Annotated in this window: 55 protein-coding genes (1 of these 55 only partly in view); 18 read left to right on the top strand and 37 right to left on the bottom strand. The window is 71.2% G+C overall.

The window, feature by feature from the left end; genetic code table 11:
* From ACZ7HT_RS31080 to ACZ7HT_RS31070, 3 genes are all read right to left on the bottom strand, one after another.
* Positions 1-1,913: the 5' portion of a bifunctional serine/threonine-protein kinase/ABC transporter substrate-binding protein gene (locus tag ACZ7HT_RS31080; RefSeq protein WP_471172019.1), read on the bottom strand. It extends 358 nt beyond the left edge of the window; the window shows 1,913 of its 2,271 coding nt (coding positions 1-1,913); it begins with the start codon at positions 1,911-1,913; its stop codon lies beyond the left edge, outside the window.
* A gap of 5 nt (positions 1,914-1,918) precedes the next feature.
* Positions 1,919-2,734 carry a hypothetical protein gene (locus tag ACZ7HT_RS31075; protein WP_471171930.1) on the bottom strand — a complete coding sequence of 272 codons (816 nt, stop codon included), beginning with the start codon at positions 2,732-2,734 and terminating at the stop codon, positions 1,919-1,921.
* A gap of 85 nt (positions 2,735-2,819) precedes the next feature.
* Complete coding sequence (locus tag ACZ7HT_RS31070; protein WP_116159412.1) at positions 2,820-3,200, bottom strand: winged helix-turn-helix transcriptional regulator; 381 nt, start codon at positions 3,198-3,200, stop codon at positions 2,820-2,822.
* Positions 3,201-3,296: 96 nt separating this feature from the next.
* Between ACZ7HT_RS31070 and ACZ7HT_RS31065 the strand changes: the two genes are divergently transcribed.
* From ACZ7HT_RS31065 to ACZ7HT_RS31055, 3 genes are all read left to right on the top strand, one after another.
* Entirely contained in the window at positions 3,297-4,163 is an 867-nt protein-coding gene (locus tag ACZ7HT_RS31065; RefSeq protein WP_471171927.1) for an SDR family oxidoreductase, read from the top strand.
* 93 nt (positions 4,164-4,256) lie between these two features.
* The gene (gene rarD, locus ACZ7HT_RS31060) at positions 4,257-5,306 is read left to right on the top strand and encodes an EamA family transporter RarD (protein WP_471171924.1); all 1,050 of its coding nucleotides are present in this window, start codon (positions 4,257-4,259) and stop codon (positions 5,304-5,306) included.
* 87 nt (positions 5,307-5,393) lie between these two features.
* Positions 5,394-6,194 carry a mechanosensitive ion channel family protein gene (locus ACZ7HT_RS31055; protein WP_471171922.1) on the top strand — a complete coding sequence of 267 codons (801 nt, stop codon included), beginning with the start codon at positions 5,394-5,396 and terminating at the stop codon, positions 6,192-6,194.
* Positions 6,195-6,197: 3 nt separating this feature from the next.
* Here ACZ7HT_RS31055 and ACZ7HT_RS31050 read toward each other — a convergent pair whose 3' ends face one another.
* The gene (locus ACZ7HT_RS31050; protein WP_471171920.1) at positions 6,198-6,515 is read right to left on the bottom strand and encodes a DUF6401 family natural product biosynthesis protein; all 318 of its coding nucleotides are present in this window, start codon (positions 6,513-6,515) and stop codon (positions 6,198-6,200) included.
* A gap of 101 nt (positions 6,516-6,616) precedes the next feature.
* On the opposite strand from ACZ7HT_RS31050, the gene ACZ7HT_RS31045 reads away from it, so the two are divergent.
* A complete protein-coding gene (locus ACZ7HT_RS31045) occupies positions 6,617-7,234 on the top strand; it encodes a DUF4291 domain-containing protein (RefSeq protein ID WP_471171918.1) in 618 nt (205 codons plus the stop codon).
* On the opposite strand, the gene ACZ7HT_RS31040 is transcribed toward ACZ7HT_RS31045, so the two are convergent.
* Positions 7,231-7,878 (bottom strand): NADPH-dependent F420 reductase, encoded by a 648-nt coding sequence (locus ACZ7HT_RS31040; protein ID WP_471171917.1) that lies wholly within the window; start codon positions 7,876-7,878, stop codon positions 7,231-7,233. The genes ACZ7HT_RS31045 and ACZ7HT_RS31040 overlap by 4 nt on opposite strands.
* A 46-nt stretch (positions 7,879-7,924) precedes the next feature.
* Positions 7,925-8,518 carry a CGNR zinc finger domain-containing protein gene (locus ACZ7HT_RS31035; RefSeq protein ID WP_471171916.1) on the bottom strand — a complete coding sequence of 198 codons (594 nt, stop codon included), beginning with the start codon at positions 8,516-8,518 and terminating at the stop codon, positions 7,925-7,927.
* 21 nt (positions 8,519-8,539) lie between these two features.
* Between ACZ7HT_RS31035 and ACZ7HT_RS31030 the strand changes: the two genes are divergently transcribed.
* A complete protein-coding gene (locus ACZ7HT_RS31030) occupies positions 8,540-9,016 on the top strand; it encodes a VOC family protein (protein WP_471171914.1) in 477 nt (158 codons plus the stop codon).
* A gap of 1,175 nt (positions 9,017-10,191) precedes the next feature.
* On the opposite strand, the gene ACZ7HT_RS31025 is transcribed toward ACZ7HT_RS31030, so the two are convergent.
* Genes ACZ7HT_RS31025 through ACZ7HT_RS31015 form a run of 3 tightly spaced genes read right to left on the bottom strand, consistent with a single transcriptional unit; the run spans position 10,192 to position 11,452 of the window.
* Positions 10,192-10,383, bottom strand: coding sequence for a DUF397 domain-containing protein (locus ACZ7HT_RS31025; protein ID WP_471171913.1), 192 nt, complete (start codon positions 10,381-10,383; stop codon positions 10,192-10,194).
* A 14-nt stretch (positions 10,384-10,397) separates the two neighbouring features.
* Complete coding sequence (locus ACZ7HT_RS31020) at positions 10,398-10,589, bottom strand: DUF397 domain-containing protein (RefSeq protein ID WP_471171911.1); 192 nt, start codon at positions 10,587-10,589, stop codon at positions 10,398-10,400.
* Positions 10,586-11,452: a helix-turn-helix domain-containing protein gene (locus ACZ7HT_RS31015; protein WP_471171909.1), complete on the bottom strand. Its 867-nt coding sequence runs from the start codon at positions 11,450-11,452 to the stop codon at positions 10,586-10,588. The genes ACZ7HT_RS31020 and ACZ7HT_RS31015 overlap by 4 nt, the downstream gene beginning before the upstream one ends.
* A 142-nt stretch (positions 11,453-11,594) precedes the next feature.
* Between ACZ7HT_RS31015 and ACZ7HT_RS31010 the strand changes: the two genes are divergently transcribed.
* The gene (locus ACZ7HT_RS31010) at positions 11,595-12,011 is read left to right on the top strand and encodes an ATP-binding protein (protein ID WP_471171908.1); all 417 of its coding nucleotides are present in this window, start codon (positions 11,595-11,597) and stop codon (positions 12,009-12,011) included.
* Positions 12,012-12,325: 314 nt separating this feature from the next.
* Here ACZ7HT_RS31010 and ACZ7HT_RS31005 read toward each other — a convergent pair whose 3' ends face one another.
* Complete coding sequence (locus tag ACZ7HT_RS31005; RefSeq protein WP_471171907.1) at positions 12,326-12,829, bottom strand: N-acetyltransferase; 504 nt, start codon at positions 12,827-12,829, stop codon at positions 12,326-12,328.
* A 64-nt stretch (positions 12,830-12,893) separates the two neighbouring features.
* Complete coding sequence (locus tag ACZ7HT_RS31000) at positions 12,894-13,358, bottom strand: pyridoxamine 5'-phosphate oxidase family protein (RefSeq protein ID WP_471171905.1); 465 nt, start codon at positions 13,356-13,358, stop codon at positions 12,894-12,896.
* A gap of 259 nt (positions 13,359-13,617) precedes the next feature.
* On the opposite strand from ACZ7HT_RS31000, the gene ACZ7HT_RS30995 reads away from it, so the two are divergent.
* Positions 13,618-14,934: a M28 family metallopeptidase gene (locus ACZ7HT_RS30995; protein ID WP_471171904.1), complete on the top strand. Its 1,317-nt coding sequence runs from the start codon at positions 13,618-13,620 to the stop codon at positions 14,932-14,934.
* Between the two features lie 79 nt (positions 14,935-15,013).
* On the opposite strand, the gene ACZ7HT_RS30990 is transcribed toward ACZ7HT_RS30995, so the two are convergent.
* Both ACZ7HT_RS30990 and ACZ7HT_RS30985 read right to left on the bottom strand, forming a co-directional pair.
* The gene (locus tag ACZ7HT_RS30990) at positions 15,014-16,195 is read right to left on the bottom strand and encodes a LolA family protein (RefSeq protein ID WP_471171903.1); all 1,182 of its coding nucleotides are present in this window, start codon (positions 16,193-16,195) and stop codon (positions 15,014-15,016) included.
* Between the two features lie 132 nt (positions 16,196-16,327).
* Positions 16,328-17,338: a polyprenyl synthetase family protein gene (locus ACZ7HT_RS30985; protein WP_471171902.1), complete on the bottom strand. Its 1,011-nt coding sequence runs from the start codon at positions 17,336-17,338 to the stop codon at positions 16,328-16,330.
* A gap of 240 nt (positions 17,339-17,578) precedes the next feature.
* Between ACZ7HT_RS30985 and ACZ7HT_RS30980 the strand changes: the two genes are divergently transcribed.
* The gene (locus ACZ7HT_RS30980; protein ID WP_471171901.1) at positions 17,579-19,582 is read left to right on the top strand and encodes a CocE/NonD family hydrolase; all 2,004 of its coding nucleotides are present in this window, start codon (positions 17,579-17,581) and stop codon (positions 19,580-19,582) included.
* 30 nt (positions 19,583-19,612) lie between these two features.
* On the opposite strand, the gene ACZ7HT_RS30975 is transcribed toward ACZ7HT_RS30980, so the two are convergent.
* Positions 19,613-20,947 carry a peptidase gene (locus tag ACZ7HT_RS30975; protein ID WP_471171900.1) on the bottom strand — a complete coding sequence of 445 codons (1,335 nt, stop codon included), beginning with the start codon at positions 20,945-20,947 and terminating at the stop codon, positions 19,613-19,615.
* A gap of 295 nt (positions 20,948-21,242) precedes the next feature.
* On the opposite strand from ACZ7HT_RS30975, the gene fahA reads away from it, so the two are divergent.
* A complete protein-coding gene (gene fahA / locus ACZ7HT_RS30970; protein WP_471171898.1) occupies positions 21,243-22,469 on the top strand; it encodes a fumarylacetoacetase in 1,227 nt (408 codons plus the stop codon).
* 77 nt (positions 22,470-22,546) lie between these two features.
* Here fahA and nuoN read toward each other — a convergent pair whose 3' ends face one another.
* From nuoN to ACZ7HT_RS30900, 14 genes are all read right to left on the bottom strand, one after another.
* Positions 22,547-24,196 (bottom strand): NADH-quinone oxidoreductase subunit NuoN, encoded by a 1,650-nt coding sequence (gene nuoN, locus ACZ7HT_RS30965; protein ID WP_471171897.1) that lies wholly within the window; start codon positions 24,194-24,196, stop codon positions 22,547-22,549.
* Positions 24,193-25,803, bottom strand: coding sequence for an NADH-quinone oxidoreductase subunit M (locus ACZ7HT_RS30960; RefSeq protein ID WP_471171896.1), 1,611 nt, complete (start codon positions 25,801-25,803; stop codon positions 24,193-24,195). The genes nuoN and ACZ7HT_RS30960 overlap by 4 nt, the downstream gene beginning before the upstream one ends.
* A 5-nt stretch (positions 25,804-25,808) precedes the next feature.
* Positions 25,809-27,701 (bottom strand): NADH-quinone oxidoreductase subunit L, encoded by a 1,893-nt coding sequence (nuoL, locus tag ACZ7HT_RS30955; RefSeq protein WP_471171894.1) that lies wholly within the window; start codon positions 27,699-27,701, stop codon positions 25,809-25,811.
* A 10-nt stretch (positions 27,702-27,711) separates the two neighbouring features.
* Positions 27,712-28,011, bottom strand: a complete 300-nt coding sequence (nuoK, locus tag ACZ7HT_RS30950; protein WP_055599014.1) for an NADH-quinone oxidoreductase subunit NuoK — start codon at positions 28,009-28,011, stop codon at positions 27,712-27,714.
* On the bottom strand, positions 28,008-28,820 hold the full coding sequence (locus ACZ7HT_RS30945) for an NADH-quinone oxidoreductase subunit J (protein WP_471171892.1): 813 nt from the start codon (positions 28,818-28,820) through the stop codon (positions 28,008-28,010). Before ACZ7HT_RS30945 ends, nuoK begins: the two co-directional genes overlap by 4 nt.
* Positions 28,817-29,395, bottom strand: coding sequence for an NADH-quinone oxidoreductase subunit NuoI (gene nuoI / locus ACZ7HT_RS30940; RefSeq protein ID WP_471171890.1), 579 nt, complete (start codon positions 29,393-29,395; stop codon positions 28,817-28,819). The genes ACZ7HT_RS30945 and nuoI overlap by 4 nt, the downstream gene beginning before the upstream one ends.
* On the bottom strand, positions 29,388-30,779 hold the full coding sequence (gene nuoH / locus ACZ7HT_RS30935) for an NADH-quinone oxidoreductase subunit NuoH (protein ID WP_471171889.1): 1,392 nt from the start codon (positions 30,777-30,779) through the stop codon (positions 29,388-29,390). Before nuoH ends, nuoI begins: the two co-directional genes overlap by 8 nt.
* Before the next feature lie 127 nt (positions 30,780-30,906).
* Positions 30,907-33,405: an NADH-quinone oxidoreductase subunit G gene (locus ACZ7HT_RS30930; RefSeq protein ID WP_471171887.1), complete on the bottom strand. Its 2,499-nt coding sequence runs from the start codon at positions 33,403-33,405 to the stop codon at positions 30,907-30,909.
* Positions 33,402-34,754, bottom strand: a complete 1,353-nt coding sequence (gene nuoF / locus ACZ7HT_RS30925) for an NADH-quinone oxidoreductase subunit NuoF (RefSeq protein ID WP_471171885.1) — start codon at positions 34,752-34,754, stop codon at positions 33,402-33,404. The genes ACZ7HT_RS30930 and nuoF overlap by 4 nt, the downstream gene beginning before the upstream one ends.
* On the bottom strand, positions 34,751-35,491 hold the full coding sequence (gene nuoE / locus ACZ7HT_RS30920) for an NADH-quinone oxidoreductase subunit NuoE (protein ID WP_471171884.1): 741 nt from the start codon (positions 35,489-35,491) through the stop codon (positions 34,751-34,753). Before nuoE ends, nuoF begins: the two co-directional genes overlap by 4 nt.
* The gene (locus tag ACZ7HT_RS30915) at positions 35,488-36,810 is read right to left on the bottom strand and encodes an NADH-quinone oxidoreductase subunit D (protein ID WP_471171882.1); all 1,323 of its coding nucleotides are present in this window, start codon (positions 36,808-36,810) and stop codon (positions 35,488-35,490) included. Before ACZ7HT_RS30915 ends, nuoE begins: the two co-directional genes overlap by 4 nt.
* Positions 36,810-37,541: an NADH-quinone oxidoreductase subunit C gene (locus ACZ7HT_RS30910; protein ID WP_471171880.1), complete on the bottom strand. Its 732-nt coding sequence runs from the start codon at positions 37,539-37,541 to the stop codon at positions 36,810-36,812. Before ACZ7HT_RS30910 ends, ACZ7HT_RS30915 begins: the two co-directional genes overlap by 1 nt.
* Positions 37,538-38,092: a NuoB/complex I 20 kDa subunit family protein gene (locus ACZ7HT_RS30905; protein WP_471171879.1), complete on the bottom strand. Its 555-nt coding sequence runs from the start codon at positions 38,090-38,092 to the stop codon at positions 37,538-37,540. The genes ACZ7HT_RS30910 and ACZ7HT_RS30905 overlap by 4 nt, the downstream gene beginning before the upstream one ends.
* A gap of 17 nt (positions 38,093-38,109) precedes the next feature.
* Entirely contained in the window at positions 38,110-38,469 is a 360-nt protein-coding gene (locus ACZ7HT_RS30900; protein ID WP_019888619.1) for an NADH-quinone oxidoreductase subunit A, read from the bottom strand.
* Positions 38,470-39,140: 671 nt separating this feature from the next.
* Here ACZ7HT_RS30900 and ACZ7HT_RS30895 point away from each other — a divergent pair.
* Complete coding sequence (locus tag ACZ7HT_RS30895; protein WP_471171877.1) at positions 39,141-40,016, top strand: C40 family peptidase; 876 nt, start codon at positions 39,141-39,143, stop codon at positions 40,014-40,016.
* A gap of 78 nt (positions 40,017-40,094) precedes the next feature.
* On the opposite strand, the gene ACZ7HT_RS30890 is transcribed toward ACZ7HT_RS30895, so the two are convergent.
* The 4 genes from ACZ7HT_RS30890 to ACZ7HT_RS30875 all read right to left on the bottom strand — a co-directional run bounded on the left by ACZ7HT_RS30890 (position 40,095) and on the right by ACZ7HT_RS30875 (position 44,212).
* Positions 40,095-41,309: an ABC transporter permease gene (locus ACZ7HT_RS30890; protein ID WP_471171876.1), complete on the bottom strand. Its 1,215-nt coding sequence runs from the start codon at positions 41,307-41,309 to the stop codon at positions 40,095-40,097.
* A gap of 131 nt (positions 41,310-41,440) precedes the next feature.
* Positions 41,441-42,160: an ABC transporter ATP-binding protein gene (locus tag ACZ7HT_RS30885; RefSeq protein ID WP_471171875.1), complete on the bottom strand. Its 720-nt coding sequence runs from the start codon at positions 42,158-42,160 to the stop codon at positions 41,441-41,443.
* Positions 42,157-43,689, bottom strand: a complete 1,533-nt coding sequence (locus tag ACZ7HT_RS30880; protein WP_471171873.1) for a peptidoglycan-binding protein — start codon at positions 43,687-43,689, stop codon at positions 42,157-42,159. Before ACZ7HT_RS30880 ends, ACZ7HT_RS30885 begins: the two co-directional genes overlap by 4 nt.
* Positions 43,682-44,212, bottom strand: a complete 531-nt coding sequence (locus tag ACZ7HT_RS30875; RefSeq protein ID WP_471171872.1) for a hypothetical protein — start codon at positions 44,210-44,212, stop codon at positions 43,682-43,684. Before ACZ7HT_RS30875 ends, ACZ7HT_RS30880 begins: the two co-directional genes overlap by 8 nt.
* Positions 44,213-44,509: 297 nt before the next feature.
* Between ACZ7HT_RS30875 and ACZ7HT_RS30870 the strand changes: the two genes are divergently transcribed.
* The 3 genes from ACZ7HT_RS30870 to ACZ7HT_RS30860 all read left to right on the top strand — a co-directional run bounded on the left by ACZ7HT_RS30870 (position 44,510) and on the right by ACZ7HT_RS30860 (position 46,651).
* Complete coding sequence (locus ACZ7HT_RS30870) at positions 44,510-44,926, top strand: hypothetical protein (protein WP_471171871.1); 417 nt, start codon at positions 44,510-44,512, stop codon at positions 44,924-44,926.
* A 154-nt stretch (positions 44,927-45,080) separates the two neighbouring features.
* Positions 45,081-46,022 (top strand): hypothetical protein, encoded by a 942-nt coding sequence (locus ACZ7HT_RS30865; RefSeq protein ID WP_471171869.1) that lies wholly within the window; start codon positions 45,081-45,083, stop codon positions 46,020-46,022.
* A gap of 188 nt (positions 46,023-46,210) precedes the next feature.
* Positions 46,211-46,651 (top strand): helix-turn-helix domain-containing protein, encoded by a 441-nt coding sequence (locus ACZ7HT_RS30860; protein WP_471171868.1) that lies wholly within the window; start codon positions 46,211-46,213, stop codon positions 46,649-46,651.
* 15 nt (positions 46,652-46,666) lie between these two features.
* Here ACZ7HT_RS30860 and ACZ7HT_RS30855 read toward each other — a convergent pair whose 3' ends face one another.
* Together ACZ7HT_RS30855 and ACZ7HT_RS30850 are read right to left on the bottom strand one after the other, a co-directional pair.
* Entirely contained in the window at positions 46,667-47,953 is a 1,287-nt protein-coding gene (locus ACZ7HT_RS30855; protein WP_471171866.1) for a geranylgeranyl reductase family protein, read from the bottom strand.
* Positions 47,954-48,032: 79 nt separating this feature from the next.
* Positions 48,033-48,725 (bottom strand): demethylmenaquinone methyltransferase, encoded by a 693-nt coding sequence (locus ACZ7HT_RS30850; RefSeq protein WP_471171865.1) that lies wholly within the window; start codon positions 48,723-48,725, stop codon positions 48,033-48,035.
* A gap of 135 nt (positions 48,726-48,860) precedes the next feature.
* Between ACZ7HT_RS30850 and ACZ7HT_RS30845 the strand changes: the two genes are divergently transcribed.
* Together ACZ7HT_RS30845 and ACZ7HT_RS30840 are read left to right on the top strand one after the other, a co-directional pair.
* Positions 48,861-49,403, top strand: a complete 543-nt coding sequence (locus ACZ7HT_RS30845; protein WP_116159455.1) for a SigE family RNA polymerase sigma factor — start codon at positions 48,861-48,863, stop codon at positions 49,401-49,403.
* A gap of 38 nt (positions 49,404-49,441) precedes the next feature.
* The gene (locus tag ACZ7HT_RS30840; protein WP_471171864.1) at positions 49,442-50,200 is read left to right on the top strand and encodes a hypothetical protein; all 759 of its coding nucleotides are present in this window, start codon (positions 49,442-49,444) and stop codon (positions 50,198-50,200) included.
* Positions 50,201-50,210: 10 nt separating this feature from the next.
* Here ACZ7HT_RS30840 and ACZ7HT_RS30835 read toward each other — a convergent pair whose 3' ends face one another.
* The 3 genes from ACZ7HT_RS30835 to ACZ7HT_RS30825 form a co-directional block, all read right to left on the bottom strand.
* Positions 50,211-50,810 (bottom strand): imidazolonepropionase-like domain-containing protein, encoded by a 600-nt coding sequence (locus ACZ7HT_RS30835; RefSeq protein WP_471171863.1) that lies wholly within the window; start codon positions 50,808-50,810, stop codon positions 50,211-50,213.
* Positions 50,811-50,817: 7 nt separating this feature from the next.
* The gene (gene mqnC, locus ACZ7HT_RS30830; RefSeq protein WP_376588440.1) at positions 50,818-52,017 is read right to left on the bottom strand and encodes a cyclic dehypoxanthinyl futalosine synthase; all 1,200 of its coding nucleotides are present in this window, start codon (positions 52,015-52,017) and stop codon (positions 50,818-50,820) included.
* A 289-nt stretch (positions 52,018-52,306) separates the two neighbouring features.
* A complete protein-coding gene (locus ACZ7HT_RS30825) occupies positions 52,307-53,179 on the bottom strand; it encodes a menaquinone biosynthetic enzyme MqnA/MqnD family protein (RefSeq protein WP_471171860.1) in 873 nt (290 codons plus the stop codon).
* 261 nt (positions 53,180-53,440) lie between these two features.
* Between ACZ7HT_RS30825 and ACZ7HT_RS30820 the strand changes: the two genes are divergently transcribed.
* The 3 genes from ACZ7HT_RS30820 to ACZ7HT_RS30810 all read left to right on the top strand — a co-directional run bounded on the left by ACZ7HT_RS30820 (position 53,441) and on the right by ACZ7HT_RS30810 (position 54,780).
* Positions 53,441-53,644: a cold-shock protein gene (locus tag ACZ7HT_RS30820; protein ID WP_125658861.1), complete on the top strand. Its 204-nt coding sequence runs from the start codon at positions 53,441-53,443 to the stop codon at positions 53,642-53,644.
* A gap of 180 nt (positions 53,645-53,824) precedes the next feature.
* Complete coding sequence (locus ACZ7HT_RS30815; RefSeq protein WP_471171857.1) at positions 53,825-54,223, top strand: DnaJ family domain-containing protein; 399 nt, start codon at positions 53,825-53,827, stop codon at positions 54,221-54,223.
* A gap of 47 nt (positions 54,224-54,270) precedes the next feature.
* A complete protein-coding gene (locus ACZ7HT_RS30810; protein WP_471171856.1) occupies positions 54,271-54,780 on the top strand; it encodes a mycothiol transferase in 510 nt (169 codons plus the stop codon).
* Positions 54,781-54,870 lie beyond the last annotated feature (90 nt).

Raw genomic sequence — 54,870 nt, 5'->3', positions numbered from 1 at the left:
TCGATGACGGGCGCGCAGACGAACCAGCCCTCGGCGTCGCTCCCCGCCTCCTTCAGGAACTCCGACCCGAAGACGTGCTGGCCGGCGAACCGGGGCCCGGTGAAGCCGAGTTGCTTCAGGGCACGGGCGGCGAGCACGGCCGTGGAGCGCACGCCGTTGTGGACGTACGCGTCGATGCCGGCGTCGATCATCTCCCCGATGATCGAGCGGTAGTCGGTGGCCCGGCCCGGGACGACCCGGAAGTACGGCGTGATGCCTGCCTGCTTGAAGCCGAAGCGGGCGCCGCCGGTGTACTGCCAGCTGTACTGGTCGTCGCTGCGCTCCTCTAGGACTCCGGGGCGGCGGATCTGCGGGAGGAGCGTGGCGGACCAGGCGAGGTAGGTGCCCGCCATGAAGTGGTTGGGGATGGCGCGCAGCACGGTCGTGTTCGGCGCGCCGCCGCCGTCACCGCGCATGGTGAAGAGGTTGTAGCCGGCCGAGGTGGTGAGGAGCGGCACGCCGGCCTCCTCGAAGGCGGGGAGTGCGGCGATGCCGGTGTCGTCGGAGGTGGGGCCGAGGACGGCGAGCACGGAGGGGTCGGTGGTGAGCCGGCGGGCGGCGGCGAGGACGCCGGCGCTCTGCCCCCGGTCGTCGGAGACCTTGAGTTCGAGGGTGAAGGGCTTGCCCTTGTGCAGGGCGTTGAACCGCTCGACGGCGAGCCGGGCGCCGCGCTCCTGTGCCCGGCCGATCTCCCGGGCGGGCCCGGAGAGGTCGGCGAGGACGCCGATGGCCCAGGTGTTCCGGGGCTTCGGCGACGTGGGGTGCTTCCCGTCGGCGCTGCTCTCGTCGCGCCGGAGCAGGGCGAACGCCCCGCCCCCCGCCGCGAGGACGGCGGCACCGGCACCGAGCAGCAGGAAGCCGCGCCTGCTGGGCTTCGCGGGGGCGTCCGGGTCCGTGCCGGGCGCGGTCGGGTCGATGTCGGGGAGCGCCAGCATGGCCGCCGAGCGTTCGGCGATCGTGGTGACGACGGGCGCGGGCAGCCAGTCGGCGGCGGTGCCGGGGGTGTCCTCGGTGAGCCGGTCGGCGATCTCCCCGGCGGTGGGCCGGTCGGCGGGGTTCTTGGCGAGGCAGGCCGCGAGGAGCGGGAGCAGGTCTTCCGGTACGTCGGCGAGGTCGGGCTCGTCGTGGACGGTCCGGTACATGAGGGCGTCCACGGCCCCGGCGCCGAAGGGTGGACGGCCGGTCGTCGCGTACGCCAGGAGGCAGCCGAGGGCGAAGACGTCGGCGGGCGGGCCGATGGCGTCGGTGCGGGCCTCGGCCTGCTCGGGGGCGAGGAAGCCGGGGGTGCCGACGACCATGTCGGTCGCGGTGAGCGCGGTCTCGCCGGTGGTGCGGGCAATGCCGAAGTCGATGAGGCGCGGCCCGTCGACGGCGAGGAGGACGTTCCCGGGCTTGACGTCCCGGTGGACGAGTCCGGCCGCGTGGACGGCGGCGAGCGCGCGGGCGACGGCACCGCCGAGGATCCGTACGCTCCGCTCGGGCAGCGGCCCGTGGGCGCGGACGGCCTCGCCGACGGACGGGCCGGGCACGAAGGCGGTGGCCATCCACGGCTCGGGCGCGTCGGGGTCGGCGCCGGTCACGGGCACGGCCCAGGGGCTGACGACCCGGCGGGCGGCCTCGACCTCGCGGCGGAAGCGGGCCCGGAAGTCGGGCTGGTCGGCCTGGTCGGCGAGGGTGACCTTGACGGCGGCGAGCTCACCGGTCTCGGTGCGGCCGAGGTAGACCACGCCCATGCCGCCGGCGCCGAGGCGGCCGAGGAGGCGGTAGCCGGCGATCGACGAGGGGTCGGAGGGCAGGAGCGCCTGGAGGGGGCCGGACTGGGGGCCTGGCTGAGGGGCGGGCTGGGCTCCGGGCTCGGGGCCGGGCTGGGCCATCGGGCTCACGACTGGGCTCCCAACTGCGTCTTGACGCGGTCCTGCATGAAGACGTTGACCCGGGCCTGGACGGCGTTGGTGTCCCCCTCGGCGTAGCCGGAGGCCCCCTTCACGACCGAGGCGAAGGTGACCTGCCCGACGCGGGTCTGGAACCAGGTGTAGTACTGCTGTCCCTTGATCGCGTCGTTGTGGTACTCGCCGCGCTCGATGAGGGAGTCGGTCGTGGTCTGGTTGCCACCGACTCCGTAGGGCATGCCGAGCGAGTTCAGGCCGGTGATCCGCTCGCCCTGGCGCAACTGCTGATCGGGGCAGCGCAGCGCCTCCTCCAGGGTCTCGGCCATCTCCCAGTCGGCGTCGGTCTCGGCGCGGTGGACGGTGACGGTGGCGGCGACCCGCAGAGGGCCCTTGCCACCGGTGGCCGGGATCTCGCTGTAGGCGGTGACGCTGTAGAGGACGGACCGGGGCAGGGTCCCGGCCTCCCACTCGCAGCTCGCGTCGAGGACGGGCCAGGATCCGGGGCCGCTGAGGTACGGGCTGCGCTTGACGTATCCGGGCCCCCAGTCGTCGGGTCCGGCCACGACCGCGAGGGCCAGCCGCTTCGCGTCGGCCTGGGTGCGCGGGGCCTTCTTCGGGTCCAGGACGTAAACCGGTCCGGCGGGCGTCGGGGACGCGGTCGGCGCCCCGGACGCACTCGCGGTCGGTGTGGCTCGGGACGGTTTCGCCTCGTCCCCGCCGCCTCCTGACGAGCACCCCGCCAGGAGTAACCCGCCCGCCGCCGCCACGGCAGCGGCGCGCAGCAGTCTTCCGTACGCGTCCCTCACGATTCCCCCACGGTCGCTCGCACGATCCCCCGGTCGGTGAGGGAGATCGTACGGCTCCGTGAATCAACTCGCCCGGGCTACAACATCATTGGGACGCCGCACGCACGGTGTCGTAACGCACACGCGCCGCCTCGACCGCGCCCACCTGCTGTTCGGTCCAGCGGGCGAGTTCCCAGACCTGGCGGGCGGCTCCCTCGCCGAGGGGGGTGAGGCTGTAGTCGACGCGGGGCGGGATGACGGGCTTGGCGTCGCGGTGGACGAAGCCGTCGCGCTCCAGGGTCTGGAGGGTCTGGGCCAGCATCTTCTCGCTGACGCCGCCGATCTCACGACGCAGTTCGCTGAAGCGGTACGAGCGCTCCAGGAGGGCCGCGAGGACGAGGACGCCCCAGCGGCTGGTGACGTGCTCCAGGACGAGGCGCGAGGGACACATCGGCTCGTTCACGTTCGGCGGCTTACTTACTCCCATGCCAGTACCTTACTTCAAAGTGGGTACTTACGAAAGGTTAGCGCCCACCGTACGGTGAGTGTGAGCACGCACCCCTCGCACCCCTGGGAGAACCTCATGAGCATCGTCGTCACCGGCGCCACCGGCCAGCTCGGCCGTCTCGTCGTCGACACCCTCCTCGACACCGTCCCCGCCGAGTCCGTCGTCGCCGTCGTCCGCGACAAGGCCAGGGCCGCCGACCTGGCCGAGCGCGGGGTCGAGCTCCGCGTCGCCGACTACAGCAGGCCGGAGACCCTGGCGGGCGCCTTCGAGGCGGGCGACCGCGTGCTCCTGATCTCCGGCAGCGAGGTCGGGCAGCGCGTCGCCCAGCACCGCGCCGTGATCGACGCGGCCAAGGCCGCCGGCGTGGCCCAGCTCGCGTACACCGGCATCCTCGGCGGCCCGGCGGCCGACTTCACGCTCGCCGAGGAGCACAAGGCGACCGAGGAGCTGATCCTCGCGTCCGGCCTGCCGTACACCTTCCTCCGCAACGGCTGGTACACCGAGAACTACACGGCCAACCTCGCCCCCGTCCTCGCCCACGGCGCCGTCGTCGCCAACGCCGGCGAGGGCCGGATCGCCTCCGCCTCCCGCGCCGACTACGCCGCCGCCGCGGCCGCCGTCCTCGCCGGCCCGGCCGAGGAGCACCTGAACCGGGCGTACGAGCTGAGCGGCGACACCGCCTGGTCCCTCGCCGAGTACGCGGCCGAGGTCGCCGCCCAGACCGGCCGGGAGATCACGTACAGCGACGTCCCCGCCGCGGCCCACCTGGAGATCCTCACCGGCGCCGGGGTCCCGCTCCCCTTCGCCGAGATCCTGGTCGACGTCGACCGGGCCGTCGCGCTCGGCGCGCTGGCCCTCCAGACCGGCGATCTGGCCCGGCTGACCGGCCGCCCGACCACCCCGATCGCCGAGACGATCAAGGAAGCGCTGGCCGCCTCGTAAAGATGTCATGACCGTATGGCGATACGGCCATGACAACCTGCCCCGTGCGGCGCTACCTTCGACAGGACAGCGCGGCACAGGGCAGGAGGTCCGGTGAAGACGGAGAAGAACGAGGCAAGAGCAGGACTGCTCTACGGGATCGGCGCCTACGGCATGTGGGGACTGGTCCCGCTCTTCTGGCCACTCCTCAAGCCCGCCGGCGCCCTTGAGATCCTCGCCCACCGCATGGTGTGGTCGCTGGTCTTCGTCGGCGTCGCCCTGCTCGCGCTGCGCCGCTGGGCCTGGATGCCCGAGCTCGCGCGCAGCCCCCGCAAGCTCGGCCTGATCACCCTCGCCGCCTCCGTCATCACCGTGAACTGGGGCCTCTACATCTGGTCCGTGAACACGGGCCACGTCGTCGAGGCCTCCCTCGGCTACTTCATCAACCCGCTCGTCACCATCGGCCTCGGCGTCCTCGTCCTGAAGGAGCGGCTGCGCCCCGCGCAGTGGGCGGCGGTCGGTGTCGGCCTGTCCGCCGTGCTCGTCCTGGCGGTCGGGGCCGGGCGGCCGCCGTGGATCTCGCTCACCCTCGCGTTCTCCTTCGCCCTCTACGGCCTGGTGAAGAAGAAGGTCAACATCGGCGGCCTGGAGTCGCTCGCCGCCGAGACCGCCGTCCAGTTCCTGCCCGCCCTCGCCTACCTCGTCTGGCTCGGGACCCAGGGCACGCTGGCGTTCGGCTCCCACGGCGCCGGCCACACGGCGCTGCTCGTCGCCACCGGCATCGTCACGGCGGCCCCCCTGGTCTGCTTCGGGGCGGCGGCGATCCGCGTCCCGCTGTCCACGCTCGGGCTGCTCCAGTACCTCGCGCCGACCTTCCAGTTCCTCCTCGGGGTCGTCTACTTCCACGAGGCGATGCCGGCGGAGCGCTGGGCGGGCTTCTCCCTCGTCTGGCTGGCGCTGACGATCCTCACCTGGGACGCGCTCCGGACGGCCCGGAAGAGCCGGGCGGAGGTCGAGGCGGCGGCGGCGCGCGAGGAGATCAGCCGTACGGACACCGCCCTCGCCGAGGCCGCCCTCGCGGACACCGCTCCCGCAACCGGACACACTGGCGGAGAGACCGAGGCCACGCCGGTTTCCACCCCATCGGCCCAGCCGGGACGCTGACCGGGGGCGGGCGGCACGCGCGCGTAGTTGGGTCGGGAGTCCAGGCCCCCGACCCGACGGGGCCCTCCTGAGCGGAGTGATGGCGCCATGTCGCAGCCCCTCGCCCTCTCGGTCGACTTCGGCAAGGGATTCACGGACGCCTGGTCCGCCGTCGCCGAGTTCGTACCGAAGTTCATCGCGTTCCTGGTGATCCTGCTCATCGGCTGGTTCGTCGCCAAGATGATCGCCAAGTTCGCCGACCGCGTCCTGCGCCGCGTCGGCTTCGAGCGGATGGCCGACCGCAGCGGCGTCGCGAACGCCCTCCAGGGCTCGAAGTACGACGCCACCGGGATCATCTGCAAGATCCTCTACTACGCGATCCTGCTGATCGCCCTCCAGCTGGCCTTCGGGGTCTTCGGCCCCAACCCGGTCAGCGTCATGATCAACGGCATCGTCGCCTGGCTGCCGCGGGCGATCGTCGCCTGCGTCATCGTCGTCGTCGCGATGGCCATCGCCCGCGCCGTACGGGACATCGTGGAGGGCGCGCTGGGCCAGGCGTCCTACGGCAAGGCCCTCGCCACGGCGGCCTGGGCGTTCATCGTCGGCCTCGGGATCATCGCCGCCCTCGGCCAGGCGGGCATCGCGACCGCGATCACCGGACCGGTGCTCACGGCCGTGCTCGCCATGATCGCCGGTGTCGTGATCGTCGGCGTCGGCGGCGGCCTCATCACCCCGATGCGGGGCCGCTGGGAGCGCTGGCTGTCGGCTGCCGAGGCGGAGACCGGCCGGGCGAAGGACCAGATCACGGCGTACCAGAAGGGCCGCGAGGACGCGCAGCGCGGGATGCCGGCGGCGCAGGAGCGCGCACGGAGGGAGCGCGGCGAGGAGCCGCCGACGGACCGGATGTAGGCCTCACGCGCCCAGCAGGTCGTGCTCCCGGATCAGCCAGCAGACCGCCGTCAGGCGCAGGGTCGCGAAGTCGTGGCCGACGGGCTCGGCCCAGTCGACCTCGGAGAGCCAGTCGGTGAACCCGAGGACGTAGTCGGCCAGCTCCTCCCGGCGGACGGTCCGGCCCTGGGGGCCACGCTGGGCCGGGAGCAGCGCGTCGCACACGGCCGCCGCGTGCTGATCGACGGCCGCCACGAGCCCCGGCTCGAAGGAGAACTCCGAGAGCCGGGGCATGTACGTGGCGGCGACGTCGGTCAACGGGCTGCCGGGCGAATCGTTCATCCCTCCACATTAGGGGCGTACTCGACAGTTGAGACCGTGACGTTGCTCGCAGCACGAAAACCGGTGGCCGCGCCCGGCCGCCACGCAGCACCCTGTGCCCCATGGAAGAACCGAAGTACCGGATCCGTGCCCTGCACACCGAGCGCACGATCACCGTCTACCAGGCCTACCGGCCCGGGCTCGGCCTCCCCGCCGCCCGCGACGGGCGTTTCCCGGAGGCCTGGAAGCGGGACCGGATGACGTGGATCAAGCCGTCGTTCCTGTGGATGATGTACCGCTGCGGCTGGGGCGAGAAGGAGGGCCAGGAGACCGTCCTGGCCGTGGAGATCACCCGCGAGGGCTTCGAGTGGGCCCTGCGGAACGCCTGCCTCTCGCACTACGAGCGCGGTTTCCACACCGACCAGGCGTCCTGGAAGCGGCAGTTGCGGCAGGCGCCGGCCCGGGTCCAGTGGGACCCGGAGCGCGACCTGCACCTGAGGCCCCTCCCGCACCGCTCGCTCCAGCTCGGCCTGTCGGGCGAGGCGTCGCGGCGGTACGCGGACGAGTGGACGGTCTCGATCACCGACGTGACGCCGCTCGCGCACGAGGTCCACGGCCTGGTCAGGTCCGGCGACCTGGAGGCCGCCGGCCGGCTGCTCCCCCGCGAGGAGCCGTACCCGGAGGCGGCGGACCTCCTGGACCATCTGAGGGCCCAGGCGCCGACTCCGACTGAGGCCTAGGCTCCCGCGATCGAGAAGTTGAAGTCGCCCGTCCCGAGCACCCCGTAGAGCCGCAGCCAGATCGGCATCAGCTGCTCGGTGGCGCGGGCGCTCGACAGCTCGCCGAGGTCGATGATGCGGTCGGTGGCCCAGCCGAAGGAGGCGAGCAGCTCGGCGACGACGGCTTTCGCGTCCGCGTCGTCGCCGCTGAGGAACACGTTGTGGTGTCCGGGGACCCGGCCGGGCTCGACCATGACGGTGTTGGTCATCGTGTTGAGCGTCTTGACGACGCGCGCCTCCGGGAAGGCGCTCTGGAGCTGCTCGGCGACGCTCCGGCCGTCGGGCAGGCCGACCTTGGGCGGGAAGCCCTCGGAGAAGTCGAGCGCGTTGGAGACGTCGATCAGGACCTTGCCGTTCAGGTTCTCGGTGCCCGCGGCCTGGAGGGCGGCGAGGGAGACGAGCCCGCCGGTCGCGTTGACGACCAGTTCGGCGGAGCCGGCGGCGTCGGCGAAGGTGCCGTGCGCCCCGCCGTGCTCTGCCGCCCACTTGGCGGCGTCGGCGTTGTCGGCGGTACGGGACCCCAGGGCGACCTCGTGTCCGAGGGAGACCAGCTTCGTGGCGAGCCTGCGCCCGACCTCGCCCGTTCCCAGTACGGCGATCTTCATGTGCGTGCGCTCCTTCGGAGGGGATCGACTGCCAGGGAGGCCGACCCTATGACGTACGAGCTCGGTGTTCCCGCACCTTGTGCCGGTTGCCGCAGCGATCCATCGAGCACCAACGGCGGCGCCCGGGGCGGGAGGTGTCAGCGAACAGCAACGCGCAGTCGTCGGCGCCGCATTCCCTGATCCGGTCGGCGTACGGCCCGGTGAGCAGCTCGACGGCGTCGCGGGCGAGCGTCGCGAGGAGCCCGGTCCCGGTGGCACCCGGGGCCCACGCGCGCGTGCCGTCTTCCCGGACCAGGGCGACGAGGGGCGGCTCGGCGGCGGCGGCGTTGAGCACGGCGAGCGCGCCGGGGTCGAGGCGCTCGCCCCGGGCCCGTGCGGGGGCGAGCCCCCAGAGGGCGTCCCGTACCTCCCGTACGGCCGCGAGCTCGGCGTCGGTGACGGTGGGGTCGAGTCCGGCGGGCAGCCGGCACTCCCGCACCCAGCCGAGGAGCCCTTCGACGCGGTCGAGCACCTCGAACCGGCTCGCGACGGGCCCGGGGCCGCCGGTGAGGAGGAGTTCGAGGGAGAGTGCGCCGGCGTCGAAGCGGAAGCGCTGTCCGTCGCGGTGCAGAAGTGTCATTGCGGTGGCGACCCCAGTCATGTAACCACTATAAAGAGTTACATGACCTCGACCACCCCGATCCACTGGAAGCTTGTCGTCGACAGCGCGGATCCGCACGCGCAGGCCACGTTCTGGGCCGCCGCCCTGGGCTACCTGGAGGAGGACCACGACGCCCTCGTCCGCCGCCTCCTCGACATGGGCGCGACCGGCCCCGAGGCGACCGTCACCCTCCACGAGGGCACCCCGGCCGAGCGCCTCGGCTGGCGCGACCTCGCCGCCGTCCGCCACCCCGACGACCCGCACGACCCGAACTCGGACACGGGCCTCGGACGCCGGATCCTCTTCCAGCGCGTCCCGGAGGCCAAGACCGTCAAGAACCGCCTCCACCTGGACCTCCACCCGGCACCGGGGACGCGCGCGACGGAGGTCGCCCGCCTGGAGGGCCACGGCGCGAAGGTCCTGCGGCACATGGACGAGCCGGGCGGCTCCTGGACGGTCATGACCGACCCGGAGGGCAACGAGTTCTGCGTCCACTGACGGGCTCTAGACCCGCCGCACCACCTGGGCCTCGGCCCGCTCGACCGACGCCCGGCCGTGGACGTGGACCAGGGCGAGGCGGAAGAGGGGCGGGACAGGCGCAGGGTCACGGACCTGCTGTCCGCACCCTGGGCCCTGTGACGGGAGCCGTCGCCTTGGCGCTCGGGGCGGACGTGCTTCGTGGGCTTCTGGTGGGACCGCCCTCTTTCCGAGAGTCGCTCCTTCCGGCGGCGCGTCAAGGGCGCCTCCGGCGTCGGCTTCGCCGATTCCGCTGCGCTCCACCCTTGACCCGCCGCCTCCAGGAGCGAAAGACCTCTCGGAGGGCGGTCCGGGGGTGGGGGTCCACGCCGGGGCGCCGGGGGCCCGTCCCGCCGTAGGCGGGGAGCACCCCCGTGGGTGGGGGCGAGGCCGGGCATCGGCGGGCCGGGTGTTGGCCCTGAAGCTGGGTGGGTGGGGGCTTGGTTCGTAGCGGGTGTGGGTGGGTCCGGTTCCGTCTCGTCGGGGTGCGCTGTCGTTGAATGGGGCGGCCCGGCAGGGCTTAGCGGGTTGCGGCCGTCGAATGGTGGGGCTTCATGCCCCGCTGGTCACTGCCGGTGGGTGGCGGGGTGCGAATAACTGCGCGCTACTCCCGGTAACAGCCCCCAACCAGGGCCCCAAAAGGGGCACATCGCCCATCCACTTCGAGTTACTGCGGGAAACCCACCACCGGGAGCGACCAGCGGGGCCTGAATCCCGGCCGAAAGACGACCGACACCCGCTAAGCGCCGCCCAGCTGCCCCATTCAACGGCCGCGCACCCCGACGAGACGGAACCGGACCCACCCACACCGACTACGAGCCGAGCCCCCACCCACCCTGGCGCGCAGCCGGCACCCGCCCAGCCGATGCCCGGCCTCGCCCCACCCGCCGGGCTGCCACCCGCCTACGGCGGGAAGGCCCCCCGGCCTGGCCGCGCGGCCCCGCCCCCGGCCGCCCTCCGAGTGTGAAAAGGCGGCCTCCGGCGCCGGGTCAAGGGTGGGCGCAGCCCATCGCGCAGCGACGCCGCAGGCGCCCTTGACGCGGCGGTGGAGGACGCCACACTCGGAAAGAGGGCGGCCACACCAGAAGCCCACGAAGCCGGATGCCCCCGAGCACCCCAGCCCGCCCCACCGCATCAAGACGGGGGGCGCGCAGGACCTACTCGCCGGAAGCGGCGTACGTCACGAACCCGGCCCAGGCGGCGGGGCCGACGGCGAGGTGCGGGCGCTCGATGTCCTTGGAGTCACGGACGTGGACGGTGCCGGGGGCGGTGGCGACCTCGACGCAGTCGTTGCCGTTGCCGCTGTCGCTGTCGCTGTAGCTGCTCTTGAACCAGTCCAGCTCGGCCATGCGGATCTCCTTCGTCACTCGCCGGAGGCGTACTCCACGAACCCCGCCCAGGCGCCGGGCCCGAACGCGAGACGGGCACCCTCGGCGTCCTTGGAGTCACGGACGTGGACGGCCCCAAGGGTGGTGGCAACCTCGACGCAGTCGTTGCCGTTGGCGCCGTCGCTGTAGCTGCTCTTGAACCAGTCGAGTTCGGGATTGCCGATCATGTCTCTCCCAGCAGTTGTTCGATGAAGTCCCGTGACTCCGCAGGAGTGAGGGCCTTGGAGCGGATGATGCCATAGCGCAGCTCCAAGATCCGGAGTCGCTTGAGGTCGGAGACCGGACGCCCGCCGAAGTCCCTGTCCATCCGCCCCACGGCCGTACCGTCCTCGAACTTCAGAAGCGCGATGCGACCACCCGCCCCGGGGTGGTCGGCGCGCTCGGTCGGCATCACCTGGATATCGACGTTGGGCAACTCGCCCACCTCCAGCAGATGCTCAAGCTGACGACGCAGCACCATTCTTCCCCCGATCGGTCGTCGCAGCGAGACCTCCTCCTGGATGAAGCTGAACTCGGGCGTCGGGCTCTTCTCCAGCACCGAGCGGCGCGCCACTCGCGCCGCCAAGTACCGCTCCAGCTCCTCCTGTTCGTACGCCGGGCGCCAGGTCTGCAGGACCGCCCGCGAGAACTCGTCGGTTTCCAGCAGACCGTGGATGTCGAAGTTGGTGTACATGCAGAACTCGACCGCCCGAGCCTCCATCTTCGCCAGACTTCGCAGCCTCTTCGGGTAGCGGACCTCCTCCAGGTCCCTCTTCATCGCCGAGATGAGCCCGCTCGCCCCCACCGCCTCGTCCGCCTTGTCCAGGTACTCCGGGCGCGGGATCCGCGCCCCGCGTTCGATCTTGCGGATCAGGTCCTCGCCGTAACCGATCAGCGCCCCGAACTCGACCGCGCTCAGCCCCTTCGACTCCCGCCACAGCTTCATCTGGCGCCCGACCGCCGCGACCACCGCCGCCCCCGACTCATCCCCCGGCTCCACCTCCCAGCCCGCGTCCTCTGTCCCCGTGCCGTCCACCTCGTCCACGCTCATGCGTGCCCACCTCCTTCGGCAGAGCCCTTCCCGGAGCGCCGCGCGGGACAGTCGGGACAGGGCCGGACAGACGCGGGACAGTAACCGTACGTAAGGGCATGTTCGATGGGCAGCGTAAGCACACGCCGCCACCCTGGGTGACATGAACGAGGAACCCACCCAACTCATGGCATCCGTACGCCAATTCGGAATCCAGCTCTCCGCAACCCCTCGCGGCGCGCGCCTCGCCCGGCTACTCGCCGTGGAGCAGCTGCGTTCCTGGGAACTGGAGTACGTGGCCGGGCCGGCCGCGCACATCGTCGCCGAGCTCGCCGCGAACGCCGTGACGCACGGTCGCGTGCCGGGGCGGGACTTCCGGCTCGCGATGTCCGCCGCAGAAGGCACCCTCCGTATCGAGGCGACCGACACGCGCGGTGACCGACTCCCCCGCGCAGGGCATCCGGCGGCGGCCGAGTCGGGGCGCGGGCTGCTCATCGTGGAGGGCCTGGCACGGAGCTGGGGCGTACGGCCGGGGCCCGTACCGCGCAAGACGGTGTGGGCCGAACTGGCCCTGTCGTAAGCGTCCACGACGCGGGATTCCGCGACGCGGACGGCTGCGACGTAAAAGAGTTGAAGCCCTGGGACGCCTTCGGCTACCTGGAGCGGGTCAGGGAGCGGCTGCCGAGCGGCCGGTTCGCGCACCGGACGATCTCGTACAACCGGCCGGGGGCTGAGCCGCAGCCCGCGCGTGCGACGCCGCCGTCTCCGCCCGCACGGTAAGCACCGGCTTGCCATCGGCCCGCACAAAGGCTGCGGCAACATGGTGCAGGTGAGCCCATCATCTGAGCAGGTGCAGAACGCAGCCCACCTCTGGCACGAACACCTCCGGATCACTTACATGCCGGGATGCTGCGGCAGGGCGAGCCAGTCCGACCAGGAGATGTCGCGGCCGAGGAAGCGCGGATGCTCGAACGGCCAGTCGGCGGCGATCCACTGCGGTACCAGCGCGTCGAAGGCCTGCTCGACCTTGCTGCCCACCAGCTCGTCCACCACCCACCAGGAGATCTCGCCGTCCGCGCCGGCCTTCTCCGGCGGGTCGATGTAGACACAGCCGAGCAGAGCCGTCTCCGCCGCGTCGAACAGCGCGTAGTTGAAGGACTGGTGCGCGGCGATCTCCTTCTCGTGCCGCAGCAGGTCGGCCTGGTCGGCCTCGTAGGTCATGGTGGCCGCGGGCCAGCCCCAGGCCGGGCCGAAGATGGTCCACAGCCGCTCGCGCGAACCCATCACAGCCGGATAGTCGAGCGGGGTGTCCAGCTCGCGGATCGGCCGCAGGTGATGACCACCGCCCGGCAGCGGTACCAGGACGGGGTGGACGAAGTCATCGGGAAGCCAGCTCATGGGGCCCGACCGTAGCAAGCGCGCGGCCGTCGCCTTCCGGTCGGCCACGTCGTGGAGTGAAGCGCTAACCCAGCCACTCGCCCTCGCGCATCACCACCCTGCCCCGCAGTTCCGGTACCCCGCGCCAGGCGCGGACCGTCTGGGGGACCACGCGCAGGTACGTGTAGGGGGCCTCCTCCGTCCGCGGGTCCCAGCCGAACTTGGCCGCGAACGCGTCTGCGGCGTCCTTCGGCACCTCCCCCGCCGGGTGGCACTCCGCCTCGCCCTGCAGGAGCACGACGTCGTAGGCGTCCGGCAGTGCCAGGCGTACCCGCCGTTCCTCGTGGGCGTTGCGTACGGTCACCGACTTCGCGCCGGTGCACATCCATGCCGCCTGCCCGTGCCACAGGAACCACAGGGGTACCTGGTGCGGGCCGTGGTCGGGGTGGGACGTCGACACCCAGATGTCACGCTCCGAGGCGAGCCGTTCCCGGGTGTCCCGCGTGCGTTCCGCCGTGGTGCGGGGAGTGATCTTCGTTGCCTGGTGCATGGGTGGCGACCCTAGCCAGCGGCGTCGTGGTGCGCATGAGGCGCAGGTCCTAGGTCGGCGGTCGGGCTGTTCGATATGCGAACACGCCTGACCGGTTTCCGCTCTTGACGGCGAGTCAAATCCTCACTCACCATTCAGCACAACTGCCCAGCAGTGCACACCAGTTCAGCTCCCGTTCAGCTCCAGCGCCTCGTGGCTCCGCCGCCCGGGGCGTCTCGCACGTTCCGTCCCATCCCCGTTCGGAATCCGGAGCCCCCACATGAACATCTCCGTACCCAGACGTGCCACCACGGCCGCCGCCCTCGCGGCGCTCGCGCTCGCCGGACTCACCGGCACCAGCGCCTCCGCCAGCCCGGCCACGGCCGCCGCCGTCACGCCGCCCGACATCTCGCTCGCCAACGTCAAGCAGCACTTGGCGGACCTCCAGTCGATCGCCACCGCCAACGGCGGCAACCGCGCCCACGGCCGTACCGGCTACAAGGCCTCGATCGACTTCGTGAAGGCGAAGCTGGACGCCGCCGGCTACACGACCACGCTCCAGCAGTTCAGCTACAACGGCGCCACCGGCTACAACCTCATAGCCGACTGGCCCGGCGGTGACCCCAACCAGGTCATCATGTCCGGCTCGCACCTCGACTCGGTCACCGCGGGCCCCGGCATCAACGACAACGGCTCCGGGTCCGCCGCGATCCTGGAGACCGCGCTCGCCGTCTCCCGCGCCCAGCTCCAGCCGACGAAGCACCTGCGCTTCGGCTGGTGGGGCGCCGAGGAGCTGGGGCTCGTCGGGTCGAAGTACTACGTCAACAACCTTCCCGCCACCGAGCGTTCGAAGATCAACGGCTACCTGAACTTCGACATGATCGGCTCGCCGAACCCGGGCTACTTCGTCTACGACGACGACCCGACGATCGAGCAGACCTTCAAGACCTACTTCGCCGGGCTCGGCATCCCCACCGAGATCGAGACCGAGGGCGACGGCCGCTCGGACCACGCGCCCTTCAAGAACGTGGGCATCCCGGTCGGCGGGCTCTTCTCCGGCGCCGACTACACGAAGACCTCGGCGCAGGCGCAGAAGTGGGGCGGAACGGCCGGCCAGGCCTTCGACCGCTGCTACCACGCGTCCTGCGACACCTCGGCGAACATCAACGACACCGCCCTGGACCGGAACGCCGACGCCATCGCGTACGCCGTCTGGAACCTGTCCTCCGGGACGACGACCCCGCCGACCGGCACGGTCTTCGAGAACACCGCGGACGTCGCCATCCCGGACAACGGCGCCGCGGTCACGTCCTCCGTCACCGTCAGCGGCGTCACGGGCAACGCGCCCTCGACGCTCAAGGTCGGCGTGGACATCGTGCACACCTGGATCGGCGACCTCGTCGTCGACCTGATCGCCCCCGACGGCTCGGTCTACAACCTGAGCAACCGGGCCGGCGGCAGCGCCGACAACATCAACCAGACGTACACCGTCGACGCCTCCACGGAGGTCGCCAACGGTGTCTGGAAGCTCCGCGTCCAGGACAAGGCCTCGGCCGACACGGGTTACATCAACGGGTTCAAGCTGACGTTCCCGTAAGGCTGTAACAGCCCCCGTAGAACTCCCGGGCGGGTCGGTGAATTTCGCCCCCGACCCGCCCGGGGTCCCAACCCGACTGCTACTTGCCGGAGTTCGCCGCGTTCACCAGGGCGTCCTTCGTCACCGCGCCGACGTAGACCTTGCCGTCGTCGGTGAGGAGCGCGTTCACCAGCTTCGTCTTGAAGACGGTGCCGGAGCCGAACTTGCCGGTGACCTTGTCGCCGAAGGAGTCCAGGAAGCCCTGGATCTCCTTCGGCGCCTCGTCCGTCTTGGGCGCAGGCGCACCGGTGTCGAGCTTCGCGATCGTCGTCCAGCCCTCGCCGATGACGGTCGGGCCGCCGCCCTTCCCGAGGTCCTTCCCGAAGACGTCCCCGAGGCCGGGGATGCCGCCCTCGAAGCCCTTCGGCAGGTCGCCCGGGACCTTCTCGCCCTTCTCGAACTTCTCCGCCGCGCCCTCCGTCACCTTCGCGCCCTTCGGCGCCGTGAACGTGAACTCGGAGGCGGCCGGCTTGTCGAAGTCGACCTTCGTGAAGCCCGCGTCGACGACCGGCTTGCCGCCCTCGACCGAGGAGAGGGTGAACTTCAGCGGGGTGCCGTTCGCCGCGTCCACCGCGATCTTCACGGACTCGACCGTCGAGCCGGACTGCTTCGGCTTGATCACCAGCTGGTACGCGTCCCGGCCGGCCACCTTCGCCGTCCCGTCGACCGTGATCGACGTGGTGTCGCCCGCGGCCTTGAGGACCTCTTCGGCGAGCTGCTTGGGCGTGCCGGGGAGCTTCTGCTCCTTCTCCGGGGCACCGGCCGACGCGCCCTTCTCGTGGAAGGCCTCGTTCGACTTGCTGTCGTAGCCCCAGACGTCGTCGCCGTTGTGGATCAGGCTGTACTCGTCGGAGCCGTCGAGCACGGTGAGCCGCTGGCGCTCGGGGCCGTCGGCCGCGATGCGCAGGGTGTGGCTGCCGGAGACGAGCTCGGTGAGCTTCTCGGACGGGTCCGCCGAGGCGGAGCCGCCGTCCATGCCCCCGAGGCCGGACGCCAGGCCGCCGAGGGCCGGAAGACCCAGGTCGGTGGAGATCTTGAACGTGCCGGACAGGGTCTGGGTGTCCGAGGCGGCGATCTTCTCGATGAGCTGCTGGGCCGTGATCTCCGGCAGGTCCGGGTCGCCGGACGCGGCCAGCGCCGGGACGAGCCCGATGGTCGCCGCAGCCACTCCTGCCACCGCGACCGGGACGATGAACCGGCTCGCCTTACGGGTCTCTGCCATGGTCTCCGCTACCTCCGTACCGTGCTGCCCCTGTGGTTGATGTACCCATCTCACCAAGACGGCGGCGCGGAATCGTCAGACCCCGGGATCAACCTCACGTACTGCTTCGGGATGACCCGACCCTGAGACGGACTACCCCGCGCGGTGGACCACGGCGTCGCACATCTCGGCGAGGGCGGCCTTCGCGTACCCCTCGGGCAGCGGCGCCAGCATGGCGCGGGCCTCCTCGGCGTACCGCACGGTGTCCCGGCGGGCCTGCTCGAGGGCGGGGTGGGCGCGCAGCCGGCGCAGGACCTCGGCGTGCCGCTCGTCGTCGCTGAGGTCGCCGTCGACGAGGCCGACGAGCTCCAGGTCCTCCGGGCGCCCGTGGGCGGCCGCGGCGGCCCTCAGGTGGAGGACGGGGAGGGTGGGGATGCCCTCGCGGAGGTCGGTGCCGGGGGTCTTGCCGGACTCGTGGGAGTCGGAGGCGATGTCGAGGACGTCGTCGGCGAGCTGGAAGGCGACGCCGAGCCGCTCGCCGTACTGGGTGAGGATGTCGACGACGGACTCGTCGGCGCCGGACATCATGGCGCCGAAGCGGCAGGAGACGGCGACGAGGGAGCCGGTCTTGCCGCCGAGGACGTCGAGGTAGTGGTCGACGGGGTCGCGGCCGTCCATCGGGCCGGCGGTCTCCAGGATCTGGCCGGTCACGAGTCGTTCGAACGCCTCGGACTGGATGCGGACGGCCTCGGGGCCGAGGTCCGCGAGCGTGTGCGAGGCGCGGGCGAAGAGGAAGTCCCCGGTGAGGACGGCGAGGGAGTTGCCCCAGCGGGTGTTGGCGCTGTCGACACCGCGCCGGACGTCGGCCTCGTCCATGACGTCGTCGTGGTAGAGCGTGGCCAGGTGGGTGAGCTCGACGACCACGGCGGAGGGCACGACGCCCGGCGCGTAGGGGTCGCCGAACTGCGCGGCGAGCATCACGAGCAGGGGGCGGAACCGCTTCCCGCCGGCCAGGACGAGGTGCTGGGCCGCCTCCGTGATGAAGGGGACGTCGCTCTTGGTGGCGTCCAGGAGGCCCGCCTCCACAGCCGCCAAACCCGTCTGGACATCGGCCTCAAGAGCCTGGTCCCGCACGCTAAGACCGAACGGCCCGACGACGGTCACGAGGGGGTCTCCTGTCTGCTGACGTCTACTGACGATCACACGGCTTCGGTGCGGTCACACGGATTGTCGATGTGTCGCTCGATTCACTCAAGCCAGCGTATCCGGTCACCTTTCGATCACCGTGGGCGCCTTCCCGTCACCCCCGGTATGTTCGTGATCAGCTGATACCACCAGGATTGCGTAGTTTGTCTCGAACAGTCTCCGCCCATTCGCCGCCGAGAGGGAGCCGCAGGAGCCGCGATGAAGATCCGCACCGACTTCCCGTACGAGACCCGCCACGAGGACGTCCGCATCCCGCTGCCCGACGGAACCAGGCTGTACGCGCGCGTGTGGCGCCCGCTCGCCGACGAGCCCGTACCGGCCCTCCTGGAGTACCTGCCGGACCGCCTCACCGACGGGACCGCCCCCCGCGACTGGCAGCGCCACCCCTGGTACGCGGGCCACGGCTACGCCTCCGTACGGGTCGACGTCCGCGGCCACGGCAACAGCGAGGGCCTGCCCGGCGACGCGCACGACGCCGTCGAGCTCGCCGACGGCGTCGCCGTCGTGAACTGGCTCGCCGGGCAGGACTGGTGCACCGGGAAGGTCGGCATGTTCGGCCTCGGCCGGGGCGGTGTCAGCGCGCTCCAGGTCGCCGCCCTCGCCCCCGAGCCCCTCAGGGCGGTCGTCGCCGTCTGCGCCACCGACGACCGCTACGACAACGACGTCCCCTACATGGGCGGCTCCGTCCTCGCCACCGGCATGCACGCCCGCGCCGCCGCCGCGCTCGCCTTCGCCGCCCGCCCCCCGGACCCGCGGCACGTGGGCGAGGAGTGGCGCGAGCTGTGGCTGCGGCGCCTGGAGGCCGTCGAGCCGCCCCTGCACAGCTGGCTCGCCCACCAGACCCGGGACGCGTACTGGAAGCACGGCAGCGTCCGCGAGGACTACTCCGCCGTCCGGGCCGCCGTCCTCGCCGTCGGCGGCTGGCACGACCCGTACCGCGACACCGTCCTGCGGCTCGCCCGGCACCTCCCCCAGGACCGGGTACGGGCGGTCATCGGCCCCTGGTGCCACCAGTACCCGGACCGCGGCCTGCCGCCGGGACCGGCGATCGGCTTCCTCCAGGAGACCCTGCGCTGGTGGGACCACCACCTCAAGGACGCCGAGAACGACGTGATGGCCGAGCCGCTGCTGCGCTCCTGGATCAGCGACTCGCACCCGCCGGCCCCCGTGTACGCCGAACTGCCCGGCCGCTGGGTCGCCGACCCCGCCTGGCCCTCCCCGCACGTCACCCCCGTCACGTACGCCTTCCAGGGCACCCCGGTCGTCGTCGACTCACCCCAGCAGACCGGGCTCGACGCGGGCCGCTTCCTCCCCTCCGGCAACGACGCCGACCTGCCGCCCGACCAGCGCGACGAGGACGCCCGCTCGGCCTGCTTCGACTTCCCCGTGCCGGAGGGCGGCGGCCCCGTCGAGATCCTGGGCCGGCCCTCCGTGAGCCTCGCCCTGCGGACGACCGCCCCCACCGGACAGGTCGTCGCCCGGCTCTGCGACATCGCCCCGGACGGCTCCTCCACCCTCGTCACCCGGGGCGCCCTGAACCTCTCCGCCCGCTACGGACGCGACCGGGCCGTGGAGGCGCAGATCGGCGAGACGGAGAGCCTCGTCTTCGAGCTGAACGGCATCGGGCACGCCTTCGCGCCCGGCCACCGGGTGCGGCTCGCGGTCTCCTCCGCGTACTGGCCGTGGATCTGGCCCCAGCCCGACGCCGCCGGCTTCACCCTCGACCCGGCGGGCTCGAACCTCACCCTGCCCGTCCGCGCCCCCACCCAGGACGCCGTCGAGTGGGCGGAGCCCGAGCAGTCCGAGCCCCTCGGGGTCGTCTACCCGCGCACCCTGGACCTGGAGGAGCCGCGCCCGGAGCGGCTCGTGGTCCGGGACGTGGCCAAGGGCGAGTGGCGGCTCCAGGTCGACCCGAGACCCGGCGGCACGCGCGTGTACCCGGACGGCCTGGAGCTCACCGAGGACGCCGCGGAGACGTACGTGATCGACGAGAGCGGCCCGCTGTCCGCCCGTACCCGCTCGGACTGGGCCATCCGGCTGCACCGGCCCGAGCTGGCCTGGGACGTCACCATCGACACCCGCTCGGAGATCTCCTGCGACGCGGACGTCTTCCTCACCGAGAACGAGCTGGTGTGCAAGGAGGGCGGCGAGGTCGTCTTCCACCGCACCTGGGAAAAGAGGATCCCCCGTACGGCGGGCTGACTTCACGCCGTACGGGGGACCGGTCAGGGGTTACGCCTGCGAACCGGCCTTGCGGCGGCGGGCGACGACCAGCGCGCCCGCGCCCAGGGCGACGGCCCCGGCGGCGGCGTACCCGAGCGGCAGGGTCTCGTTCGCACCGGTGGCGGCGAGGGTGCCGTTCACGCGGGTGGTGGAGTAGCCGCCCTGTTGGGTGGTGTTCGTGTTGCCGCCGGTGGTGACGGTCGGCGCCGGGGTGGGCGTGTCCGTCGGCTTGGGCTTCGGCTTGTCGCCCTTGTCGGCGGCGAGGATGTCGAAGTAGAGGGTCGCGTCGTCCTCGCCCATGCCGCAGCTGTCGTCGTTGTTCTCGTACGCGCCGAAGGCGAAGGCCGAGCCCTTGCCGGCCGGGGCGTCGGCCTTGACCGTCAGGCGCAGCTTGACGTCCGCGTGGCCGCCCTTGGCGAGCTTGCCGACCTCGATGGTGTCGAGCTCCTTGGTGACCCGCGTCCACTCCGGGTTGTCCGCGGAGGACCACTCGACGGAGATGTACCGCTCGGAGAAGTCCGTGTCCTCGTCGATGACGTCGCCGGGCTCGGGGAGCTGCAGGGCGTTGGCGTAGGCGTAGACGGCGTCCAGGTCCCGGTCGCCCTCGTTGGAGACGCGCAGCGAGAAGGAGGCGCTCTTGCCGGCGGTGACCGTCTTCGGACCGGTGAGGGCGACCTTGACGGAGCCGTCCACCTTGCACTCCCCGCCCATGTCCTCGTAGAAGGCGAGCTCTTCCTCGGCGTCGTCGAGCTTCTCCTTGGCGGCCTTCTCGACCTTCTGGGCGAGGCCGAGCACCTGGAAGGCCTTGACACTGGCGTCGGCCAGGGCCTTGGAGGCCTGCGCGGCCTTCGTGTCGGCGGCGGTCTTGGCGGCGGCGGCCTCGTCGGCGACCGTCTTGGCGGCGGTGACGGCGGCGGCGGCCGCCGCCTTCTCCTCGTCGGTCGCGTCGGGCCGGGCCTGCACGGCCTGCTCGTCCAGCTTCGCCTTGGCGAGCGCCGCGTCCGCGGCGGTCTTGGCGGCGGCGGCCTCGTCGGCGGCCTTCTTCGCCGCGTCGGCGGCGGCCTTCAGCGGGTGGTCGGCCTTGTCGAGGGCGACGATGTCCGCCTTGGCCTGGGCGACCTCGGCGAGGGCCTCGTCGTACGCCTTCTGCGCCTCGGCGACGGCGGCCTTCAGCTCCTCCAGCGTCGGCATGTCCTCGTCGGGGTCGCCCTCGTGGGACGCGGGCTTCTGCGTCGACGGGGCCGACGGCTTGGTGTCGGCGAACGCCGGGGCGGCCGAGAGGAAGACGACCGGGGTGGTCACGGCGGCGGCCACGGCGGTCGCCAGAATGCGGCGGATCTTCACGTTGCGGACCTTTTCCTGGTCAGAGAGAAAGACTGCGAAGCACGGTGGCGGATGCGCGCCTGCGGCTACGTCACGCGGCGCGGCACCCGGCATGATCGTATGACCGGAAGGGGTCCGCGTGGGAGCCTGTTTCCGTAGCCCGCAGGGGAATTCTGAACCCGTTCAAGGCACAAACCGCGCGAACGCGGGCAGTTGCCCACGGAGGCCGCTCTTTCTCTGTGATCCATGTCATCCGCGCCCGCGCGCCCGCCCCGTAACGTGTCCCCCACACACGTGGAAAGCGAGGCACGCACCGATGTCCGAGCACAGCCCGCTCGATCTGGCCGAGGGCGATCCCTTCGGCCCGCACAACCTCCCGTACGGCGTCTTCTCCACCGCCGACGAGCCCGGGCGGCGCCGGCTCGGCGTCCGCATCGGCGGGCACGTCCTGGACGCGGGTGCCGCGGCGCACGCGCTGGGCTCCCCGTACGCGGCGCTGCTCGCGCAGCCCAGCCTCAACCCGCTGCTCGCGGCCGGGCGGACCGCCTGGCGCGACGTCCGCCGGGCGCTGACCGCCTGGGTGACGGTGCCCGCGCACCGGGCGGACATCGAGCCGCTGCTCCACCCGCTGGACGCGGTGACGCTGCACCTGCCGTACGAGGTCGCGGACTACGTCGACTTCTACGCGAGCGAGCACCACGCGACGAACGTGGGCCGCATCTTCCGCCCGGACGGCGACGCGCTCACCCCCAACTGGAAGCACCTGCCGATCGGTTACCACGGCCGCGCGGGCACGGTCGTCGTCTCCGGCACCGATGTCGTACGGCCCTCCGGGCAGCGCAAGGCCCCGACGGACCCGGCCCCGGTCTTCGGCCCGTCGGTCAAGCTGGACATCGAGGCGGAGGTCGGCTTCCTCGTCGGCACGCCCTCGGAGCTGGGCAAGCCGGTCCCGCTGGCCGACTTCCGGGAGCACGTCTTCGGTCTGACGCTGCTCAACGACTGGTCGGCGCGGGACGTCCAGGCCTGGGAGTACGTGCCGCTCGGCCCGTTCCTCGGCAAGTCGTTCCAGACTTCCGTAGCGGCGTGGGTGACGCCCCTGGAGGCCCTGGACGCGGCCCGGACCGCGCCGCCCGCCCGCGACTACCCCCTCCTCCCCTACCTGGACGACGCGGCCGAGGAGGAGCAGGGCGGCTTCGACCTGCGGATCTCGGTGGAGATCAACGGCGAGCTGGTGGCCGAGCCGCCGTTCTCCTCCATGTACTGGACGGCGGCCCAGCAGCTCGCCCACATGACGGTGAACGGCGCCTCGCTCCGTACGGGCGACCTGTACGGCTCCGGCACGGTCTCCGGGCCCGAGGTGAACCAGCGCGGCTCGCTCTTGGAGCTCACCTGGAACGGCCGCGACGCCCTCGACCTGCCGGGCGGCAAGCGGACGTTCCTGGAGGACGGCGACGAGGTCGTCCTCACTGCCTGGGCGCCGGGCCCGGACGGCACCCGGGTGTCCCTGGGCGAGGTCCGGGGCCGGATCGTTCCGTCGGCCTAGTAGGCCACGCGCCAGAGGGCGGGAACGCGAAGGGCCCGGCTCGCCCCCGAGCCGGGCCCTCGCGCGTGCCGTCCGGGTTACCGGACGAACGTGCTCGCCTGGTTCGCCAGGTCCAGGAAGTACTGCGGGGCCAGGCCGAGGACCAGGGTGACCGCCACACCCGCCGTGATCGTGATGCTCGTCAGGGCCGAGGGCACGGCGACCGTGGGGCCGTCCGCCTTCGGCTCGCTGAAGAACATCAGGACGATGACCCGGATGTAGAAGAACGCGGCGATCGCCGAGGAGATCACACCGACCACCACGAGCGCGCCCGCGCCGCCGTCCGCCGCCGCCTTGAAGACCGCGAACTTCCCGGAGAAGCCGGAGGTCAGCGGAATGCCGGCGAAGGCGAGCAGGAAGACCGCGAAGACCGCCGCGACGAGCGGCGAACGGCGGCCGAGTCCGGCCCACTTGGACAGGTGGGTGGCCTCGCCGCCCGCGTCCCGGACCAGGGTGACGACGGCGAACGCGCCGATCGTCACGAAGGAGTACGCCCCCAGGTAGAACAGGACGGACGAGATGCCGGACGGCGTCGCCGCGATGACGCCCGCGAGCAGGAAGCCCGCGTGCGCGATCGAGGAGTACGCCAGGAGGCGCTTGATGTCGGTCTGGGTGATGGCGACGATCGCACCGCCCAGCATCGTGACGATCGCGACGGCCCACATGACCGGGCGCCAGTCCCAGGTGAGGCCCGGGAGCACCACGTAGAGCAGGCGGAGCAGCGCGCCGAACGCGGCGACCTTGGTCGCGGCGGCCATGAAGCCGGTGACCGGGGTCGGGGCACCCTCGTAGACGTCAGGGGTCCACATGTGGAACGGCACGGCGCCGATCTTGAAGAGGAGCCCCATGAGGACCATCGCGAAGCCGATGAGCAGCAGCGCGTCGTTGCCCATGGTGTCGGCGAGGGCCGGGTCGACGGCGCCGATCGAGCCGTCGACGACCCGCGCGATCGTGGCGTACGAGACGGAGCCCGCGTAGCCGTAGAGCAGGGCGATCCCGAAGAGCAGGAACGCCGAGGAGAAGGCGCCGAGCAGGAAGTACTTGACGGCCGCCTCCTGCGACATCAGCCGCTTGCGGCGGGCGACGGCGCAGAGCAGGTACAGCGGGAGGGAGAAGACCTCCAGGGCGACGAAGAGCGTCAGGAGGTCGTTGGCGGCCGGGAAGAGCAGCATGCCGGAGATCGCGAAGAGCGCGAGCGGGAAGACCTCGGTGGTGGTGAAGCCGGCCTTGACGGCGGCCCTCTCCTGCTCGCTGCCGGGGACGGCCGCCGCCTCGGCGGCGAAGGAGTCGACCTTGTGGCCGTGGTCGGCCGGGTCGAGCCTGCGCTCGGCGAAGGTGAAGACCGCCACCAGGGAGGCGAGGAGAATGGTGCCCTGGAGGAAGAGGGCGGGCCCGTCGACGGCGATGGCGCCCATGGCCGCGATGTGGGCCTTGGTGGAGCCGTAACCGCCCGCCGCCAGGCCGACGATGGCGGCGAAGGCGGCGACGAGCGCGAGGACCGACAGGAACACCTGGCTGTGATAGCGGGCCTTGCGGGGCACGAAGGCCTCGACGAGGACGCTGACGAGCGCGGCGCCGAGCACGATGAGCACGGGCGAGAGCTGCGTGTACTCGATGTGGGGTGCCGGGATCTTGTCCAGCGGCTCGGCAGCTGTCGTCCACAAGCTGTGGACAGCCATGGAACTCACTTGGCCGCCTCCACGGTCTGAATCTGGGGCTGGGGGTCCTTCTGCTGGACGTCCGACATGGTGTGCCGCACGGCCGGGTTGACGACGTCCGTGAGCGGCTTCGGGAAGACCCCGAGGAAGATCAGGACGGCGATCAGCGGGGCGACCACGGCCAGCTCGCGGGCCCGCAGGTCGGGCAGCGCCCGCACCTCCTCCTTCACCGGCCCCGTCATCGTCCGCTGGTACAGGACGAGGGTGTAGAGCGCGGCCAGGACGATGCCGGTGGTGGCGATGACACCCGCCACCGGATACCGGGCGTACGCGCCGACCAGGACCAGGAACTCGCTGACGAACGGCGCGAGTCCGGGCAGCGACAGGGTCGCGAGGCCGCCGATCAGGAACGTGCCGGCGAGCACCGGGGCGACCTTCTGCACGCCGCCGTAGTCGGCGATGAGCCGCGAGCCGCGCCGGGAGATCAGGAAGCCGGCGACGAGCATGAGCGCGGCCGTCGAGATGCCGTGGTTGACCATGTAGAGCGTGGCGCCGGACTGGCCCTGGCTGGTCATCGCGAAGATGCCCAGGATGATGAAGCCGAAGTGCGAGATCGACGCGTAGGCGACCAGGCGCTTGATGTCCCGCTGGCCGACGGCGACCAGCGCGCCGTAGACGATGCTGATCAGCGCGAGGACGACGATCGCGGGGGTGGCCCACTTGCTGGCCTCGGGGAAGAGCCCGAGGCAGAAGCGGAGCATCGCGAACGTGCCGACCTTGTCGACGACGGCGGTGATGAGGACGGCGACCGGGGCGGTGGACTCTCCCATCGCGTTCGGCAGCCAGGTGTGCAGCGGCCAGAGCGGCGCCTTCACCGCGAAGGCGAAGAAGAAGCCGAGGAAGAGCAGCCGCTCCGTGTTGGTCGCCATGTCGAGCGAGCCGTTGGCCCGGGCCTCGGCGATCTCGGTGAGCGAGAAGTTCCCCGCCACCACGTAGAGCCCGATGACCGCGGCCAGCATGATCAGGCCGCCGACGAGGTTGTAGAGGAGGAACTTGACCGCCGCGTACGAGCGCTGGGCCGCCGCGTTCTCGTCGGAGCCGCTGTGCGCGCGGTCGCCGAAGCCGCCGATGAGGAAGTACATCGGGATGAGCATGGCTTCGAACAGGATGTAGAAGAGGAAGACGTCGGTGGCCTCGAAGGAGAGGATCACCATCGCCTCGACCATGAGGATCAGGGCGAAGAAGCCCTGCGTGGGCCGCCACCGCTTGTCGACGCGGTCATTGGGGTATCCCCTGCTCGAAGAGCTTGGGGAAGGGTCGGCGTCGTACCAGCCGGCGAGGACGATGAACGGGATCAGCAGGGCGGTGAGCGCGATGAGCGCGACCCCGATGCCGTCGACGCCGAGTTCGTACCGGACGCCGAAGTCCTTGATCCAGGCATGGGATTCGACGAGCTGGTAGCGGTCGCCGCCGGGCTCGAACTGCGCCCAGACGACGCCGGCGAGCACGAGCGTGGCGAGCGAGACGAGCAGCGCCAGCCACTTGGCGCCGGTGCGGCGGGCGGCCGGCACGGCGGCGGTGAGCACGGCGCCCACCGCGGGCACCGCCGCCGTCACCGTAAGGAGCGGGAAGGACATGAGCGTTACACCGCCCTCATCAGCAGGGTCGCGGCGATCAGCACCGCCGTACCTCCGAACATGGAGACCGCGTACGTGCGGGCGTAGCCGTTCTGGAGCTTGCGCAGCCGGCCGGAGAGTCCGCCGACGGCGGCCGCGGTGCCGTTGACGACGCCGTCGACCAGGCTGTGGTCGACGTACACCAGGGAGCGCGTCAGGTGCGTGCCGCCGGTGACGAAGACGGCGTGGTTGAAGTCGTCCTGGAGCAGGTCGCGGCGGGCGGCCCGGGTGAGGAGCGAGCCGCGCGGGGCGACCACCGGGACGGGCCTGCGGCCGTACTGGACGTACGCGAGGCCGACGCCGAGCACCATGACGGCGATGGTGGCGGTGGTGACGGCGGCGGCGCTGATCGGCGAGTGGCCGTGCGCGAAGCCGGTGACCGGCTCCAGCCACTCGACGAAGCCGGAGAACTCGAAGAGGGCGCCCGCGGCGACCGACCCGACGGCGAGCAGGACCATGGGGATGACCATGGACTTGGGCGACTCGTGCGGGTGCGGGGGCTGGCCGTTCTCGTCGTCCTGCCAGCGCTTCTCGCCGAAGAAGGTCATCAGCATCACGCGGGTCATGTAGTACGCGGTGATGGCCGCGCCGATCAGGGTGACCGTGCCGAGGATCCAGCCCTCGGTGCCGCCCTTGGCGAAGGCCGCCTCGATGATCTTGTCCTTGGAGAAGAAGCCGGACAGGCCCGGGAAGCCGATGATGGCGAGGTAGCCGAGGCCGAAGGTGACGAAGGTGACCGGCATGTACTTCCGCAGGCCGCCGTACTTCCGCATGTCGACCTCGTCGTTCATGCCGTGCATGACCGAACCGGCGCCGAGGAACAGACCGGCCTTGAAGAAGCCGTGCGTCACCAGGTGCATGATCGCGAAGACGTAGCCGATGGGGCCGAGGCCTGCCGCCAGGATCATGTATCCGATCTGCGACATCGTCGAGCCGGCGAGGGCCTTCTTGATGTCGTCCTTCGCGCAACCGACGATCGCACCGAAGAGGAGCGTGACGGCGCCGACCACGGTGACGACGAGCTGGGCGTCCGGCGCCGCGTTGAAGATGTCGGCGGAGCGGACGATCAGATAGACACCGGCGGTCACCATCGTGGCCGCGTGGATGAGGGCCGAGACCGGGGTCGGGCCCTCCATCGCGTCCCCGAGCCAGGACTGCAGCGGCACCTGGGCCGACTTGCCGCAGGCGGCGAGGAGCAGCATCAGGCCGATCGCGGTCAGCTTGCCCTCGGAGGCCTGGCCGGTCGCGGCGAGCACGGGACCGAAGGTGAAGGTCCCGAAGGTGGTGAACATGATCATGATGGCGATCGACAGGCCCATGTCGCCGACCCGGTTGACGATGAACGCCTTCTTCGCGGCGGTGGCCGCCGTGGGCTTGTGCTGCCAGAAGCCGATCAGGAGGTACGAGGCGAGGCCGACGCCCTCCCAGCCGAAGTACAGCAGCAGGTAGTTGTCGGCGAGGACGAGCAGGAGCATCGCCGCGACGAACAGGTTGAGGTAGCCGAAGAAGCGGCGGCGGCGCTCGTCGTGCTCCATGTATCCGATGGAGTAGACGTGGATGAGCGTGCCGACGCCGGTGATCAGCAGGACGAAGGTCATCGACAGCTGGTCGAGCTGGAAGGCCATGTCCGCCTGGAAGCCCTCGACGGGGATCCAGGTGTAGAGCGTCTGGTGCAGGGCCCGGTCGTCGGCGCTCTTGCCGAGCATGTCGGCGAAGAGCGCCAGGCCGATCAGGAAGGAGACGGCCGCGAGCAGCGTCCCGAGCCAGTGCCCGGACTTGTCGAGCCGCCGCCCGCCCAGGAGCAGCACCGCCGCGCCGAGCAGGGGCGCCCCGATGAGCAGCGCAATGAGATTTTCCACGGTCAGCCCCTCACAGCTTCATCAGGCTGGCGTCGTCGACCGAGGCCGAGTGGCGGGCACGGAAGACGGACACGATGATCGCGAGCCCGACGACGACCTCCGCGGCGGCGACGACCATCGTGAAGAAGGCGATGACCTGGCCGTCGAGGTTGCCGTGCATGCGGGAGAACGTGACGAACGCGAGGTTGCAGGCGTTGAGCATGAGCTCGACGCACATGAAGACGACGATCGCGTTGCGCCGGATCAGCACCCCGACCGCACCGATGGTGAACAGCAGGGCGGCGAGGTACAGGTAGTTGACGGGGTTCACCGGGAGGCCTCCTCTTCGCGGCCCAGGCGCTCGGAGGAGCGCTGCTCCAGGGCCTTGAGGTCCGAGAGCGCCTCGTTCGACACGTCCCGGATCTGGCCCCGCTTGCGCAGGGTCTGCATGACGGTCAGCTCCGCCGGGGTGCCGTCGGGCAGCAGACCGGCGATGTCCACGGCGTTGTGCCGGGCGTAGACGCCGGGCGCGGGCAGCGGCGGGACGTGCTTGCCCTCGCGCACGCGCTGCTCGGAGAGCTCGCGCTGGGTGCGGGCCCGCTCGGTCCGCTCCCGGTGGGTGAGGACCATCGCGCCGACGGCCGCCGTGATCAGCAGTGCGCCGGTGATCTCGAAGGCGAAGACGTACTTCGTGAAGATGAGGGCGGCGAGGCCCTCCACGTTCCCGCCGTGCGCGCTGTTGGCCGTGCCGAGTCCGGCGAAGTCCTTCAGCGAGGCGTTCCCGATGCCGGCCGCGAGCAGGATGCCGAAGCCGAGACCGCAGGCGGCGGCCAGCCAGCGCTGGCCCTTGATGGTCTCCTTCAACGAGTCCGCGGCGGTGACGCCGACCAGCATGACGACGAAGAGGAAGAGCATCATGATCGCGCCGGTGTAGACGACGATCTGGACGACGCCGAGGAAGTACGCGCCGTTCGCCAGGTAGAAGACCGCGAGGACGATCATCGTGCCGGCGAGGGAGAGCGCGGAGTGCACGGCCTTCTTCATCAGGACCGTGGACAGCGCGCCGAGGACGGCGACGGTGCCGAGCACCCAGAACTGGAAGGCCTCACCGGTCGAGGTCGTGTAGGCAGCCAGGTTCATGCGTCCGCCCCCTCCGGCTCGCCCTTCTCCCCCTTGGACACGGCGACCTGACGGACGGTGCCGGGAGCGGCGCCGGTGACGAGCCCCCGGTAGTAGTCCTGCTCGGTCATGCCCGGGAAGATCGCGTGCGGCGTGTCGACCATCTCCTCCTGCAGGCCCGCGAGGAGCTGCTCCTTGGTGTAGATCAGGTTCTCGCGGGAGGAGTCGGCCAGTTCGAACTCGTTGGTCATCGTCAGCGCGCGCGTGGGGCACGCCTCGATGCACAGTCCGCACAGGATGCAGCGGGCGTAGTTGATCTGGTAGACGCGGCCGTACCGCTCGCCCGGCGAGTAGCGCTCCTCGTCCGTGTTGTCCGCGCCCTCGACGTAGATGGCGTCGGCGGGACAGGCCCAGGCGCACAGCTCGCAGCCGATGCACTTCTCCAGACCGTCGGGGTGACGGTTGAGCTGGTGCCGGCCGTGGAAGCGGGGCGCCGTCGTCTTCCGCTCCTCCGGGTACTGCTCGGTCAGCCGCTTCTTGAACATGGCCTTGAAGGTCACGCCGAAGCCGGCCACCGGATTCTGGAAATCAGACACCGTCCGTCCCCCTTTCGTCACTCTCGGTAGCAGTATCGGGGCCACCACTGACAACGAGGTCCCGCTCGTGGCGGGGCCTGCGCCGCGGCACGGGCGGCAGGGACTGTCCGGGCTTGGGCGGTACGGGGAAGCCGCCCGCCATCGGGTCGAAGGACGGCTCCTCGGCGGGCCGGGCCACGGCCTCCTTCGCCTTCCGGTCGCGGAACGCGTCGAACAGGAAGGAGAGGAGGAGCACGGCGAGGACGCCGCCCGCCACGTACAGCACGATGTTGGAGAAGGCGATGTTCTCGTTGCGCAGCGCGCGGACGGTGGCGACCAGCATCAGCCAGACCACGGCGACCGGGATGAGGACCTTCCAGCCGAGCTTCATCAGCTGGTCGTAGCGGACGCGGGGCAGGGTGCCGCGGAGCCAGATGAAGAAGAACAGCAGCAGCTGCACCTTGATGACGAACCAGAGCATCGGCCACCAGCCGTGGTTCGCGCCCTCCCAGAACGTGGAGATCGGGTACGGGGCCCGCCAGCCGCCCAGGAAGAGGGTCACCGACACGGCCGAGACCGTCACCATGTTCACGTACTCGGCGAGCATGAACATCGCGAACTTGATGGACGAGTACTCGGTGTTGAAGCCGCCGACGAGGTCGCCCTCGGACTCCGGCATGTCGAACGGGGCGCGGTTCGTCTCGCCGACCATCGTGACGATGTAGATGATGAACGAGACCGGCAGCAGGATCACGAACCAGCGGTCCGCCTGCGCCTCGACGATCTTCGAGGTCGACATCGACCCGGAGTAGAGGAAGACGGAGGCGAAGGCCGCGCCCATGGCGATCTCGTACGAGATCATCTGCGCGCAGGAGCGGAGGCCGCCGAGCAGCGGGTACGTGGAGCCCGAGGACCACCCGGCGAGGACGATGCCGTAGATGCCGACGGAGGCGACCGCGAGGACGTACAGCATCGCGATCGGCAGGTCGGTGAGCTGCATCGCCGTCCGCTGCCCGAAGATCGAGACCTCGTCGTCGGCCGGGCCGAACGGGATCACGGCGATCGCCATGAACGCGGGGATCGCGGCGATGATCGGGGCGAGGACGTAGACGACCTTGTCGGCCTTCTTGACGATCACGTCCTCCTTGAGCATCAGCTTGACGCCGTCCGCGAGGGACTGGAGGAGGCCCCAGGGGCCGTGCCGGTTGGGGCCGATGCGCAGCTGCATCCAGGCGACGACCTTGCGCTCCCACACGATGGAGAAGAGCACGGTGACCATCAGGAAGGCGAAGCAGAAGACGGCCTTGACGAGCACGAGCCACCAGGGGTCCGTGCCGAACATGGACAGGTCTTCGGCCGCCAGGACGCTGCGCTGAGCGTCCGCGAGTGAAGCGAGGGCGGTCATGCGCGCACCTCCGGAGCAGCTGCGGTCCGGGCTGCGCCCGACCGGACGAGGGGGATGCGGGAGTGTGGCCCGATGGGGCCACGGCCCGCGGCAGCCAGGGCTTCGCCCGGCCGGACGGGGGTCGCGGTCATGAGCCCGCCTCCTCGCCCTTGCCGGCCACCGGCCCCGCCGGGCCGATGCGGACCAGGTCGCCGGGGTGGGCTCCGGTGTCGGAGAGGACGCCCCGGCCCTTCGAGTTCAGCGGGAGCCAGACGACCCGGTCGGGCATGTCGGTGACCTGGAGCGGGAAGGCGACGGAGCCCCCGGGGCCGGTCACCTCCAGGACGTCGCCGTCCTTGACGCCGGTGTCGGCGGCGGTGGCGGCGGAGAGCCGGGCGACCGCCGCGTGCCGGGTGCCGGCGAGGGCGGTGTCGCCCTCCTGGAGCCGGCCGAGGTCGAGGAGGAGGCGGTGTCCGGCGAGGACGGCCTCGCCGTCGCCGGGCCGGGGCGCCGGCTGCGCGGGCGAGCTGGGCTCGGTGGCCCGTTCCTCGGTCCAGCCGCCGAGCCGGTCCAGCTCCCGGCGGGCCGACCGCAGGTCGGGCAGGCCGAGGTGGACGTCGAGGGCGTCGGCCAGCATGTGCAGGACGCGGGCGTCGCTCGGGGCGAGCGGCCTCGTCATCTGCTCGGGCTTGAGCGCGGCCTCGAAGAGCCGGGCCCTGCCCTCCCAGTTGAGGAAGGTGCCGGACTTCTCGGCGACCGCCGCGACCGGCAGGATCACGTCGGCGCGCTCGGTGACCTCGCCGGGCCGCAGTTCGAGGGAGACCACGAACGCCGCGTCGAGGGCCTCGCGCGCGCGTGCCGGGTCCGGCAGGTCGGCGACCTCGACGCCGGCGACGAGCAGCGCGGCGAGCTCTCCGCCGGCGGCGGCCTCCACGATCTGGCCGGTGTCGCGGCCGTAGCGGTGCGGGAGTTCGCGGAGGCCCCAGGCGGCGGCGACCTCCTCACGCGCGCGGGGATCGGTCGCGGGCCGCCCGCCGGGCAGCAGCGCCGGGAGCGCCCCCGCCTCGACGGCGCCGCGCTCGCCGGCGCGGCGCGGGATCCACACGAGGCGGGCGCCGGTGGCGGCCGAGGCGCGCAGGGCGGCGGTGAGCGCGCCGGGCACGCCCGCGAGCCGCTCGCCGACGGCGAGGACGGCGCCCTCCTGGCGGAGGGCTTCGGCCGCGTCGGCGCCTTCGCCGCTGAGGCCGACGCGGGAGGTGATCGCGTCGAGCCACTCGGTCTCGGTGCCGGGCGCGGCGGGCAGCAGCGTGCCGCCGGCCTTCGTCAGGCCCCGGGTCGCGAACGACGCGATCCCGTACGTCTTCTGGCCGTGCTTGCGCCAGGCCTTGCGGAGCCGCAGGAAGACGCCGGGGGCCTCCTCCTCGGATTCCAGGCCCACGAGGAGCACGGCCGGGGCGGCTTCGAGCGAGGTGTAGGTGACGCCCGACCGGTCCAGGTCCCGTCCACGCCCGGCGACGGTCGAGGCCAGGAAGTCGGCCTCCTCGCCGGAGTGGATCCGGGCCCGGAAGTCGATGTCGTTGGTGTCGAGGGCGACCCGGGCGAACTTGGCGTACGCGTAGGAGTCCTCGACGGTGAGGCGCCCGCCGGTCAGGACGCCGGTCCGGCCGCGGACGAGCCCGTTGGCCGCGGCCTCCAGGGCCTCGGGCCAGGAGGCGGCCTCCAGCTCACCGGTGTCGGGGTTCCGGACGAGCGGCGTGGTCAGCCGGTCGCGCTGCTGGGCGTACCGGAAGCCGAAGCGGCCCTTGTCGCAGATCCACTCCTCGTTGACCTCCGGGTCCTCGGCGGCGAGCCGCCGCATGACCTTGCCGCGCCGGTGGTCGGTGCGGGTGGCGCAGCCGCCGGCGCAGTGCTCGCAGACGGACGGCGAGGAGACCAGGTCGAAGGGGCGGGAGCGGAAGCGGTAGGCGGCCGAGGTGAGGGCGCCGACGGGGCAGATCTGGATGGTGTTGCCGGAGAAGTACGACTCGAAGGGGTCGCCCTCGCCGGTGCCGACCTGCTGGAGCGCGCCGCGCTCGATGAGCTCGATCATCGGGTCGCCCGCGACCTGGTTGGAGAAGCGGGTGCAGCGGGCGCACAGGACGCACCGCTCGCGGTCGAGCAGCACCTGGGTGGAGATGGCGACCGGCTTCTCGTACGTCCGCTTGACGCCCTCGAAGCGGGACTCGGCCTGCCCGTGGGACATGGCCTGGTTCTGCAGGGGGCATTCGCCGCCCTTGTCGCAGACGGGGCAGTCGAGGGGGTGGTTGATGAGCAGCAGCTCCATCACCCCGTGCTGGGCCTTCTCGGCGACCTGCGACGTCAGCTGGGTCTTCACGACCATGCCGTCGGTGCAGGTGATGGTGCAGGAGGCCATCGGCTTGCGCTGGCCCTCGACCTCGACGATGCACTGGCGGCAGGCGCCGGCGGGGTCGAGGAGGGGGTGGTCGCAGAAGCGCGGGATCTCGATGCCGAGCTGTTCGGCGGCGCGGATGACGAGCGTCCCCTTGGGGACGGAGATCTCGGCGCCGTCGATGGTCAGCGTGACCAGATCCTCGGGCGGTACGGGCGCGCTGCCGCCGCCGCTGGGGGTGGACGCGATGACGGTCATGCGGTCACCTCCTTGTGGTTGTCCGCCCAGGCGGTCGACTTGGCCGGGTCGAAGGGGCAGCCCTTGCCCGTGATGTGCTGCTCGTACTCCTCGCGGAAGTACTTCAGCGAGGAGAAGATCGGCGAGGCGGCGCCGTCGCCGAGGGCGCAGAACGACTTGCCGTTGATGTTGTCGGCGATGTCGTTGAGCTTGTCGAGGTCGGACATGACGCCCTTGCCGGCCTCGATGTCGCGGAGCAGCTGGACGAGCCAGTACGTGCCCTCGCGGCAGGGCGTGCACTTGCCGCAGGACTCGTGGGCGTAGAACTCGGTCCAGCGGGTGACGGCCCGGACGACGCAGGTGGTCTCGTCGAAGCACTGGAGCGCCTTGGTGCCGAGCATCGATCCGGCGGCGCCGACGCCCTCGTAGTCGAGGGCCACGTCGAGGTGCTCGTCGGTGAACATCGGGGTGGAGGAGCCGCCGGGCGTCCAGAACTTGAGCCGGTGGCCGGGCCGCATGCCGCCGCTCATGTCGAGGAGCTGGCGCAGGGTGATGCCGAGGGGGGCCTCGTACTGGCCGGGCGAGGCGACGTGCCCGCTGAGCGAGTAGAGGGTGAAGCCGGGGGACTTCTCGGTCCCCATCGACGTGAACCAGTCCTTGCCCTTGTTCAGGATCGCGGGAACCGAGGCGATGGATTCGACGTTGTTCACCACAGTGGGGCAGGCGTACAGACCGGCGACCGCGGGGAAGGGGGGCCGCAGCCGGGGCTGGCCGCGGCGCCCTTCGAGCGAGTCGAGCAGGGCGGTCTCCTCACCGCAGATGTACGCGCCGGCGCCGGCGTGCACGGTGAGGTCGAGGTCGAGTCCGCTGCCGAGGACGTTCGTGCCGAGGTAGCCGGCGGCGTAGGCCTCGCGGACGGCCTCGTGCAGGCGGCGCAGGACGGGGACGACCTCGCCGCGCAGGTAGATGAAGGCGTGGTTGGAGCGGATCGCGTAGCAGGCGATCACGATGCCCTCGATGAGGGAGTGCGGGTTGGCGAAGAGGAGGGGGATGTCCTTGCAGGTGCCGGGTTCGGACTCGTCGGCGTTGACGACGAGGTAGTGCGGCTTGCCGTCGCCCTGCGGGATGAACTGCCACTTCATGCCGGTGGGGAAGCCGGCGCCGCCGCGTCCGCGGAGCCCGGATTCCTTGACGTACGCGATGAGGTCGTCGGGGCTCATCGCGAGGGCCTTCTTGAGGCCGCGGTAGCCCTCGTGGCGCTCGTAAGTCTCCAGGGTCCAGGAGTCGGGCTGGTCCCAGAAGGCCGACAGGACGGGCGCCAGGAGCTTCTCGGGGCTGCTGTTGTTGATCTCGGCGGCCAAGGTCATCACTTCCCCTCCTGTCCGGAGGTCTCACCACGCGGGTGGACGATTCGGTGCTGCGGCTTCTCGCCCTTGGCCAGGCGCAGGCCCACGAGGGAGGCGGGGCCGGCGCCGCCGGTGGCCTCGACGGCGCCGGGGCGCTCGTCGGGGAAGCCGGCGAGGATGCGGGCGGTCTCCTTGAAGGTGCAGAGCGGGGCGCCGCGGGTGGGTTCGACGGTGCGTCCGGCGCGGAGGTCGTCGACCATCTTCTTGGCGGACTCGGGCGTCTGGTTGTCGAAGAACTCCCAGTTCACCATCACGACGGGCGCGAAGTCGCAGGCCGCGTTGCACTCGATGTGCTCAAGGGTGATCTTGCCGTCGTCCGTGGTGCCCTCGTTGCCGACGCCGAGGTGCCGCTTGAGCTCCTCGAAGATGGCGTCGCCGCCCATGACCGCGCAGAGCGTGTTGGTGCAGACGCCGACCTGGTAGTCGCCGGAGGGCTTGCGGCGGTACATCGTGTAGAAGGTGGCGACGGCGGTGACCTCGGCGGTGGTCAGGCCGAGGATCTCCGCGCAGAACGCCATGCCGGTACGGGTGACGTGGCCCTCCTCCGACTGCACGAGGTGCAGCATCGGCAGGAGCGCGGAGCGGGAGTCCGGGTAGCGGTCGATGATCGTCTTCGCGTCCTCCGCCAGGCGGGCGTGGACGTCCGCCGGGTACGGGGGCGCGGGGAGCTGGGGCATCCCCAGGCTGACGTTGTCGGTCATCGGTCGACGCCTCCCATCACGGGGTCGATGGAGGCTACGGCGACGATGACGTCGGCGACCTGGCCGCCCTCGCACATCGCGGCCATGGCCTGGAGGTTGGTGAAGGACGGGTCGCGGAAGTGAACCCGGTACGGCCGCGTGCCACCATCGGAGACGACGTGCACGCCGAGCTCGCCCTTGGGCGACTCGACGGCTGCGTAGGCCTGCCCGGCGGGGACCCGGAAGCCCTCGGTGACCAGCTTGAAGTGGTGGATCAGGGCCTCCATGGAGGTGCCCATGATCTTCGCGATGTGGTCGGTGGAGTTGCCGAGGCCGTCCGTGCCGAGGGCGAGCTGCGCGGGCCAGGCGATCTTCTTGTCGCCGACCATGACCGGTCCCGGCGCCAGGCGGTCGAGGCACTGCTCGACGATCCGCAGGGACTGCCGCATCTCCTCCAGGCGGACGAGGAAGCGTCCGTAGGAGTCGCAGGTGTCGGCGGTCGGGATGTCGAACTCGTAGTTCTCGTATCCGCAGTACGGGTCGGTCTTGCGCAGGTCGTGCGGGAGGCCCGCCGACCGGAGGATCGGTCCGGTCGCGCCGAGGGCCATGCAGCCGGAGAGGTCGAGGTAGCCGACGTCCTGCATGCGGGCCTTGAAGATCGGGTTGCCGGTGGCGAGCTTGTCGTACTCCGGCAGGTTCTTCTTCATGGTCTTCACGAACTCGCGCACGGCGTCGACGGCGCCGGGCGGCAGGTCCTGGGCGAGGCCGCCGGGGCGGATGAACGCGTGGTTCATGCGCAGGCCGGTGATCAGCTCGTACAGGTCCAGGATCATCTCGCGGTCCCGGAAGCCGTAGATCATGATCGTGGTGGCGCCGAGCTCCATGCCGCCGGTGGCGATGCACACCAGGTGCGAGGAGAGCCGGTTGAGCTCCATGAGCAGGACCCGGATGACGGTGGCGCGGTCCGGGATCTGCTCGGTGATGCCGAGGAGCTTCTCCACGCCGAGGCAGTACGCCGTCTCGTTGTAGAACGAGGTGAGGTAGTCCATGCGCGTGACGAAGGTGGTGCCCTGCGTCCAGGTCCGGTACTCGAGGTTCTTCTCGATGCCGGTGTGGAGGTAGCCGATGCCGCAGCGGGCCTCGGTGACGGTCTCGCCGTCGATCTCCAGGATCAGGCGGAGCACGCCGTGGGTGGACGGGTGCTGGGGGCCCATGTTGACGATGATGCGCTCGTCGTCGGCCTTCGCGGCGGACTGGACGACCTCTTCCCAGTCGCCGCCGGTCACCGTGTAGACGGCGCCCTCTGTGGTCTCTCGCGGAGACGCGTGTTCGGTGGACATCAGCTGTACGACCTCCGCTGGTCCGGAGCCGGGATCTGGGCGCCCTTGTACTCGACGGCGATGCCGCCGAGGGGGTAGTCCTTGCGCTGCGGGTGGCCCTGCCAGTCGTCCGGCATCATGATCCGGGTGAGGGCGGGGTGGCCGTCGAAGACGATGCCGAAGAAGTCGTACGTCTCGCGCTCGTGCCAGTCGTTCGTCGGGTAGACGGCGACGAGGGACGGGATGCGCGGCTCGGCGTCCGGGGCCGAGACCTCCAGGCGGATCAGCCGGCCGTGGGTGATCGAGCGCAGGTGGTAGACGGCGTGCAGCTCGCGGCCCTTGTCGCCGGGGTAGTGGACGCCGGAGACGCCCGTGCACAGCTCGAAGCGGAGCGCCGGGTCGTCGCGCAGGGTGCGGGCCACGCGGACCAGGTGCTCGCGCTCGATGTGGAAGGTGAGCTCGCCCCGGTCGACGACCGTCTTCTCGATGGCGTTCTCGGGCAGGAGCCCCTGCTCCTCCAGGGCGCCCTCCAGCTCGTCGGCGACCTCGTCGAACCAGCCGCCGTACGGGCGGGTGGCCGGGCCGGGGAGCCGGACGGAGCGGACGAGGCCGCCGTAGCCGGAGGTGTCGCCGCCATTGTTGGCGCCGAACATGCCGCGCTGGACGCGGACCTCCTCGCCGTGGTCCCCGCGCTGGCCGGGCAGGTTCTGCCCGCTCAGCTCCTTCTCGGGGTTCGGGGTTTCGTCACTCAACGGAGCAGACCCTTCAACTCGATCGTCGGCAGCGCCTTGAGCGCCGCTTCCTCCGCCTCACGGGCCGCCTCCTCGGCGTTCACGCCGAGCTTGGAGGACTGGATCTTCTGGTGGAGCTTGAGGATCGCGTCCAGGAGCATCTCCGGACGCGGCGGACAACCGGGCAGGTAGATGTCGACCGGCACGATGTGGTCGACGCCCTGCACGACCGCGTAGTTGTTGAACATGCCGCCCGAGGAGGCGCAGACGCCCATGGAGATGACCCACTTGGGGCTGGGCATCTGGTCGTAGACCTGCCTCAGGACGGGCGCCATCTTCTGGCTGACCCGGCCGGCCACGATCATCAGGTCGGCCTGGCGCGGCGAGCCGCGGAAGACCTCCATGCCGAAGCGGGCCAGGTCGTACCGGCCGGCTCCGGTGGTCATCATCTCGATGGCGCAGCAGGCGAGGCCGAAGGTCGCGGGGAACACGGACGCCTTGCGCACCCAGCCCGCGGCCTGTTCGACCGTCGTCAGCAGAAAGCCGCTCGGGAGTTTCTCTTCGAGTCCCATAGGTGCCCCTCAGCCCCTCAGTCCCATTCCAGGCCGCCGCGCCGCCACACGTACGCGTAGGCGACGAAGACGGTGAGCACGAAGAGCAGCATCTCCACGAGCCCGAAAAGCCCCAGGGCGTCGAAGGTGACGGCCCAGGGGTAGAGGAAGACGATCTCGATGTCGAAGACGATGAAGAGCATCGCCGTCAGGTAGTACTTGATCGGGAAGCGGCCGCCCCCGGCGGGAGTGGGCGTCGGTTCGATGCCGCACTCGTACGCCTCAAGCTTTGCCCTGTTGTACCGCTTTGGCCCGATAAGCGTGGCCATGACCACGGAGAAGATCGCAAACCCCGCACCCAGGGCACCGAGCACGAGGACGGGCGCGTACGCATTCACGCTCCTCGCTCCTTCCAGTCGTCCTTGACCGTTGGACCGCACCGCCGGACCGTGAAAGATCGCCCCCATGTGAGGCAGTTCACAAGCCCGGCTGCCCCGCATCTTATGCCCGCCCCTCTGTGATCTGCGACACGGGGTACAGAGCGGAGTTTGTGATCTCCACCACCTGACGAAGGATCATGAAGTCGGATGAGCGGTGATCTTGTTGCAGGAAGCGCCCAGGTGATCACCAGATGTGACATCCGTACCGGAAGTCGCTGCTCGGAGGGGGTGCCGCACTATCAAGTGTTGGCCTGTGCAGGCAAATTGGCACAGGGCGCGTCAGGGTGATAAAGGAACCGGCCATCGCCCGGTCGGGGGGTCCGGCGTACGGAAGTGGACGTGTGCACCGATTCACGAATGGTCACGGGCCGATAACGTGATCTGCGTCACGTCACAACAGCCCCGTAAAGAAGAGGGCTTGGCCATCGGCGTCAAGAGGTGGTAAGCGTCGGGTAATTCGGGCGTTTCCTTGAAAACCCGTGATCAAGGGCCGGATGCGCCATGACCGATTTGCCCGTTACGGCGTCAATAAGGGCGCCAGCGAAGCGGATTCGGCGCCTCCAAACCTAACTGTGGCGCAACCCACGTTTCTTGAAGGGAACCGTGAAGCCCTGATAGCGGTTGTTCCCATGTCCCACACCGCTCACATACCCAGCCACCGGAAGCCCCGCCGCAGCGCCTCGAAGATGGCGCTCCGCGCCGGAGTTGCCGGTGGCGTCCTCGGCACCATCGCGGTGGCCGGTGCTGCCGGGCCGGCGAATGCCGAGCCGGTGACCGAGACCATCGAAATGCCCACCCTGGGCTCCCTCGACGCCGCCGCCGGCCTCGCCAGCGCCGTCGCCGCCTCCGCCGAGGCCTCCCAGCAGGAGGCCCTCGACCAGAACCTCCAGACCCAGGAGGACGCGGCCCTGCAGAAGGCCGCCAAGGAGGCCAAGACGGCCAAGGCCGAGGCCGACCGCAAGGCCGCGGCCGAGAAGGCCGAAGAGGCCCGCCTCAAGGCCGAGAAGGAGCGCCAGGAGGCCGCGGCGCGCGCCTCCCGCGACAGCGCCCGCACCCAGCTCACCTCCACGAGCTCCTCGAACGACGGCGGCTCCTCGTCCAACGGCGGCTCCACCGCCTCCGACAGCGGCAGCCAGACGCAGGCCCCCTCCGGCTCCGCCGCCGCGATCGTGGCCTTCGCCCGCGCCCAGATCGGCGACGCGTACGTCATGGGCGGCACCGGACCCAACTCCTGGGACTGCTCCGGCCTCGTCCAGGCCGCCTACCGCGCGGCCGGCATCGACCTGCCCCGCATCTCGTACGAGCAGTCGAGCATGGGCACCTCCGTCTCCCTGAGCGACCTGCAGCCGGGCGACATCCTGTACTGGGGCAGCCGCAGCGGCTCGTACCACGTCGCCATCTACGTCGGCGGCGGCAAGTACGTCGGCGCGCAGAACCCGTCCTCCGGCGTGGTCGAGCACACCATGGACTGGGACACCCCCTCGGGCGCCGTCCGCATCCTCTGATCGTCCTGCTCGTGCCGAAGGGCCGTCACTCCTCGGGGGAGCGACGGCCCTTCGGCGTACCGGATCAGTACCGGAGGCTCAGCGGCGCAGCGCCTCCGCCGGCTCGATCCGCGAGGCCCGCCAGGCCGGGTAGAGACCGGCGACGACACCCGTGACCAGGCCGACGGCCGGGGCCGCGACGACCGTTCCGGTGTGCATCACCGGCGTCCAGTCCCGTACGAGCGCCACCGCGATCACCGTGGACACCCCCAGGGCCGTGCCGACGAGCCCGCCCACCGTGCCCAAAGCGCCCGATTCCGTGAGGAACTGGACGGTGATGTGGCGGCCCCGGGCGCCGAGCGCGCGTCTCAGGCCGATCTCGCCGGTCCGTTCGAGCACCGCCACGAGCGTCGTGTTGGCGATCCCGACCGCGCCGATCACCAGCGAGACCGCCGCGAGGAGCAGGAACAGCTGGTCGAGGTCGTTCGTCACGCCCGCGCGCAGGCTCCTGGGATCCGGCGGCGGGACGGCCTTCAGATACTCCGGATGGTCAGGGCGCAGCGCGACCGGCGCCTCCCGCGCGATCTGGGCTGCCGCGCCCGTCGCGGTCGTGATCAGCATCTTCGCCTCGCCCTGCTGCGGCGGCCCCCACAGCTTCTCGGCGGTCGTCCGGGGCACGGTGACCGACATCAGGACGTCGGCCCTGCGCTGCACGTCGTCGATGATCCCGGCGACCGTGAACGGCTCGTCCCCGATGAACACCGCGGGGCTCGTCTCCAGGGTCGTGATGCCGAGCCGGTCCGCCACGGACTTGCTGAGCACCGCGACCGGCTGGGCGGACCTCGACGCGAACTCGTCGTACAGGCGGCCCTGGGTGAGCGTCGGCACCGCCGCCCGCAGCGCACCGGGGGACGCCGCGACGACGTCGATCCGCTCGCTGCCCGTGGCGTCGCCGACCGGCGCGGAGCGGACGGCGGTGCCGGGCGCCAGGCGGACGGTCCAGTAGACGCCCGCGTCCTCGACGCCGCCGAGCCGTTCGATCCGGGCGTCAGCGTCGGGCGGGAACGCGGGGTCGGCGAACTCGTTCCGGTCGCGGGCGACGTCCTCGACGGTCACCTCGGTGGCCGTGAGGATGTTGAACCGCGAGTCGATCTGCGAGGAGGTCGTCGCGGTGAGCCCGAGGATCGCCACGAACGTGCCGACGCCGAGGACGGTCCCGAGCGCGGTGAGGACCGAGCGCCCCGGCCGCTGGAGCATTCCGGCGACGGCCTCCGCGAGGACGTCACGGGCGGCGAGCCGGGAGGGCTCGACCACCCGGCGCCGCTTCGGGAATCGCCTCGGGAATCGCTCCGGAGAGGGCTCCGGGAATCGCTCCGGAGAGGGCTCCGCAGCGGGCTCCGGGGAGGGCTCCGGGGAGGGCTCCGGGGAGCCCTTCGGGGATCGCTTCACGCTCGCCCCTCCCTCGCCCGCTCGCTCAGCACCCCGTCGCGGATCGTCACCGTGCGCTGCCCGCGCTCCGCCACCTCCGCGTCATGGGTGATCACGACGATCGTCATCCCGGACGCGTGCAGTTCGCCCAGGAGGTCGAGGACGGACCCGGCGTTGTCCGAGTCGAGGTTGCCGGTCGGTTCGTCGCACAGCAGCAGCGACGGGCGGCCGGCCAGGGCCCGGGCGATGGCCACCCGCTGGCGTTCGCCGCCGGACAGCCGGCCCGGCAGCGCGTCGGCCCGGTGGCCGAGCCCCACCCGTTCGAGGGCGGTACGGGCACGGGCGCGGCGCTCGGCGCGGGGCACCGCCGAGTACACCATCGAGAGCGTCACGTTCTCCGTGGCGCTGCGGTGCGGCAGGAGGTGGAAGGACTGGAAGACGAAGCCGATCCGCCGCCCGCGCAGGGCCGTCCGTTCCCCGTCGCGCAGCGCCGCCGTGTCGATGCCGTCCAGGAGGTACGTGCCCCCGGTGGGCGCGTCGAGGAGTCCCGCGACGTTCAGGAAGGTCGACTTGCCCGAGCCGGAGGGGCCGACGACCGTGATGAACTCGCCGCGGTGGACGGTGAGTCCACAGGGCCGCAGGGCCGCGACGGGCGGCGGGCCCGGGTAGGTCAGGCTCACCCCGCGGAACTCGATGACGGGGACGTCCTGACCACCCACCCCGCTGCTGCCGCTCATGGCGACCCCTTGGGGTTCCCCGACGCCGCGCCCGGGTTCACCCCGGTGACCACCTCGTCGCCCTGCTTGAGGGCGCCACGGGTGAGCGGGACGACCTCCACGAAGCCGTCGCCGGTCGTGCCGGTCCGTACCTCGATCCGCTCCTGCCGGCCCGTGCCGTCGACGGTGGTGACGACCGTCTTGCCGTCGGCGCCCGCGGAGACGGCGGTGACCGGGACGACCAGGGCCTTGCCGTCGGTGGAGGCGGCCTCGATGGTGAGGCGGACCTCCTGCCCGGCGAGGCCGGACGGCAGGTCGCGGGCCGGGTCGACGGTGACGAGGTAGCCCACGGCGCCGTTGCCCTGCGCGCCGTCGCCTCCCCCTCCCCCGCCGTTGGCGCCGTTCCCGCCGGAGCCGGAGCCCTGCGTACCGGACTGCTGGTCCTGCTGCTGCGACGGGGTGTCGGCGACCGAGACCACCTTGCCGGCCGTCTCCTTGCCCGTCCCCTCGTCGAGGATCCGTACCTTCTGCCCGGCGCGGATCAGCCCCTTCTGGTGCTCCTGGAGATAGCCCTGGGCCATCAGCCTGCCGGAGGAGAGGGTCAGCGCGGTGCCGGAGACCTGCGCCCCCGGCCGGGCCGTGACGGTGGCGACCCGGGCGGGGAAGGCCCGTACGAACACGACCTCGGCCGCCGGGACCATCGGGCCGGCCGCCGCCCGCGCCTTCGCGAGCGCCTCGCGCGCGGTGTCCAGGTCCTCGGCGGCCCGGTCGCGCGCCTTCTTCAGCGTCTTCCTCTGCTTGTCGTCCGTGTTGGCCGCGAGCGCGTCGCGGGCGTCCACGAGGGCCCGCTCGGCACCGGTGACGGCGGTCCTTGCGCCGTCCACGGCCGCGCCGTCGTCGTCGACGGCGGGCTTCGGGTCGTAGCCGATGGAGGAGTAGAACTCCTCGACCGCGTTCTTCGTGCCCGGCCCGAAGGTGCCCCGCTCGTCCCCGCCGCGGCCGTGGCCGAGGGCGTCGAGCGCGTCCTGGAGCTGCTTCACGTCGTCGCCGGTGGCGCCGGGCTTGAGGTCCCGGTAGACGGGCAGGCTGCCGCGCAGCACGAAGACGGGCCGGCCGGATATCTCCAGGAGCACCTTCCCCGAGCGCACCGCGTCCCCGCTCTTCACGGACACCTTGGTGATCACGGGGGCGGCGCCGCCCCCGCCGCCCGCCGAGACGGGTGCGACCTGGATGCTCTGGCCGGCGGCGACGGTGCCGCGCAGGACGACCGTCTCCGCGAGGACCCGGTTCTCGACCCGGGCGATCAGCACGTCCTGCGGGGGCGGCTCGGCGTCGGCCGCGACCTGCGCGGGCGACCTGATGAAGGCGGTGGCCGCCACGCCGGCGCCGGTCAGGGCCACCGCCCCCGCGACGAGGGCGGCGACCCAGAACCGGCGCCGGTTCATCCGGGCGCCCCCGGCGTCGCCGCCGGGGGTCCTGGAGGCGTCCGCGACCCCGGCCGGCGGCTCGGCGCCGGCCGGGGTCGCGCCTGCCGGGGTGTCGTCAGCCACCGACGACCGTCCCGCCGTCTCCGCCCGTGCCCTTGGGGCCGCAGGCCTTCATCGCCTCGATCACCTTGGGGTCGCCCTTCATCCGCTCGGCAAGCGCCCCGGTGAGCGCCACCTCGCCGGTCGCCGGGTCGGGGTCCGGGTAGTCGGCGACGCCTTCCTTGCGCACGCAGGCGGAGAGCTTCCTGGCCGCCTCCAGGCGGGCCGGGTCGACCTGGCCCCTCGCGGGCAGCTTCGCGACGCAGGCCTTCTCCGCCGCGACGATCGCGGCCGGCTTGTTGGCGTCCTTGTCGACGCGCTTCTGCCCGCCCCCGGTGTCCTGGAGCTTGAGCCCCTGGGCTCCGAGGCAGTCGTAGTAGGAGGCCCAGTCGGCGACGCCCTGCGAGGCTCCGGCGGTGGGGGCGGCGGACGAGGGGGCGGCGGGGGCGGACGAGGATCCGGTGCTCGGTTCCGACCGGGTCGCGCCGTCCCCGTCACTCGAGCACCCCCCGAGCCCGAGGGCGAGGATGAGTACGGGCAGAGCCATGAGGCGTCTCATCAGAAACGGTCCTTCCGACGGGGATCTCCCCGTCTACGGGGCGTCACGGGAACGCGCAGGAGGGGGCCGACGCGGCGTTGCGCTCCGCCACGTACAAGGCCCCTGCGCGGTAGGTCGCCGGCGCCCGGCGGGCACCTCGACACGACGAGCATAGCCGGGGCGGACCCGGCTAGTAACTGTCTCAACGGACAGTGGACGCCGGTGAGTTGGCGGTGCTCGTATGGACCCCGGCCCAGTCCGGGCCACAGCGAACCCATCAGCCACAGCTACGTGAAAGGCAACGACATGCAGCGCACTGCACTCCGTCGCGTCGCCGCCACGGCCGTCGCGCTCGCCGCCCTCGGCGCCGGCGCGCTCGCCACGGCCGGCTCGGCCTCCGCGGCCACCGGCAAGAACGGCTACCTGGAGAGCGGCGAGTTCGGCCTGTACTACAACTCGTACCAGGGCGGCGCGGTCTTCGACCTCTTCGTCACGGACGAGGACTTCAGCGACGACTGGTTCCCGGGCTCGGGCGCCGGTGCCGGCCAGTCGGCGAACGACAACACCGCGTCGTACAACAACGCCGACTCCCTGACGTGGTGGGTCTACACCGACGCCTACCACGGCGGCATCGAGGGAAGCCTGCCCCCCGGCTACGTCGGCAACGCGAGCGCGACGTTCAAGAACCAGATCTCGTCCGCGTACTACTACAAGGCCCGTTGATCCTGACGGTCTTCGCACCACCAGCTGATCCGCCGGTGTAGCTTCCGGACCCCGGCACACGCACCACCGAGGCAGCCGTTGCTCCGCCCGAATGAGGCGGGCAGAGCAACGGCTGCTCCCATGGTAGACACGCACACGTCTCAGGAGCAGCCCCATGCGTCCACTCGCCGCCCGCGCGACCGTTCTCCTCCTGAGCGCCGCGCTCCTCACCGCCTGCTCCTCCGAGTCCGGAGGCGGTGGCGGGGGCTCCGCGAAGGAACCGGAGACCGGCACGATTCCCCGGATGCTGTCGACGGCGGGCCTCTCCTTCCCCCTGGACGGCTACGAGACCACCGACGACCAGCGCCGCAAGCTGGATCAGGCGCAGGCCCGGGTGACGAGCGACTGCATGAAGAGGTTCGGCTTCACCTACGAGCTCCCCGTGGCCGCCGCCGTGCACAGCCAGTCCGGCGACTCCCGCCGCTACGGCCTCACCGACGCCACCATCGCCGCCCGCTACGGCTACACGCCGAACCAGGGCGCCCGTCCGCCGGCCAAGCCGCCCGTCCAGACGCTCGGCGCCAACGGCAAACTCGCCCTGAGCGGCCCCGATTTCAAGGGCCCCCAGCCGATGAGCCTGGAGGAGTCCAAGGCCACGGACAGCGGCAAGGCCCTCAACGGGCAGAAGGTGCCCGTCGGCGGCTGCATCCGGGAGGGCTACCTCACGGTCTACGCGCCGAAGAAGGGCGCCCAGGACAGCATGTTCGTCACCAACCTCGGCATGGACGCCAACGCCCGCTCCCGCGAGGACTCCCGGGTCATCGCCGCCGTGAAGGCCTGGTCCGCCTGCATGGCCGAGAAGGGCTACAAGGCGGACGAGCCCGTCAGCCCGCAGAGCGACCTGGGCCTCAACCCGAACAACTACGGGAGCCCCCGGGCCGTCGCCGCCGCCAAGCAGGACGTCGCCTGTAAGGAAAAGGCCAACCTCGTCGGCATCTGGTACACCGTCGAAACCGCCTACCAGAAGCGGAACATCGAGCAGAACGCCGAGGCCCTGAACCAGGCGAAGGCCGAGCTCAACGACCGTTTGAAGCGGGCGGCCACCCTGGCCGGCTGAGCCCCGGGGGCGAAGAACGCAGGCCAGCGGTCCGGTCGGTTTCCGGCCGCCGGGACGTCCCGGGGACGTCCCGATCCGGCCGCGCGGGCATGGTTTCTCGACGCGATCCGGTTACCGTTCCCGGGGAACCCACATGGGTCGGTTCCGTCGCACAGTGCCCAACGAAAGCATTCTCTGGGGGGAGACTCATGCTTCGTCAGTGCCCGTACTGCCGACCTGAACCAACCGAGGCCGACGGTAACCGAGCCGCCCGGATCAACCCGGTCACCACCGCGTTACGCCACCTGGACACCCTGACGGACCGCGAGGTCGAGGTCCTGTGGGCGATGCCCGGCGGGGAGTCCAACACGGATCTGGCCGAGTACCTCGGCATCACCGAGCGCACCGTCAAGTTCCACGTCCACAACATGCGCGAGAAGCTGGGCGGCCTGTCGCGCGCCCAGCTCCATCTGCTCGCCCTGCTCGCCGAGACGGTCTCGCCCTGCCGGCTCTGTCGCCACGACGGGCCCCGAAGCCACGACGGCCCCCGGAGCCACGACGGGCCCGGCTGGAGCCCGGAGCTGCGCGCCCGCGTGCCCCAGCCCTCGATGACCTGGCCGTTCGGCGGCGTCGTCAAGCGCTGCGCCTGACGGGACTCGGGCCGCTCAGGCCTTCGGCGCCACCTTCGAAAGCCCGTTGATGATGCGGTCCATGGCGTCGCCGCCCGTCGGGTCCGTCAGGTTCGCCAGCATCTTGAGGGTGAACTTCATCAGCAGCGGGTGGGTCAGGCCGCGCTGGGTCGCGATCTTCATGACCTTCGGGTTCCCGATGAGCTTCACGAAGGCGCGGCCCAGCGTGTAGTACCCGCCGTAGGTGTCCTTGAGGATCTGCGGGTAGTTCCGCAGGGCCAGTTCACGCTGGGCGGGGGTGGTGCGCGCGTGCGCCTGGACGATGACGTCGGCCGCGATCTGGCCGGACTCCATGGCGTACGCGATGCCCTCGCCGTTGAACGGGTTGACCAGGCCGCCGGCGTCGCCGACGAGCAGCAGGCCCTTGGTGTAGTGCGGCTGGCGGTTGAAGGCCATCGGGAGGGCGGCGCCGCGGATCGGCGTCGTCATGTTCTCCGGGGTGTAGCCCCAGTCCTCCGGCATCGAGGCGCACCAGGCCTTGAGGACCTCGCGCCAGTCCAGCTCGCGGAAGGCCGAGGAGGAGTTGAGGATGCCGAGGCCGACGTTGGACGTGCCGTCGCCCATGCCGAAGATCCAGCCGTAGCCGGGCAGGAGCCGGTCCTGCGGCCCGCGGCGGTCCCACAGCTCCAGCCAGGACTCCAGGTAGTCGTCGTCGTGGCGGGGCGAGGTGAAGTACGTGCGGACGGCGACGCCCATCGGCCGGTCCTCGCGCCGGTGCAGGCCCATGGCGAGGGAGAGCCGGGTGGAGTTGCCGTCGGCGGCGACGACGAGCGGCGCGTGGAAGGTGACCTCCCGCTTCTCCTCGCCGAGCTTGGCGTGCACGCCGGTGATCCGGCCCGTGCGGTCGTCGATGACCGGGGCGCCGACGTTGCAGCGCTCGTACAGCCGGGCACCGGCCTTCTGCGCCTGCCGGGCGAGCTGCTCGTCGAAGTCGTCGCGCTTGCGGACGAGCCCGTAGTCCGGGTACGAGGCGAGCTCCGGCCAGTCGAGCTCCAGGCGGACGCCGCCGCCGATGATCCGCAGGCCCTTGTTCCGCAGCCAGCCGGCCTCTTCCGAGATGTCGATGCCCATGGCGACGAGCTGCTTGGTGGCGCGGGGGGTGAGGCCGTCGCCGCAGACCTTCTCGCGCGGGAACGCGGTCTTCTCCAGGAGCAGGACGTCGAGTCCGGCCTTGGCCAGGTAGTACGCGGTGGTGGAGCCGGCCGGGCCCGCCCCGACGACGATCACATCAGCGCTGTGCTCGGAGAGGGGCTGCTCGGTCACGGCGGATCTCCCGGAGGGGTCGAGGGAAGGACGGGGAAAGTCTATGAGTGGCGGAATGACGCCTTGAAGCCGCGGTTGGTCAGGCCTTGAAGCCGCGGTGCAGGGCGACGATGCCGCCCGACAGGTTCCGGTAGGCCACCTTCGACCAGCCGGCCTTCTGCAGCAGGCCCGCCAGGGCCGGCTGGTCCGGCCAGGACTGGATGGACTCGGCGAGGTACACGTACGCGTCGGGGTTGGAGGACACCGCGCGGGCCACCGGCGGCAGCGCGCGCATCAGGTACTCCTCGTACACCGTGCGGAACGGCGCCCAGGTGGGGTGCGAGAACTCGCAGATCACGACGCGACCGCCGGGCTTCGTCACCCGGTACAGCTCGCGCAGCGCCTGCTCGGTGTCCTGGATGTTCCGCAGCCCGAAGGAGATGGTGACCGCGTCGAAGACGTCGTCACGGAACGGCAGCTTCGTGCCGTCGCCCGCCGTGAACGGCATCCACGGGTGGTTCTTCTTGCCGACCCGCAGCATGCCGAGGGAGAAGTCGCACGGGACGACGTACGCGCCGGCCTTCACGAACGGCTGCGAGGAGGTCGCGGTCCCGGCGGCCAGGTCGAGGATCTTCTGCGCGGGCCGCGCGTCGACCGCCTTCGCGACCTCCTTGCGCCAGCGCCGGTCCTGCCCCAGGGACAGCACGTCGTTGGTGAGGTCGTAGTTCGCCGCCACGTCGTCGAACATCGAGGCGACTTCGTGCGGCTGCTTGTCCAGGGATGCTCGGCTCACCAGGCCATTGTGGCAGCCACCCCCCGGGCGGCCGGGGACCGGCCCCGGACCCTCGGAAATTTCCAGGAATCGGCTTCAACCTTTTGCGGCCCGGCGCGCTCAAGGAAGGGTGACAGTGCTGACGAAGGGAGCGAGATGCCGTCACCGCTTGGCTCGGACGTCGGGTTCGAGGAGTTCGCCCGATCCGCGCAGACGCGGCTGTACCGCACCGCGTACCTCCTGTGCGGAGACGCGGAGACCGCCCGCGACCTCACACAGACCACGCTCGCCAAGCTCTTCCAGCACTGGCGGCGGGCCGGGGCGGCGGAACATCCGCACGCCTACGCCAAGACCGTGCTCACCCGCACGTTCCTGGCCGAACGGCGCCGCCGGCTGCGCGACCTGCTCGCCTTCACCCGGACCGGCGGGCTCGTCCCCGCGCGGAACACCGAGCAGCCCGACCTCCGGGTCACGCTGCTCGCCGCGCTGGCCGAGCTGCCGCCCAGAGCCCGCGCCATGGTCGTCCTTCGCTACTGGGAGGACCTGAGTGTGGAGACCGTCGCCTCGCTGATGCGCTGCAGCGAGGCGACGGTCAAAAGCCAGTGCTCGCGCTCACTGGCCCGGCTCCGGGACCGCCTCGGCGAGGCACACCTCTACACCGCCGATCCCCACCTCCACCCTTACGCCATCGGAAGCTGAGGCCCCGCGTGGACGACGAAACGATGCTCCGGAGTGCCATGGACCGGACGACCCAGGACCTGCCACCCCTGCCCGACCTCGCGCCCGTCGCCGTACGCCTGGGCCGCAGGCGCCGCGCACGGGCCCGGCTCACCGTCGCCGGAGGCGTCTTCGGCACGGTGACCGCGGCCGCGCTCGGACTCTCCCTGCTGTCCGGTGCCGACCCCGGCGTCGCGATGCCCGCCGCACCGCCGACCGCCTTCCCCTCGGCGTACCACACGCCCGTCCAGGTCCAGCCGACCCCGGGCCAGCAGCCGCCGGAGAAGCTCCCCGACGCCGAGAGCGCGCGCCGCGCCCAGTTCCAGCAGCAGGTCTCGGCCCTCCTCGACGAGCTGCTCCCGGCGTCCGTCGAGGACATCAGGCCGGTCGTGGACGAGGTGTCCGCGTACCGGATCACCGCAGGCGGGAAGAGCTTCCCCGTCACCCTCTCCATCCGGCCCGCGGAGGGCGAGCGCCTCCAGGAGTGCCGGAGCCGGCCGCCGAAGATCACCTGCGAGAAGACCGATCTCGGCGGGGGCCGCATCGCACAGGTGTACGACATGGCCGTGAACAGGACCGACACCAAGGGAGCCGCGGTCGTCACCCGGTACGGCAGGAGCAATGTGCTGCTCTCCGTCGACCCGTCGGACACCGCCTCGGCACCCGTGACGGGCGCCCAGCTGCTCACCGTCGTCCGCGACGCCCGCTTCACCGATCTGCTGAAGTACGCGGACGCGTACCCGGTCCAGAAGAAGGACACCCCGGTCAAGGGCGGATGAGGCCCCGGCGCTAGCGGCGCCGGTGGACCAGTCGGCCGCCCAGGACCGTCGCGACACACGTCGACGCGCCGAGGCGGACCAGGGAAGCCCGGTCGGGGACGTCGAAGACGGCGAAACGGGCGGGGCCGCCCGGCACCAGGCCGGGCAGCAGCACCAGCGGCACCGGCGAGAACGACGGCGGGCCCGGCAGCCGCTCCGGGCGGCGGCCGACGGCGAGACCGGCCCGGCGCACGGCGTCCACGGCGGCGCGGCCGCGCAGCTCACCGGCGACGGCGACCGTGCCGTGCGCGAGGAGCCGCTGCACACCGCGGCGCGCGGAGGCGCCGCGACGGGCGGGATCGGCCAGGAAGATCTCCCGCGCCCGCTCCCCCGTGATCGGCTCGGTGCCGAACTCCTCGGCCTCCCGGGGGTCCGGGTGGTACGTCTCCTCAAGGAGCTCGGGCGCGTACGGGTTGAGGAGTCCGGGCGTGAGGATGCCGGGCCACTTGCGCAGCCTGGCGTCCTGGTGCCGCTCGGCCAGCTCCTCGTACGGGCCGACGGCGGCGACGAGGGCGCCGTCGACCAGGACGGCGCTCTCGGGGGTCGCCTCGGCGACGTGCAGGGTCAGCACGGGCGCGTCAGTTGGCGTCGAGGAGCTTCAGCTCGGGGTGCGCCGTGCCGCCCTCGATCGCGATCGACGAGATGTGGGAGGCGACGCGCTCGTCGACCGGGTCGTTCGCCGGGTCGTCGTGGACGACGAGGTGCTCGTACGTCGTGGCGCGCTGCGCCGGGACGCGGCCGGCCTTGCGGATCAGGTCGATGATCTCCAGGCGGTTGGAGCGGTGCCTGGCACCGGCGGAGGAGACGACGTTCTCCTCCAGCATGATCGAGCCCAGGTCGTCGGCGCCGTAGTGCAGGGAGAGCTGGCCGACCTCCTTGCCGGTGGTCAGCCACGAGCCCTGGATGTGGGCGACGTTGTCGAGGAAGAGCCGGGCGATCGCGATCATCCGCAGGTACTCGAAGAGCGTGGCCTGCGTCTGGCCCTTGAGGTGGTTGTTCTCCGGCTGGTACGTGTACGGGATGAAGGCCCGGAAGCCGCCCGTCCGGTCCTGCACGTCACGGATCATCCGCAGGTGCTCGATCCGCTCGGCGTTGGTCTCGCCGGTGCCCATCAGCATGGTGGAGGTGGACTCGACGCCCAGCTTGTGGGCGATCTCCATGATCTCCAGCCAGCGCTCGCCGCTCTCCTTGAGCGGGGCGATGGCCTTGCGCGGCCGCTCGGGCAGCAGCTCGGCGCCGGCGCCCGCGAAGGAGTCGAGACCGGCGGCGTGGATGCGGGTGATCGCCTCCTCGACGGAGACGCCGGAGATGCGGGCCATGTGCTCGACCTCGGAGGCGCCGAGGGAGTGGATGACCAGCTGCGGGAAGTCCTTCTTGATGGCGGCGAAGTGCTTCTCGTAGTACTCGACGCCGTAGTCCGGGTGGTGGCCGCCCTGGAACATGATCTGGGTGCCGCCGAGCTCCACGGTCTCCGCGCAGCGGCGCAGGATGTCGTCGAGGTCCCGGGTCCAGCCCTTCTTGGTGTCCTTCGGGGCGGCGTAGAACGCGCAGAACTTGCACGCCGTCACACAGACGTTCGTGTAGTTGATGTTGCGCTCGATGATGTACGTCGCGATGTGCTCGGTCCCCGCGTACCGGCGGCGGCGCACCGCGTCGGCGGCGGCGCCCAGCGCGTGCAGGGGCGCCGAACGGTAGAGGTCGAGCGCCTCCTCGGGGGTGATCCGGCCACCCGCGGCGGCGCGGTCGAGAACAGACTGGAGTTCGGCCTTCTCGGTCACCGGGTGCGTCCCTTTCGGAGGGGTTATGACAGACCGAACCAGCCTACGCCAGCGCTCCTCGCGGCTTCCGCAGGGTACGGGTTGGCCGCCGCCCGCGTCCGGGAGAGGGTGCCGCGGGTGAGAGACCGGCGTGCGCCGCGTGGGCGTTCGGCGAATATCCGGTGAATTGGGGGTGCGAGAGCGAGCGCATTCCCGTCGGTGCGGGGATCGATGCGGGGAAAGGCCCGCCCGGCACGCGGGCGGGCCCACCGGTATTTCTTTCCCGCACCATTCCCGGCGGCTGCGCCGCTTATCGCGCCGGGGGCGGCAGGAGTTCCACCGCGACGTCCGCCGGGAAACCGGTCGTGGGGCCGGTGCGGCGGGCGAACTCCCGTACGCCCGCGAGCTGCTCGGGGCCGAAACGGAAGTCGAGCGTGCGGAAGTACCGCTCCAGGAGTTCGGCGTCGAAGGTCTCCCAGCGGGCGGCCTGTTCGGCGACCTTGGCGACCTCTTCGAGGGAGAGGTCCCGCGAGGCCAGGAACGCCTGGTGGACCTCGTGGACGGTCTCCGGCTCGCGCGCCAGGAAGTCCTTGCGCGCCGCCCACACGGCGAAGACGAACGGCAGACCCGTCCGCTCCTTCCACATGAGCCCCAGGTCGTGGACCTGGAGGCCGAGCCGCGGAGCGTCGTGCAGGGACGCCCGCAGCGCCGCGTCCCCGATCAGAACGGCGGCCTCCGCCTCGTGCATCATCAGGCCGAGGTCCGGCGGGCACGTGTAGTAGTCGGGCCGGACCCCGTACTGCTCGGCCAGGATGAGCTGGGCGAGGCGTACGGAGGTGCGGGAGGTGGAGCCGAGGGCCACGCGCGCGCCGTCCAGCTCCGCCAGGGGCCGCTGGGAGACGATCACGCAGGACATGACGGGCCCGTCGCAGCCGACGGCGATGTCGGGGAGCGCGACCAGGTCGTCCGCGTTGCGGAGGTATTCGACGAGGGTGATGGGACCGATGTCGAGATCGCCCCGGACGAGCCGCTCGCTGAGCTTCTCCGGCGTGTCCTTGGTGAGCTCCAGATCGAGGAGCGTCCCGGTCCTGGCGAGGCCCCAGTAGAGGGGCAGACAGTTCAGGAACTGGATGTGCCCGACGCGGGGCCGGCTGCGCTGCTGGTCGTCGGTTGCTTTGTCCACATCGCGAGGCTAGACCCGTCTCGCAGTGTGGGCATCGGCGGGGCACGCGCGTCAGCACACGGAGAGGAATCAAACATGCGGGTGACGTGATCTTTCCCTCTACCGCCCCGAGCACCCTGCGTGCTACGCTCAACGCAAGTTGCAGTTTGGTTTCCCTTGCAGTACAGAGCCTGCGGAGCATGTGACCCGCAGGCTTTTGTAGTTTTCAGACTTGTTTGCAGGTTCTGGAGCAGGGCGACCCTTTGGCCCATAGGAGGGCTCATGGCTACCGGAACCGTGAAGTGGTTCAACGCTGAAAAGGGCTTCGGCTTCATCGCCCAGGACGGCGGCGGCCCGGATGTCTTCGTCCACTACTCCGCGATCAACGCGAACGGCTTCCGCTCGCTCGAGGAGAACCAGGTCGTTCAGTTCGACGTCACGCAGGGCCCGAAGGGTCCGCAGGCGGAGAACGTCACCCCGGCCTAAGTCGCCCGGGTCGGCGAACGCGCACGACTAGAGCAGTACCCAAGGAGCCCCGCTCCGTGCCACACGGCACGAGCGGGGCTCCTGCCCTTTTCCCGGCGGGTCGGGATCACGGTGCCGGGGCCGGACCGCGGCAGCCGGGAAGACCAGGCCGGGACGGCGGCCGGTACGTAGTCTGGACACATGACCGAACGCAAGCCGCCCGGAGTCAGCTTCGAGTCGTTCGTCGACAAACAGATCCGCGAGGCCGCGGAGCGCGGCGAGTTCCGGAAGCTGGCCGGCTTCGGCAAACCCCTGCCCGACGACTCGGCCCCGTACGACGCGCTGTGGTGGATCAAGGGAAAGATGCACCGCGAGGGCGCGTCCGTGCTGCCGCCCTCCCTCGCCCTGCGCAAGGCGGCCGAGGACGCGGAGGCGGCGGTGACCACGGCCGTCTCGGAGAGCCAGGTCCGCCGCATTCTCGGGGAGATCAACACCAGGATCGCCGAGGCGCTCGCCCGCCCGCCGGCCGGTCCCCCGCTGGACCTGAGGCCCTTCGACGTGGAGGCGGCGGTCGAGCGGTGGCGGCGGGAGCGGTCGTAGAACCCCGACCCCCGAGTGCGCAAGGTCCCCGACCCCGAGGAGCCCCCATGAACAGCGCCGGTCTGCTGGTCGACTCGTTCGGCCGGATCCGTGAGGTCGTCCACGAGACCGTGGAGGGAATGACGGACGACGAGCTCGCCGTACGGATCGATCCCGACGCGAATTCCGTCGCCTGGCTCGTCTGGCACCTCACCCGGGTCCAGGACGACCACCTCGCGGACGCCTTCGACACGGACCAGCTGTGGACCTCGGACGGCTGGGCGGACCGCTTCGGCCTGCCGTTCCCGAAGGCCGCCACCGGCTACGGCATGACCAGGGCCCAGGTGGACCGGGTCCGCGCCCCGGCGGAGCTGCTGCTCGGCTACCACGACGCCGTCCACGCCCGTACGGAGGAACTGATCCGTACGGTCACGAACGCCGACCTGGACCGGATCGTCGACACCCGCTGGGACCCCCCGGTCACCCTCGGCGTCCGCCTGGTGTCGGTGATCGCGGACGACCTCCAGCACGCGGGGCAGGCGGCGTACGTCCGGGGCATGGTGGAGCGGCGGGCCTAGTGATCTGGTTCGGAGATCCTGTCGCAGTATCGGCAGATGCGGTCGAGGATCTGGTCGGCGGTCTTGGTCCATTTGAAGGGTCGGGCCTGG

Source organism: Streptomyces sp. NPDC037410, assembly GCF_055602235.1.
The sequence above is the reverse complement of the archived record's forward strand: the minus strand, read 5'-3'. Positions and strand labels throughout refer to the sequence as shown.

Bases quoted from the DNA above. Each gene is read 5' to 3' on its own strand.
- ACZ7HT_RS31000 (WP_471171905.1), bottom strand. From the start codon at position 13,358: ATGCACCAGGCAACGAAGATCACTCCCCGCACCACGGCGGAACGCACG.
- ACZ7HT_RS31005 (WP_471171907.1), bottom strand. From the start codon at position 12,829: ATGAGCTGGCTTCCCGATGACTTCGTCCACCCCGTCCTGGTACCGCTG.
- ACZ7HT_RS31035 (WP_471171916.1), bottom strand. From the start codon at position 8,518: ATGACTGGGGTCGCCACCGCAATGACACTTCTGCACCGCGACGGACAG.
- ACZ7HT_RS31015 (WP_471171909.1), bottom strand. From the start codon at position 11,452: ATGAGCGTGGACGAGGTGGACGGCACGGGGACAGAGGACGCGGGCTGG.
- ACZ7HT_RS30870 (WP_471171871.1), top strand. From the start codon at position 44,510: ATGCAGCGCACTGCACTCCGTCGCGTCGCCGCCACGGCCGTCGCGCTC.
- ACZ7HT_RS30815 (WP_471171857.1), top strand. From the start codon at position 53,825: ATGACCGAACGCAAGCCGCCCGGAGTCAGCTTCGAGTCGTTCGTCGAC.
- ACZ7HT_RS30990 (WP_471171903.1), bottom strand. From the start codon at position 16,195: ATGGCAGAGACCCGTAAGGCGAGCCGGTTCATCGTCCCGGTCGCGGTG.
- ACZ7HT_RS31065 (WP_471171927.1), top strand. From the start codon at position 3,297: ATGAGCATCGTCGTCACCGGCGCCACCGGCCAGCTCGGCCGTCTCGTC.
- ACZ7HT_RS30995 (WP_471171904.1), top strand. From the start codon at position 13,618: ATGAACATCTCCGTACCCAGACGTGCCACCACGGCCGCCGCCCTCGCG.
- ACZ7HT_RS30905 (WP_471171879.1), bottom strand. From the start codon at position 38,092: ATGGGACTCGAAGAGAAACTCCCGAGCGGCTTTCTGCTGACGACGGTC.
- ACZ7HT_RS30960 (WP_471171896.1), bottom strand. From the start codon at position 25,803: ATGTCCTTCCCGCTCCTTACGGTGACGGCGGCGGTGCCCGCGGTGGGC.
- ACZ7HT_RS30860 (WP_471171868.1), top strand. From the start codon at position 46,211: ATGCTTCGTCAGTGCCCGTACTGCCGACCTGAACCAACCGAGGCCGAC.
- fahA (WP_471171898.1), top strand. From the start codon at position 21,243: ATGTCCGAGCACAGCCCGCTCGATCTGGCCGAGGGCGATCCCTTCGGC.
- ACZ7HT_RS31030 (WP_471171914.1), top strand. From the start codon at position 8,540: ATGACCTCGACCACCCCGATCCACTGGAAGCTTGTCGTCGACAGCGCG.
- ACZ7HT_RS30895 (WP_471171877.1), top strand. From the start codon at position 39,141: ATGTCCCACACCGCTCACATACCCAGCCACCGGAAGCCCCGCCGCAGC.
- nuoE (WP_471171884.1), bottom strand. From the start codon at position 35,491: ATGACCGACAACGTCAGCCTGGGGATGCCCCAGCTCCCCGCGCCCCCG.
- ACZ7HT_RS30865 (WP_471171869.1), top strand. From the start codon at position 45,081: ATGCGTCCACTCGCCGCCCGCGCGACCGTTCTCCTCCTGAGCGCCGCG.
- ACZ7HT_RS31070 (WP_116159412.1), bottom strand. From the start codon at position 3,200: ATGGGAGTAAGTAAGCCGCCGAACGTGAACGAGCCGATGTGTCCCTCG.
- ACZ7HT_RS30840 (WP_471171864.1), top strand. From the start codon at position 49,442: ATGGACCGGACGACCCAGGACCTGCCACCCCTGCCCGACCTCGCGCCC.
- ACZ7HT_RS31020 (WP_471171911.1), bottom strand. From the start codon at position 10,589: ATGATCGGCAATCCCGAACTCGACTGGTTCAAGAGCAGCTACAGCGAC.
- ACZ7HT_RS30885 (WP_471171875.1), bottom strand. From the start codon at position 42,160: ATGAGCGGCAGCAGCGGGGTGGGTGGTCAGGACGTCCCCGTCATCGAG.
- ACZ7HT_RS30820 (WP_125658861.1), top strand. From the start codon at position 53,441: ATGGCTACCGGAACCGTGAAGTGGTTCAACGCTGAAAAGGGCTTCGGC.
- ACZ7HT_RS30915 (WP_471171882.1), bottom strand. From the start codon at position 36,810: ATGTCCACCGAACACGCGTCTCCGCGAGAGACCACAGAGGGCGCCGTC.
- ACZ7HT_RS30980 (WP_471171901.1), top strand. From the start codon at position 17,579: ATGAAGATCCGCACCGACTTCCCGTACGAGACCCGCCACGAGGACGTC.
- ACZ7HT_RS31025 (WP_471171913.1), bottom strand. From the start codon at position 10,383: ATGGCCGAGCTGGACTGGTTCAAGAGCAGCTACAGCGACAGCGACAGC.
- ACZ7HT_RS31050 (WP_471171920.1), bottom strand. From the start codon at position 6,515: ATGAACGATTCGCCCGGCAGCCCGTTGACCGACGTCGCCGCCACGTAC.
- ACZ7HT_RS30930 (WP_471171887.1), bottom strand. From the start codon at position 33,405: ATGACCGTCATCGCGTCCACCCCCAGCGGCGGCGGCAGCGCGCCCGTA.
- ACZ7HT_RS31010 (WP_471171908.1), top strand. From the start codon at position 11,595: ATGAACGAGGAACCCACCCAACTCATGGCATCCGTACGCCAATTCGGA.
- ACZ7HT_RS30945 (WP_471171892.1), bottom strand. From the start codon at position 28,820: ATGAACCTGGCTGCCTACACGACCTCGACCGGTGAGGCCTTCCAGTTC.
- ACZ7HT_RS30845 (WP_116159455.1), top strand. From the start codon at position 48,861: ATGCCGTCACCGCTTGGCTCGGACGTCGGGTTCGAGGAGTTCGCCCGA.
- ACZ7HT_RS31040 (WP_471171917.1), bottom strand. From the start codon at position 7,878: ATGAAGATCGCCGTACTGGGAACGGGCGAGGTCGGGCGCAGGCTCGCC.
- ACZ7HT_RS31055 (WP_471171922.1), top strand. From the start codon at position 5,394: ATGTCGCAGCCCCTCGCCCTCTCGGTCGACTTCGGCAAGGGATTCACG.
- nuoH (WP_471171889.1), bottom strand. From the start codon at position 30,779: ATGACCGCCCTCGCTTCACTCGCGGACGCTCAGCGCAGCGTCCTGGCG.
- ACZ7HT_RS31045 (WP_471171918.1), top strand. From the start codon at position 6,617: ATGGAAGAACCGAAGTACCGGATCCGTGCCCTGCACACCGAGCGCACG.
- ACZ7HT_RS30875 (WP_471171872.1), bottom strand. From the start codon at position 44,212: ATGGCTCTGCCCGTACTCATCCTCGCCCTCGGGCTCGGGGGGTGCTCG.
- ACZ7HT_RS30810 (WP_471171856.1), top strand. From the start codon at position 54,271: ATGAACAGCGCCGGTCTGCTGGTCGACTCGTTCGGCCGGATCCGTGAG.